The 57,671-nt window shown below is 59.1% G+C and carries 51 protein-coding genes (2 of these 51 only partly in view); 40 read left to right on the top strand and 11 right to left on the bottom strand.

The window, feature by feature from the left end:
* A protein-coding gene (locus VE934_RS04975) for an AMP-binding protein (protein ID WP_324884933.1) crosses the window boundary here: on the bottom strand, window positions 1-1,000 show its 5' portion. Its footprint begins 686 nt before the window's first position; 1,000 of the gene's 1,686 nt are visible here — the first part of the coding sequence; its start codon is at window positions 998-1,000; the stop codon falls past the left edge of the window.
* Between the two features lie 59 nt (window positions 1,001-1,059).
* Entirely contained in the window at window positions 1,060-1,794 is a 735-nt protein-coding gene (locus VE934_RS04970) for an FFLEELY motif protein (RefSeq protein ID WP_324884931.1), read from the bottom strand.
* A 67-nt stretch (window positions 1,795-1,861) separates the two neighbouring features.
* On the opposite strand from VE934_RS04970, the gene VE934_RS04965 reads away from it, so the two are divergent.
* The 7 genes from VE934_RS04965 to VE934_RS04935 all read left to right on the top strand — a co-directional run bounded on the left by VE934_RS04965 (window position 1,862) and on the right by VE934_RS04935 (window position 10,789).
* The gene (locus VE934_RS04965; RefSeq protein ID WP_324884929.1) at window positions 1,862-2,368 is read left to right on the top strand and encodes a hypothetical protein; all 507 of its coding nucleotides are present in this window, start codon (window positions 1,862-1,864) and stop codon (window positions 2,366-2,368) included.
* Window positions 2,369-2,382: 14 nt separating this feature from the next.
* A complete protein-coding gene (locus tag VE934_RS04960; protein WP_324884928.1) occupies window positions 2,383-4,008 on the top strand; it encodes a GMC family oxidoreductase in 1,626 nt (541 codons plus the stop codon).
* Between the two features lie 29 nt (window positions 4,009-4,037).
* Window positions 4,038-4,964, top strand: coding sequence for an esterase/lipase family protein (locus VE934_RS04955; protein ID WP_324884926.1), 927 nt, complete (start codon window positions 4,038-4,040; stop codon window positions 4,962-4,964).
* A 68-nt stretch (window positions 4,965-5,032) separates the two neighbouring features.
* Window positions 5,033-6,154 carry a response regulator gene (locus VE934_RS04950; RefSeq protein ID WP_324884924.1) on the top strand — a complete coding sequence of 374 codons (1,122 nt, stop codon included), beginning with the start codon at window positions 5,033-5,035 and terminating at the stop codon, window positions 6,152-6,154.
* Window positions 6,155-6,198: 44 nt separating this feature from the next.
* Window positions 6,199-9,303: a hybrid sensor histidine kinase/response regulator gene (locus VE934_RS04945; RefSeq protein ID WP_324884922.1), complete on the top strand. Its 3,105-nt coding sequence runs from the start codon at window positions 6,199-6,201 to the stop codon at window positions 9,301-9,303.
* 110 nt (window positions 9,304-9,413) lie between these two features.
* Complete coding sequence (locus VE934_RS04940; RefSeq protein WP_324884920.1) at window positions 9,414-10,070, top strand: helix-turn-helix transcriptional regulator; 657 nt, start codon at window positions 9,414-9,416, stop codon at window positions 10,068-10,070.
* A gap of 65 nt (window positions 10,071-10,135) precedes the next feature.
* Window positions 10,136-10,789 (top strand): Crp/Fnr family transcriptional regulator, encoded by a 654-nt coding sequence (locus VE934_RS04935; protein WP_324884918.1) that lies wholly within the window; start codon window positions 10,136-10,138, stop codon window positions 10,787-10,789.
* Between the two features lie 14 nt (window positions 10,790-10,803).
* On the opposite strand, the gene VE934_RS04930 is transcribed toward VE934_RS04935, so the two are convergent.
* Genes VE934_RS04930 through VE934_RS04920 form a run of 3 tightly spaced genes read right to left on the bottom strand, consistent with a single transcriptional unit; the run spans window position 10,804 to window position 15,582 of the window.
* Window positions 10,804-12,702: a hypothetical protein gene (locus tag VE934_RS04930; RefSeq protein ID WP_324884916.1), complete on the bottom strand. Its 1,899-nt coding sequence runs from the start codon at window positions 12,700-12,702 to the stop codon at window positions 10,804-10,806.
* Window positions 12,703-12,712: 10 nt separating this feature from the next.
* Window positions 12,713-13,807 carry a phosphatase PAP2 family protein gene (locus VE934_RS04925; protein ID WP_324884914.1) on the bottom strand — a complete coding sequence of 365 codons (1,095 nt, stop codon included), beginning with the start codon at window positions 13,805-13,807 and terminating at the stop codon, window positions 12,713-12,715.
* Between the two features lie 26 nt (window positions 13,808-13,833).
* Window positions 13,834-15,582, bottom strand: coding sequence for an adenylate/guanylate cyclase domain-containing protein (locus VE934_RS04920; protein ID WP_324884912.1), 1,749 nt, complete (start codon window positions 15,580-15,582; stop codon window positions 13,834-13,836).
* Between the two features lie 87 nt (window positions 15,583-15,669).
* Between VE934_RS04920 and VE934_RS04915 the strand changes: the two genes are divergently transcribed.
* Window positions 15,670-15,987: a hypothetical protein gene (locus tag VE934_RS04915; protein ID WP_324884909.1), complete on the top strand. Its 318-nt coding sequence runs from the start codon at window positions 15,670-15,672 to the stop codon at window positions 15,985-15,987.
* Between the two features lie 34 nt (window positions 15,988-16,021).
* On the opposite strand, the gene phhA is transcribed toward VE934_RS04915, so the two are convergent.
* A complete protein-coding gene (phhA, locus tag VE934_RS04910) occupies window positions 16,022-16,849 on the bottom strand; it encodes a phenylalanine 4-monooxygenase (RefSeq protein WP_324884907.1) in 828 nt (275 codons plus the stop codon).
* A 103-nt stretch (window positions 16,850-16,952) separates the two neighbouring features.
* Entirely contained in the window at window positions 16,953-18,092 is a 1,140-nt protein-coding gene (hppD, locus tag VE934_RS04905) for a 4-hydroxyphenylpyruvate dioxygenase (protein ID WP_324884905.1), read from the bottom strand.
* Between the two features lie 117 nt (window positions 18,093-18,209).
* Here hppD and VE934_RS04900 point away from each other — a divergent pair, with 117 nt between their 5' ends.
* From VE934_RS04900 to lnt, 4 genes are all read left to right on the top strand, one after another.
* Window positions 18,210-18,683, top strand: a complete 474-nt coding sequence (locus VE934_RS04900; RefSeq protein ID WP_324884903.1) for an Lrp/AsnC family transcriptional regulator — start codon at window positions 18,210-18,212, stop codon at window positions 18,681-18,683.
* A gap of 255 nt (window positions 18,684-18,938) precedes the next feature.
* Window positions 18,939-19,664 (top strand): GNAT family N-acetyltransferase, encoded by a 726-nt coding sequence (locus tag VE934_RS04895; RefSeq protein WP_324884901.1) that lies wholly within the window; start codon window positions 18,939-18,941, stop codon window positions 19,662-19,664.
* Window positions 19,665-19,866: 202 nt separating this feature from the next.
* Window positions 19,867-20,751 (top strand): HlyC/CorC family transporter, encoded by an 885-nt coding sequence (locus tag VE934_RS04890; RefSeq protein ID WP_324884899.1) that lies wholly within the window; start codon window positions 19,867-19,869, stop codon window positions 20,749-20,751.
* A 23-nt stretch (window positions 20,752-20,774) separates the two neighbouring features.
* Window positions 20,775-22,385 carry an apolipoprotein N-acyltransferase gene (lnt, locus tag VE934_RS04885; RefSeq protein WP_324884897.1) on the top strand — a complete coding sequence of 537 codons (1,611 nt, stop codon included), beginning with the start codon at window positions 20,775-20,777 and terminating at the stop codon, window positions 22,383-22,385.
* A gap of 31 nt (window positions 22,386-22,416) precedes the next feature.
* Here lnt and VE934_RS04880 read toward each other — a convergent pair whose 3' ends face one another.
* Entirely contained in the window at window positions 22,417-23,334 is a 918-nt protein-coding gene (locus tag VE934_RS04880) for a LysR family transcriptional regulator (RefSeq protein WP_324884896.1), read from the bottom strand.
* A gap of 196 nt (window positions 23,335-23,530) precedes the next feature.
* Here VE934_RS04880 and VE934_RS04875 point away from each other — a divergent pair, with 196 nt between their 5' ends.
* Complete coding sequence (locus VE934_RS04875; protein ID WP_324884894.1) at window positions 23,531-24,622, top strand: asparaginase; 1,092 nt, start codon at window positions 23,531-23,533, stop codon at window positions 24,620-24,622.
* 119 nt (window positions 24,623-24,741) lie between these two features.
* Here VE934_RS04875 and VE934_RS04870 read toward each other — a convergent pair whose 3' ends face one another.
* Both VE934_RS04870 and VE934_RS04865 read right to left on the bottom strand, forming a co-directional pair.
* Window positions 24,742-26,493, bottom strand: a complete 1,752-nt coding sequence (locus tag VE934_RS04870; protein ID WP_324884892.1) for an N-acyl-D-amino-acid deacylase family protein — start codon at window positions 26,491-26,493, stop codon at window positions 24,742-24,744.
* Entirely contained in the window at window positions 26,474-27,349 is an 876-nt protein-coding gene (locus tag VE934_RS04865; protein WP_324884890.1) for a bile acid:sodium symporter family protein, read from the bottom strand. The genes VE934_RS04870 and VE934_RS04865 overlap by 20 nt, the downstream gene beginning before the upstream one ends.
* A 127-nt stretch (window positions 27,350-27,476) precedes the next feature.
* Here VE934_RS04865 and glyQ point away from each other — a divergent pair, with 127 nt between their 5' ends.
* From glyQ to VE934_RS04815, 10 genes are all read left to right on the top strand, one after another.
* The gene (gene glyQ / locus VE934_RS04860) at window positions 27,477-28,397 is read left to right on the top strand and encodes a glycine--tRNA ligase subunit alpha (protein WP_324884887.1); all 921 of its coding nucleotides are present in this window, start codon (window positions 27,477-27,479) and stop codon (window positions 28,395-28,397) included.
* 2 nt (window positions 28,398-28,399) lie between these two features.
* Window positions 28,400-30,547 (top strand): glycine--tRNA ligase subunit beta, encoded by a 2,148-nt coding sequence (glyS, locus tag VE934_RS04855; protein WP_324884885.1) that lies wholly within the window; start codon window positions 28,400-28,402, stop codon window positions 30,545-30,547.
* Window positions 30,548-30,557: 10 nt separating this feature from the next.
* A complete protein-coding gene (locus VE934_RS04850; RefSeq protein ID WP_324884883.1) occupies window positions 30,558-31,307 on the top strand; it encodes an FkbM family methyltransferase in 750 nt (249 codons plus the stop codon).
* Window positions 31,304-31,861, top strand: a complete 558-nt coding sequence (gmhB, locus tag VE934_RS04845; RefSeq protein WP_324884881.1) for a D-glycero-beta-D-manno-heptose 1,7-bisphosphate 7-phosphatase — start codon at window positions 31,304-31,306, stop codon at window positions 31,859-31,861. The genes VE934_RS04850 and gmhB overlap by 4 nt, the downstream gene beginning before the upstream one ends.
* Before the next feature lie 93 nt (window positions 31,862-31,954).
* Entirely contained in the window at window positions 31,955-32,710 is a 756-nt protein-coding gene (locus VE934_RS04840) for a lysophospholipid acyltransferase family protein (protein WP_324884879.1), read from the top strand.
* A gap of 47 nt (window positions 32,711-32,757) precedes the next feature.
* Window positions 32,758-33,735, top strand: coding sequence for a SprT family zinc-dependent metalloprotease (locus tag VE934_RS04835; RefSeq protein ID WP_324884877.1), 978 nt, complete (start codon window positions 32,758-32,760; stop codon window positions 33,733-33,735).
* Window positions 33,736-33,876: 141 nt separating this feature from the next.
* Window positions 33,877-34,317: a response regulator gene (locus VE934_RS04830; RefSeq protein WP_324884875.1), complete on the top strand. Its 441-nt coding sequence runs from the start codon at window positions 33,877-33,879 to the stop codon at window positions 34,315-34,317.
* 187 nt (window positions 34,318-34,504) lie between these two features.
* The gene (locus tag VE934_RS04825) at window positions 34,505-38,800 is read left to right on the top strand and encodes a PAS domain S-box protein (RefSeq protein ID WP_324884873.1); all 4,296 of its coding nucleotides are present in this window, start codon (window positions 34,505-34,507) and stop codon (window positions 38,798-38,800) included.
* Window positions 38,801-38,936: 136 nt separating this feature from the next.
* Window positions 38,937-39,578: a response regulator gene (locus tag VE934_RS04820; protein ID WP_324884871.1), complete on the top strand. Its 642-nt coding sequence runs from the start codon at window positions 38,937-38,939 to the stop codon at window positions 39,576-39,578.
* A gap of 59 nt (window positions 39,579-39,637) precedes the next feature.
* On the top strand, window positions 39,638-41,185 hold the full coding sequence (locus VE934_RS04815; protein ID WP_324884869.1) for a sensor histidine kinase: 1,548 nt from the start codon (window positions 39,638-39,640) through the stop codon (window positions 41,183-41,185).
* 123 nt (window positions 41,186-41,308) lie between these two features.
* On the opposite strand, the gene VE934_RS04810 is transcribed toward VE934_RS04815, so the two are convergent.
* On the bottom strand, window positions 41,309-42,376 hold the full coding sequence (locus tag VE934_RS04810; RefSeq protein ID WP_324884867.1) for an MBL fold metallo-hydrolase: 1,068 nt from the start codon (window positions 42,374-42,376) through the stop codon (window positions 41,309-41,311).
* Between the two features lie 101 nt (window positions 42,377-42,477).
* Between VE934_RS04810 and VE934_RS04805 the strand changes: the two genes are divergently transcribed.
* The 17 genes from VE934_RS04805 to rbsD form a co-directional block, all read left to right on the top strand.
* Window positions 42,478-42,891: a MerR family DNA-binding transcriptional regulator gene (locus VE934_RS04805; RefSeq protein WP_324884865.1), complete on the top strand. Its 414-nt coding sequence runs from the start codon at window positions 42,478-42,480 to the stop codon at window positions 42,889-42,891.
* 52 nt (window positions 42,892-42,943) lie between these two features.
* Window positions 42,944-43,405, top strand: a complete 462-nt coding sequence (locus VE934_RS04800; RefSeq protein WP_324884863.1) for a PaaI family thioesterase — start codon at window positions 42,944-42,946, stop codon at window positions 43,403-43,405.
* Window positions 43,406-43,435: 30 nt separating this feature from the next.
* The gene (locus VE934_RS04795; RefSeq protein WP_324884861.1) at window positions 43,436-44,617 is read left to right on the top strand and encodes an isovaleryl-CoA dehydrogenase; all 1,182 of its coding nucleotides are present in this window, start codon (window positions 43,436-43,438) and stop codon (window positions 44,615-44,617) included.
* Between the two features lie 23 nt (window positions 44,618-44,640).
* Window positions 44,641-45,303: a carbonate dehydratase gene (gene can, locus VE934_RS04790; RefSeq protein WP_324884859.1), complete on the top strand. Its 663-nt coding sequence runs from the start codon at window positions 44,641-44,643 to the stop codon at window positions 45,301-45,303.
* Window positions 45,304-45,308: 5 nt separating this feature from the next.
* Window positions 45,309-47,132, top strand: coding sequence for a bifunctional isocitrate dehydrogenase kinase/phosphatase (aceK, locus tag VE934_RS04785; protein ID WP_324884858.1), 1,824 nt, complete (start codon window positions 45,309-45,311; stop codon window positions 47,130-47,132).
* The gene (locus VE934_RS04780; protein WP_324884856.1) at window positions 47,129-47,611 is read left to right on the top strand and encodes a hypothetical protein; all 483 of its coding nucleotides are present in this window, start codon (window positions 47,129-47,131) and stop codon (window positions 47,609-47,611) included. The genes aceK and VE934_RS04780 overlap by 4 nt, the downstream gene beginning before the upstream one ends.
* Before the next feature lie 17 nt (window positions 47,612-47,628).
* Window positions 47,629-48,822 carry an acetyl-CoA C-acyltransferase gene (locus VE934_RS04775; protein WP_324884854.1) on the top strand — a complete coding sequence of 398 codons (1,194 nt, stop codon included), beginning with the start codon at window positions 47,629-47,631 and terminating at the stop codon, window positions 48,820-48,822.
* A gap of 65 nt (window positions 48,823-48,887) precedes the next feature.
* Complete coding sequence (locus tag VE934_RS04770) at window positions 48,888-49,553, top strand: SDR family oxidoreductase (protein ID WP_324884852.1); 666 nt, start codon at window positions 48,888-48,890, stop codon at window positions 49,551-49,553.
* A gap of 18 nt (window positions 49,554-49,571) precedes the next feature.
* Window positions 49,572-50,702 (top strand): acyl-CoA dehydrogenase family protein, encoded by a 1,131-nt coding sequence (locus tag VE934_RS04765; protein ID WP_324884850.1) that lies wholly within the window; start codon window positions 49,572-49,574, stop codon window positions 50,700-50,702.
* 152 nt (window positions 50,703-50,854) lie between these two features.
* Window positions 50,855-51,268 carry a rhodanese-like domain-containing protein gene (locus VE934_RS04760; RefSeq protein WP_324884848.1) on the top strand — a complete coding sequence of 138 codons (414 nt, stop codon included), beginning with the start codon at window positions 50,855-50,857 and terminating at the stop codon, window positions 51,266-51,268.
* Window positions 51,268-51,666 (top strand): YchJ family protein, encoded by a 399-nt coding sequence (locus tag VE934_RS04755; RefSeq protein WP_324884846.1) that lies wholly within the window; start codon window positions 51,268-51,270, stop codon window positions 51,664-51,666. Before VE934_RS04760 ends, VE934_RS04755 begins: the two co-directional genes overlap by 1 nt.
* A 198-nt stretch (window positions 51,667-51,864) precedes the next feature.
* Complete coding sequence (locus tag VE934_RS04750) at window positions 51,865-52,812, top strand: sugar ABC transporter substrate-binding protein (protein ID WP_324884845.1); 948 nt, start codon at window positions 51,865-51,867, stop codon at window positions 52,810-52,812.
* 4 nt (window positions 52,813-52,816) lie between these two features.
* Window positions 52,817-54,376: a sugar ABC transporter ATP-binding protein gene (locus VE934_RS04745; RefSeq protein ID WP_324884843.1), complete on the top strand. Its 1,560-nt coding sequence runs from the start codon at window positions 52,817-52,819 to the stop codon at window positions 54,374-54,376.
* The gene (locus tag VE934_RS04740) at window positions 54,373-55,383 is read left to right on the top strand and encodes an ABC transporter permease (RefSeq protein WP_324884841.1); all 1,011 of its coding nucleotides are present in this window, start codon (window positions 54,373-54,375) and stop codon (window positions 55,381-55,383) included. Before VE934_RS04745 ends, VE934_RS04740 begins: the two co-directional genes overlap by 4 nt.
* Window positions 55,380-56,399: a LacI family DNA-binding transcriptional regulator gene (locus VE934_RS04735; RefSeq protein ID WP_324884839.1), complete on the top strand. Its 1,020-nt coding sequence runs from the start codon at window positions 55,380-55,382 to the stop codon at window positions 56,397-56,399. The genes VE934_RS04740 and VE934_RS04735 overlap by 4 nt, the downstream gene beginning before the upstream one ends.
* On the top strand, window positions 56,396-57,322 hold the full coding sequence (rbsK, locus tag VE934_RS04730; RefSeq protein ID WP_324884837.1) for a ribokinase: 927 nt from the start codon (window positions 56,396-56,398) through the stop codon (window positions 57,320-57,322). The genes VE934_RS04735 and rbsK overlap by 4 nt, the downstream gene beginning before the upstream one ends.
* A protein-coding gene (rbsD, locus tag VE934_RS04725; protein ID WP_324884835.1) for a D-ribose pyranase crosses the window boundary here: on the top strand, window positions 57,300-57,671 show its 5' portion. It continues 24 nt past the right edge of the window; the window shows 372 of its 396 coding nt (coding positions 1-372); it begins with the start codon at window positions 57,300-57,302; its stop codon lies off the right edge, out of view. The genes rbsK and rbsD overlap by 23 nt, the downstream gene beginning before the upstream one ends.

Here is a 57,671-nt window from a genome sequence, read left to right as displayed (position 1 = left end):
AGCTGGAAAAATCAACAGATTTGATTTGAGGGTGTTGAAGGAGGGCATTAAACAGCGTGTTGACTGCAGGCAGCATGTGGAAGGGCCGCTTCTTCAGCACCTCAATGAATTTTCCAAAGTCACGCGGATTGGGAATCAGCGTGAGGTGCGAACCCCACCTGATTGCCAGTAAAGACAGCGTCAGCGCAAAAATGTGATACAGCGGCAAGGCCGCAATTCCATTGGTTTTGCTGACATCTCCCAAGCGTCTCAAGGCTGGCGTAAACCAGGCTTCTGCCTGCAAAACGGCAGCGACGATGTTGCGATGGGTGAGCACCGCGCCCTTGGACAAGCCTGTTGTGCCGCCCGTGTATTGCAAAAATGCAATCGAATCAAGTGTGCACTCGGCAGATTTCAGCGTCATGCCAGTTCCATCTGCAATTGCATGGTTAAACGGGGTGACAGCGCGGCCATTGCTCAGGGGTAGCTTGTACGCAGGCACCATTTTCGCCAGATGACGAACAGCAAAGGTGATCCAGCTGCCGTACCAGAAGCCGAGCAGGTCTCCCATGGACGCCACAACCACATGCTTCACTGGCGTCTTGTCGATCACTTCCTCCAGCACATGTGCAAAATTTTCGAGAATGACGATGGTGGTGGCACCGGAGTCCTTGAGTTGATGCTCAAGCTCGCGGGGGGTGTAGAGCGGATTCACATTCACGCAGGTGAAGCCCGCGCGCAAGACGCCGGCCATGGTCACTGCAAACTGCGGAATGTTGGGCAGCATGATCGCGACCCGCGCTCCGCGCTCCAGTCCGCGTTGCTGCAACCAGGCGCCGAATGCAGAAGAAAGCTCGTCAAGCTCGCCATATGACATCCACTTTTCCATACACACCGAGAAGGGGCGCGAGGCATTTTTCCGGAAAGAGTCTTCTAGCAGCTGGTTCAGCGAGCGAAACTGATTAACGTCTATGGTGTGCGGAACACCTTCGGGGTAACTCTTGAGCCAAATCTTGTCCATCGAAAACTCCTTCTGCGACATTGTGGAACTGGAGGCGCCGCAAACGTATGGGGCTTGTCCTAATGTGAGCGCGCCTCGGCAAGCAGTTGGTTCAGTCTCGTCTCGCAGGCGACAGCCTGATCATCAAAGAGTGAAGCGATCCAGATCGATTCGCGTGATTCGATCAGGCTCAAAAATTGGGAGGCCCCCCGCATCTCGGCAAAGGCATCGAAGCCAGCTTCGAGAAAATTCTGCAAGGCGCTAAGTCCGCCAGCTTGCGCCGGAGCACGCATCATCCTCAGCAGCATGCGAAGGCCACGCGTTTTCGTCAAACGATCAAGTTGCTGGCCCAAGTGCAAGACCACCTGCAGTTGCTGTGCTCGTGCAGAACGATCGCCTACAGCGCGCCAGCAACTGATGTAGCGCGCTGACAGATCAAGGTGCGGACTCATCAGCCACTGCCGCGCAACCAGATCGTCAAGCCTCTCAGTCAATGCGTGAACCTCGGCCAGCGAGGCGGCGGTTTCAACCACTGCTGCCGGAAAGAGTCGCGCGATGGTATTGGCGATGCGCGCAAACTGCTGGTCGCGCTGGGCGTAGTCGTGATCACCGTACAGCTCACTCAAGAAGAAATGCGCAGCACCTTGATAGCGTGGACTGTGAAGCAGATCTGCGTAGGTCGCCCGAAAGCGCTGCGCCTGAAACCGCTTGACATCCAGGCACGCTGCGTCGAGCTGCGGACTGCTGGCGCGAATTTGGCGCAACAGCGACACCGCCTGCATGGCATCGCGAATGCGTTGTGCGGGTAAGTCCATATAAACACCGAGTTTATCTAGGTAACGCGCTCTATTGCGACGGGAGTACGCATGAGAAACTTGATCGATGCAAAGAAGATCCCTACTCAAGCTGGGCGTCGCTTCAGCCGCGCTGCTGGCTGTGGCGGGTGGTGCGGCGGCGTTGCTGCAGGCGGGCTTGGACGAGGGCAAACTCACTTCCACCGGGCGTGAGGTTATCAGGGCGATTGGGCGGTCGGTGCTCGAAGGGAGCCTGCCCGCTGACGACGCGGCTCGGCAAACGGCACTGAACGGATTGCTCGATCGCGTCGACGGACTCACCATCGCATTGCCGCCTCACGCCCAGGAGGAGTTATCGCAATTGCTGTCGCTGTTGGCAGCAGCGCCTGGACGGTTGGCCCTTGCGGGGTTGGGCGAGTCATGGTCCTCTGCTAGCGAGGCACAGATCCAGCAGGCTTTGCAAGGCATGAGAACTTCCAGTGTGGCGCTGCGTCAGCAGGCCTATGCAGCACTTCACGACATCACGGCTGCTGCCTATTTCTCTGATGCATCGACCTGGGCGCAGCTTGGCTATGCCGGTCCACCCAAAATCTGAAAGTTATACGCAGCATGAGTCAATTGCCAGACCCCATTCGTGATGGTCTTAAACGCGGGTGGAAGGTGCTTGGTGGCGCCCTGGGCGCAGCGCCCGAAAAAATTGTGTGTGATGTTGCTATCGTCGGCAGCGGTGCGGGTGCCGGCATTACGGCAGAGCTGCTCACAAAGGCTGGCTTGCAAGTGGTGATCATTGAAGAGGGCCCGCTCAAGAGCAGCTCAGACTTCAATCAAAAAGAATCAGAGGCCTATCCGCAGCTATATCAAGAGAGTGCGGCCCGCAAGACCGAAGACAAGGCCATCAACATTTTGCAGGGCCGTTGCGTAGGCGGCTCCACCACAGTCAACTGGACAAGCTCGTTCAGAACACCGAGCGTCACGTTGAAGTACTGGCAGGAACAGTTCGGCTTGACCAGTTTCAGCGATGAAGCGCTGGCGCCCTACTTCGCGCAGGCGGAGAAGCGCCTGAATATCCTCCCCTGGCTCACACCGCCCAATGAGAACAACGATCTGCTGCGTCGCGGTGCGGCCAAGCTCGGTATCCCCGCGGCGGCTATTTCGCGAAATGTCAAAGGGTGCTGGAACCTGGGGTCTTGCGGACTTGGATGTCCCACCAATGCCAAGCAGTCCATGCTGGTGACCACCATCCCGGCTGCACTGGATCAGGGCGCCCAGTTGCTGACGGAAATGCGCGTGGAGAAGTTTGAACTGACCAACGGCAAGGTCACCGCCCTTTATTGCCAAAGTGTGATGCCAAATGGGGCATTAGCCCAGGGAATACGGGCGGGCAATGCTACAAAAATAGTAGCAAAACACTACGTGCTTGCAGCCGGCGCCATCAATTCTCCCGCCGTCCTCCTCAGATCGGGTGCGCCGGATCCACATGGTTTGCTAGGCGCGCGGACCTTCCTGCATCCAGTGGTCATGAGCTCTTCAGTGTTTGACCAGAAAGTCGAAGCGTGGAATGGTGCGCCGCAAACCATTTACACCGATCATTTTCTTGACACCCTGCCCATCGACGGTCCGATGGGCTACAAGCTGGAGGCGCCGCCCCTGCACCCAGTGATTTTTGCTTCGACAGTTCCTGGGTATGGTCAAAGCCAGAAAGCGTTGCTGGACTCGTTTCCACACAACCACACCTTGCTTGCCCTGCTGCGCGACGGCTTTCACGACCAATCTCGCGGTGGGCAGGTCAAGCTGCGCGGCGATGGATCGCCGGTGCTTGATTACCCGCTGACCAGTTACGTCATGGACGGTGCACGACGCGCTCTTTTGTCGATGATGGAAATTCAGTTTGCATCTGGCGCTCGCCAGGTATTGCCGCTTCATGAAATGGCGCAGCCGTACACCACCTGGACGCAAGCCCGCGACGCCGTCAATGCACTTCCCATGAAACCCATGCTGACCAAGGTAGTCAGTGCCCATGTAATGGGTGGCTGCGCACTGGCTGCGCAAGAAAAACGCGGCGTTACCCGTCCTGATGGCGTGCATTGGCAGATCGAGAATCTGTCCATCCATGACGGGTCGGTTTTTCCGACCAGCATTGGAGCCAATCCACAGCTGTCGATCTATGGCACGGTAAATCGGCTGGCGCAGGGGCTGGCTAAAAAGCTGGCAGGGCGTGACGTCGTTCTGGCCTGACCCTGTCTTGCTCAACGCGGACTGACAACATGCTCGCGCGCCTGCAGCAATTCATCACGGTATCCCTGCTCGTGGCCGCATGTGCGTGGCTGGCTTACTTCTGGCAATCTTCGCCCCCGCTGGCAGTGGGCGGCTTTGTCATGCTTGTGCTTGGCTACTCCGGCTTTCTGGCCCTCGAGTTTGTGGCCCTGCGCTTCGTCAACCGGAGCGATCCCGCTCCCCAGCCGCCTTGGCACGCTTTGATGGCAGCCTGGGTGGGCGAGACCTTGACCGCACCCAGGGTGTTTTGCTGGCGTCAGCCGTTTCGGTCACATGCTTTTGCGGACCAACTTGATCCCGCCACCGTGGTGCAGGGGCAACGCGGTGTTGTGTTTGTTCACGGCTTTTTTTGTAACCGCGGTTTTTGGGCGCCGTGGCTCAAACGTCTTCAGGGTACGGGTCATGCCTACGTTGCCGTCAATCTGGAGCCACCGTTTGGCTCCATAGACAGCTACTCCCCTCAGATCGAAGATGCGGTGCAGCGCGTCGGGGCCGCCACCGGCGTGCCCCCTCTTGTGGTCTGCCACAGCATGGGCGGGCTGGCAGTGCGAGCCTGGCTCAAGACGCATAAAGCAGAGGCGCGGGTTCACCATGTGGTGACGATTGGCACCCCCCATCGCGGCACATGGCTGGCCCGGTTCAGCCGGGTGGCCAATGGCCGCGAGATGCAGCTTTCAAGCCCGTGGCAGCAGCAGCTGGATGTGGACATGCCCGCTCATCGGCACACCTTGTTCACCTGCTGGTACTCCAACTGCGACAACATCGTCTTTCCTACGTCAACCGCCACATTGCCTGACGCGGACAATCGTTTTCTGAGTGGTGTGGCTCACGTGCAAATGGCATTTGTGCCTGAGGTCATGAACGCAACGCTGGCGATGGTCCGGTACGATTCCTCAAAAAGCATACCAAAGTTGTAACGGTAGTTGTTGCTTAGGTAACAATTTGTGTAAGCTACGGCATGTCAGTCGAATCGTCTGGAAAAAGCATGCCTTTAATTGTGGTGATGGAGGACGACGCCGCCACCCGTACGTTGGTGGCTTCGGTACTTCGCAAAAATGGTTATGACGTCCTCTCTGCCGACAATGGCCTGTCGGGGCTTGAACTTGTCCGAAACAACAAGCCGGACCTGGTCATCAGTGATGTGCAAATGCCGACGATGGACGGTTTTGCCATGCTGCAGGCCTTGCGCGCCGACCCGGCCATTTTTGCCACGCCCGTTATCCTGCTGACCTCGCTGCAGGAGCGCGCGCACATGCGCATCGGCATGACCAGTGGTGCAGACGACTACATAACCAAACCATTTCGGCCCGGGGAGCTGCGCGAGGCTGCAGCCGCCCAGCTCAACCGCCGGCAAATGCAGGCGGTTGTTCAGACCATGACCGTAGAGGCCGCGGTTCTGGCCGCGCTGGAAGACCAGAAACACCACCTCTCAAAGCTGTACGAACAGCGACTGGCCTCCGAGCTCAGCGAGAAGTGGCCCGCGGACAATGCACAAAGTGAAGACGAAAAATTCACCAATGCCACGGTGCTGTTCGTTGATGTCATCAACTACGCAGGCTTTGCCGAGAAGCTGTCCAACACGGACCTGAGTGATGTTGTCCGCCAGTTCTACAACAACGCGGGCGACACAGTCCACCTTTTCGGCGCAAGATTGATGCAGTTTGTTGGCGATGGGTTGCTGGTTATTTTTGTCGACAGCGCCGACACGACATCCGTCAACCACGGCTTGCGCGCTGCCCGCGCAGCCTTGGGGTTGAGTGACGCGGCCAAGCGGGTGCAGCAGTTTCTCAACACCCGCTTTCCCACCTACAAGCTGCCCCGGTTTGATGTGAGTGTTGCACTGAACAGCGGGCCCGTCGCACTGGCCAGGCTCGAAGATCCGCTGCGCGGAGATGTGCAGGTGCTGCCAGTTGGCGACACTGTCAGCGCTACCTTGCTGCTGCAAAAGGCGGCCAGCAAGTCTGGCTGGCGAATAGCGGCCAGCGTGTCAATGCTGCGCGGCGTCACCGGGGCCGTCAATATCGGCGGGCGCGCCCTGATTTCCCTTCCTGGCAGATCGGCGCCGATAGACGCTGCCGAGTTGCTCGGCCTGGCGCTTGAGACTTAGGTCACATTGCTCTTGCGGGCGGATGAGGCAAACTCGCTGACGCCGTGTCAAAAATACTGTTGTCCCTGCCTCGCGTTCTGGTTCTGAGCCTCCTGGTTCTCTCGGTGTTGCCCGTGGGGGTCATGGCATGGCTGGCGGTCCGCAGCAGCGCCGGTGCGGTGCAAGATCGCGCTGGCACCGCGCTTGCCACCGTCGCGGCGCAGGTGCAAGCCGGGGTACAAACCCATGCGGCCTCTGCTCATCACGCACTTAACGGCCTGTTCCCCGAGCGCCCAAGCCCGGCGCAGGCAGAACAGGCGCGCGATTGGCTGCGTCATGGTGGGGCGTTCGAGTCCATGGCCTTTGCACTCACCAGGCAGACGCCTGCCGTCCCCAGCTTGTTCTTTGGCAATAACCGGGGCGAGTATTTCGCAGTAGAGAACACGGGAGGCAGCACAACAGTCCTGTTTCGAAACAATGCAGACGCTTGGTTGCAGGCATTTCTGGCGCGCCGGGCGGGTGACCGAAGCTCTGCGCTCTCCGTCAACCGGACCACCGTGGAGCCACGCTCCCGTATCTGGTACCAGAGCGCAGTGGCGGCTAAAAGGCGGGTCTTTTCCCCTGTTCAGGCTCTCCCCGGAAAAGCGCAACTCTTTGTCACGTTGGCCCAACCGGTGTACGAAGCGGACGATGCGTTGGCCGGGGTATTTGGCGTCGATCTGCATTTGCAGCAGCTTTCAGAGCTGCTGCGGGCACAAAGCTTCAGCCCGAATGGCGCCGCCTTTATCGTGGATGAAGCCGGGCTGCTTGTTGCAGGGTCCGCCGGAGACGCCCTGCTGCAGGAAGTTCAAGGCCAGCAAACGCGTCGTTCTCCGCCCGGCAGCGCCAATCGCATCATTCGGGAAGCGTTTGCCGGCCTGCAACTCGCCCGTTCGCGCAAGCCAGAAGAGCCGGTGATAGCGGGGAATACAGCCTTGCAAAGGTTGCCCTTGCAGGGTGATACCTTGTTGATGGTGCAGCGGCCGGTCGGCGAGTCGCTGGGTTTGCGCTGGACATTGGTGGTTGCTGCGCCCGAGAGCGACTTCACCGCAGATGCAGGCCGCGCTTGGTTAAGGTCGCTCGCGCCTGTGGGCGCGCTGCTTTTGTTTGGCGTACTGGCGGCGCTTTACATCGGCCACCGTATTGGGCGCGGGCTCAAGGGCCTGGGCAAGGCAGTGCAGCAGCTGGGTCGGGGCGAAATACCACGAATTGACCGACATACCCGCCTGAAGGAGATCAGGCACATTTCGCAAGCGATACATGACAGCGCAGAGCAGTTCAAAGGGGAGCGGGCAGAAATGCTGGGCAAGGTCAAAGCCACGCAAGACGCTAGGGAGTATCTGGAGGAGCGGGTCGCAAAACGCACGGTTGAGCTTCTTGCGTCACGCGAAGACGCCCTGCAGGCCGTCAAGGCCAAAGCAGCTTTCCTGGCAACCATGAGTCACGAAATCCGCACGCCGCTGAATGGCGTTGTTGGCATGAGCACCTTGCTGGCCCAGACTGCCCTTGACGACGAGCAGCGCGACTATTTGAAAACCTTGAGGCAATCCGGCGACCAGCTCCTGATCGTCATCAACGACATACTGGACTTCTCCAAAATCGAGTCCGGCCAACTGGAGTTGCAAGTGCAGCCGCTGAGTCTGCGCCGATTGATCGAAGAGGCGTGTGACAACGCATACATCCGTGCCCAGGAAAAAAACCTTGAACTCACCGTCGATATTTCTGATGCGGGCAGCGCCGATCCCTCCGCGGTACCAGCAGCGATTTCCGCAGACGGCTCCCGTCTGCGGCAAGTGTTGGTTCATCTCGTCAGCAATGCCATCAAGTTCACCGACAAGGGCAAAGTCTCGGTCAGCGTCCGTCAGCTTCCCCATAGCGGTGAGCCTTCACGTGTGCGGCTAGAGTTCCGCGTCGTCGATTCGGGAATCGGGATACCGCACGATCGGCTGGGCAACTTGTTCCAGGCATTTACGCAGCTTGACGCGTCAACCACCAGAAAATATGGCGGAACAGGTCTGGGGCTGGCCATCTGCAAACGACTGGTAGAGCTGATGGGCGGGGAGATCGGCGTCGAAAGCAATGTTGGCAAAGGGTCGACATTCTGGTTTGTTATCACCGTGCAGCGGGCTCACGCGTCGTCTGTGGTGCCTGCGGTGGATGCCACAGCCTCGCACCGTAAATACGCGCCGGTGGTTGAGAACCAAGGGACCAGCGTACCCACTCCGAGGGGCCAGCCCTCATCGCAAGAGCGGCTTGCCTCCAGCGTGACAACGGCCAAAAACATCACCTTGCTGGTGGTCGACGACAACAGCGTCAACCTCAAGGTGGCCTGCGCCATGCTGTCAAAAATGGGTTATCAGTTTGAAACGGCCCTGGACGGGCGCGAAGCCGTGCAGGCCGTAGCGCGCGCCCACGGCGCCGGCTGGCGCTTCGGTGCAGTGCTGATGGACGTCAACATGCCGCGCATGAATGGACTGCAGGCGACCCAGCAGATTCAAACCATGATGGACAAAAAAGCGCCGCCGGTGCTGGCGCTGACTGCGGCGTCATCGCCTGAGGACCGGGCACGCTGCATAGCGGCAGGCATGGCCGACTACCTCACCAAGCCCTTGCGCATGTCTGAGCTGGCAGAGGCGCTGGAGCGCTGGTCTCCCAGAATGCCGTCCACTGCGACTGCCATTACCGTGAGCAAAGCTTCCACGGTCGACTTCGCGCGCACACAGGTTCTGGGTCCGGCAGCGGCGGGTGTCAGTGCCATCACTGCGAAGGTGGCACCGACGGGAGAGCCCGTCTTGATGGATCTGGACAGACTGGCCCAGTTCAAGGAGTTTGATGACGAACAGTTGAGCATGACGCGGGAGGTGATTGGCCTCTTCGTCGCAGACGCCAGCCAGCGCCTGCAGGCCATTGAGCGCAGTATTCAGGGTGACGACGCCATCGGGCTGGCGTGGGCCAGCCATGCCCTGATCGGCGCCACCAGCAACGTCGGCGCAGTGGCCATGCAAACCATTTGCAGCGAACTTGAAACCGCGGCAAAAACGGGGGCTGTCCCGGTCAACGCCAAGCAGCAACTTGAGAAGCTGAATGCATTTTGGGTAAAAACAAAGGCAGTTCTGGACAGCTGGGAGTAGCGCAACACGCGCTGTGACTTATTAACAGCAACTGTTGGGCATATTCACTGGCGAGTTCTGCGCATGCTTTCTACGCTTAACAATCTGTAACGATTGCTAGGCGCGCTGACATGAACACCCTGTTGAATCCCGGATTTGCTGACTCGGCGTTGCCTCTGGGGGCTGCTCATCTGGATGCTGGCGTGGACGTTCTGGCCTCCCTGATGGATGTATTGGCGCACGGCGCAGTGGTGGTCAATCAAGGCGGGCACATCTTCCACGTTAACCAGGCCGCCCGTAGCGAGCTGAACCGCCAACGTGTCCTGTGCAAGATCAAGGGTGAGATCGAGGCTGTTCATCCGGCAGAAAGCCGCACACTTCAAACCGCGCTGGACAAAGCAGCCAAAGGCAAGCGGAGCCTGATCAACATCAAGGGCGATGGACATAGCCTCACAGTAGCGGTGGTCCCGCTCAAGCGCGAAGCTGGCGCGTGGGACAGCCGGATTGCGCTGCTTTTTGCCCGGGCGGAGGTGTGCGAATCCGGCATGGTCGGATTTTTTGCCCGCACCCATGGCCTCACCCATACCGAAGAGCAGGTGCTCATCATTCTGTGCCGCGGCTTGAGCGCGCCGGAGATCGCAGTACATATGAAAGTCGCCGTCTCTACCGTGCGCAGCCATGTACGTAGCCTGTGCGCCAAAACTGGCACCAGCGGCGTGCGCGAGCTGGTCAACCGGGTCGCTGTTTTGCCGCCCGTGGCGCCTCTGCACCTTGTTCAGATCCACTGAAAATGATGAGTGCGGGACACCAAGGCCCCGTGCATGACTCGGCGCGTGCTAGATTACGTCTCATCATGAGCACGTCATCCACACACAGCGAAGACCCGTACGCCAACCTGGTTCCAGAGCTGCGCTCCCTGGCGCAGCGTGGTGTCCAGCGCACCTATCGAAAAAATGCCGTCCTCATCAACGAGGGCGAGGCCGGAGACAGCCTGTTTGTCTTGCTCAAAGGCAGCGTCAAGATTTTTGCAATGGACGAAAGTGGCCGTGAAATCACCTACGGCACAGTTCACGCTGGTGATTACTTCGGAGAAATGTCTCTAGACGGCGGGCCGCGGTCTGCATCGGTGATGACGCTAGAGCCCTGCACCTGCGCTGTATTGAGTCGCGCCGATGTGAGTGAACACTTGGCCACTGAGCCTGAATTTGCCATCAACCTGGTGGTACAAGTCATTCGCCGCGCCCGCTCAGCCACAGAAACGGCACGCAACATGGCGCTGCTTGACGTGTATGGCCGGCTCGTCGCCCTGCTGGAAGAGCGCCGCGGCGATGCGCCCGAGGGCAGCACCGCATTGCTGGAGTCCATCACCCATCAGGATATCGCCAACCGCGTCGGCGCATCGCGAGAGATGGTCAGCCGCCTGCTCAAAGACCTTGAAAAAGGTGGCTACATCGAGCTGGGTATCCGGCGTATCACGCTACTTAAAAAGCTGCCGAGCCGCTGGTAAGCGGCCCGGTGGTTTTATAGCGCGTTAAAGATTTTTCGGGTGACTTGGGGCGCGGCGTCGCTGGTGCCAATTAGGCGGACTACGCCACCGCTTCGAGTACCGGCAGCTTTTAGTCCAAGTAGCGCCGGATTCTCGTCGCTGTAAGCCTGCACGGCGGGCACCTTCACCACACCTGGCCGCTCGGGTCGACTTGCGTCTGGGTCAGGCTTGCGTGGCGAATACTTTGCCCACATTGGCCCTGCCACCCGAATGCCGCCCACGGACACGGTTTTTGCGCCCGTGGCAATACTGTTGAAATTGCCACTTCGTCGAATGGGTGACGGATTGTCGGGATGGTCAACGTATGACCCAGGGTTGCCACTGGTGTCATACCACTCGTCTTCAAAGTGGGACTGGCGGGCTCCCGTCTGTACCCCAATGATTTGATCGTCGCGCTCGATGTAGGCATCCACGGTGACTTTGCCCGCTTGAGTATTGGTAATTTTCACTTCCCACACGCCACTAGGCGCCGTGGCAACCGACTTGGCGAAACCAAATGTCGGCGCAACTGCGATTAGCGCGCAAGTGCCATTGGCACCAGTCGCTACAGACTTGGGATAGATCAGCGCGCACAGCGGTTTGCCCCCGGAGGTGTTCCATGTACCTGATTGCCCCCAGGCCAAAGAGGGAAGACTGCTCTGCCCTGGAGGGGTAATTTGCACTTCAATGCCCTGGGCACCCTGCGGCAGCCACAGCTCAAGGAAGTTTTGAGTCAAATCGCCCGGTTGCCCTCGCCAATGAAGCGTTAAATGCTCTCCTTTTGATAGCGTCTGATTGGCGTGGGTGCGGCTCTGATAGTTGTTGCTGACAGGCAGAACAATCTGAAGCGCACCGCCTTTGAGTGTGATGAGCTGATCCATAGCGGCTTCCAGCACTGAGCTCCCGTCGTGCGGGCCTGCAAGCGTGCCCCAACTCAGGTTGACCGCCACTTTTGCGTTGGACGCGCACTTGGAGAGGATGTACATCAGTCCGTCCATGATGTGGACGTTCATCGATCCGCCCGATGTGTCCACTACCGTGTCCCAATCCAGTTGCACAGCGACGATGTCACAGCTGCTTGCATCGTCCCCGGCCAGTGCCCAAGTGGGCGGTGCGTCGAGGGAGGGGGGCGCACCGGCGATCTGAGCTAAGACGGTACGCGGACCACATGCGATGTCCAGCACATGGGTGCCATGGTTGACGCTCTTGTTCAGCTCCATACCCATTTTGACCTGGTCATACACCCCAGTTTCATCGACCAACCCACCAAAGGTATTCTTCTGGATCGCTTGGTTGATATCGGCCGCAGTGAATTCATGACCATAGCCAAGGCCGGCGGGTGCTTTGCCCGCGCCTTGTTCGTCTTGGCGCCAAAAATACTGCGTCCGTGCTTTCCCGTTACGTAAGAAATTGGCATTCGCGAAGGCAAGCCCGCCATCAATCAAGCCCACTACTTTGCCCTTGAGCAGCGTCTGAGCTACTGAGGTACTGGGCGCAACTGGCGCGTGCGGGTCATCCTCCTGATAGTCTGCAGATAAGCCAAGCTCAAATCTTTGCACAAGGGCGTGCAAGCTTCCGCCAACCCTGATGTGTTTGAAAAAAGCTGGCCTGACCAGCGCGGTGCAATAGCGCAGGCCAGTAGGTGCGGCAGGGGAGGTATACACCGGCGGCACGTGAATCCACTTGGGTGATGCAGCCGCTTTAAATTGCGCCACGCTCACGCCAGGGGCGAGTTCGATCAGCAGCGGCAGCCACTTGGGTGGCTTGTTGAGGCCATAGCCAGCGAAGTTGTCAGCTTCTGCCCAGATCAGATAGGGATCAAACCCAATTGTCGCGCCGGACTTCGCCCAGTCAATGCCTGTGAAGCTGCCTTTTGGTAGTGGGGTCCAATGCATAACCGGCCTATTAGTTTGATGTCCATTCGGCTGCGGCCTTGGTCCACATGAAGTGGAGAAGCGGCGAGGCCGCAACAGTGGCGGAACCGGAGAGCAACTCGTAGTAGCCACTTTGGTTGTCGGTCATCGACACGCGCGGGTCGAAATCGATCACAGTACCTTGGGCGCCGTGGAACTTGCGGCCGTCGAATCCCCGTTCGTGCAGCTTGGCACCTGTGCAGCGAGCCACTATGAAGTCGCTGAGCGCCGTACCCAACAGCCGTCCGACGGCGCTGTCCACTGGGTAGTGCAAACCTGCCACTGTGCGATTGACCGCGATGCGCGCCGCTAGCCGTTCCAATTGTTCCTCGTACTTTGCTCCATGTGGCATCAATGCTTGCATCAGCGAGCAGGCTAAATAGGCCTCGGTGGCATGACCGCTAGGCCAACTTGCGTGACCGGGCGTTGGAATCATTGGTTGAAGCTGTGGCGATAGCTCTACTGGGCGCGGGCATGCAAAAGCATGCTTAAAGCGCATTTCGACGTGGGTGGCTAATGACATGGCCAAATCCAGCAGTTCGGCCGTATATTTGTGCCGATGGGCCGTCAGTCCAGTGATCGAGGCCAAGAATGCCCCCCCGCCGCTAATTTGAGCTAGGACCTCGGCGCCGCGGTCGTCACGAAGTTCAGCGTAGTTGGCAACTAGGTCAGTTTGTTGTTTGAAGATTTTCTCAGTAGGACGAATCAACCGCGTCAGCGCTACGTCCTTCAAGGGCTTCTTGTCCAGATCGACAAAGCCCAATGTCATGGACGTTTTGCCTTGGTTGACATTGAAATGCAGTCCGGAAAGCAACTCCAACTCGCAAACGGCCATGCGTGGGCCTGCGGCCCATTCGGCCAATCTGCCGGGCTTATCCAAAGTCGGCAAGCTAAACGGTATCGTTGCGCCTTGAAATGGCCCAGCTAGCGCGGCACGACTATTTGTCAAAGCCCCCGACATCAGAGGTGTCTCATCTGGCAGTCCGTTTCCGAAACCACCAGTGAAACCGCCTGTGAAGCCACCAGTGAAACCTCCGGTGAAACCGCCTGTGAAACCCCCGGTGAAACCGCCTGTGAATGTGCTCATGTTGTTCCCTTTTTCAGTTGGTTGATTTAGTTATCGGCAAGACCTAATTGGCGAAGGGCTGCCGCACATCGCTGACGCGTTACGCTGCCTCCGCTACCCATCGACAAGTATGCTGACACAGTCAGGTTGGGCTCCTCTTTCAGCAATGCTTGAAGAGTTTCCCCGGCATCCGCCATCAAGCCTGTTTCCACTTGGGCGGTTAGCAGCACTCGTAAAGTTGGTGAATGGTGCCGATTCATGCGCAAAGAGTGACGCGCGTATTCGATAGCCCGAACATGTTCGTCGGCGCTCAAAAAAGCTGCGGCCGTCAGCAAATCGAAGAGATACTTCAGCGGGTCAATAGGCGACAAGCCTCGCGCGTATTCCGACTCATCGACCGAGTCTGCGGCTGAGCCCCACATGGAGGAGGCAACGCTTTTAAATAACCACGCCATTGGCTCACTTGGATTTGCGCGGACGGCCCGGCTGAGCCGGTCGTTGGCTTCATCAACTTTGCCCAGCAATTGACAGTAGGCATGCCCCTCAATGGCCAGTGTCAGGGCGCTCTCCGGTTCGCTGTCAAGAGCGCGTTTTGTCTGGTCAAGGGCTAGTTGTGTGTCCCGCTGAGGAGAATCACTCAATCCACGCATGATGCGCATGATGTACCACTTGGCCAGCCATGCGCGCGGAGTCGCTATCCGGCCGTGCCGATCTATTAATGCGTCGAGGGCCTGTCTACTGCGATCGAAGTCACGAGTAGACGAGCGGTGCATCATTGAAATTCCACCCAGCAGCAGCGAACTGCTGTCCAGCCGCGGCAAAGGCTGTATCAGCGATTGCCCCACCTCTGTATCAATCAAAGCGCGCGATGTCGCGGCCGCCAAGTTGTTGAGCAATTCGCTCTGCGTTTGCAGGAGGTCGTTCGTATCCCCAGACACTCGGTCTGCCCAAATGATTTCGTTGGTCCGCGTGTCGGTCAGCTCGGCGATGATCAAAATTTTGCCGCCGCTTGCGATGTAACTGCCAGATAGTGCAAACGATGCCGCCAGGCGAGATTCGACATCACGCATGGTGCCCGACCTGCCTCGAAACGCAGTGGTAGACAGGCGGGAGATCACGCGAATATCCGGACTGCGAGAGAGCTGGGCAATCACACCGTCGGCAATCATCTCGCCAATGACGAAATGTTCAGGCTCGTTGCTGCGTGCTTCAAAGGGAATAACTGCAATGGTCGGACGAAAATCTGGCGGGGCGTCGGGACTGGCCGGGATAACTGGTGAGTGACCTACTGGGCCTACGCGATAGGCGCGGATCGGCTCTTTGACGTGTTTGAGGTGGCAATCCCCCAAGTCCTCAATATCGGCGTCCAGCGCGTCAGTCAAACCGTCCCGAAGATCGGCTGTGATTACGATCTCACCGGGACCCGCCAAGGTACAAATGCGCGCCGTCAAGTTGACGTCGGTGCCATAGATGTCGTACTGGTCCGTTACAAAGCTGGCCAGATGGCCGCCAACCCGCAGATGCATCTGGCGGTCAGCAGAAAGTGCGGCGTTGGCGCGCTGGCTAAAGTGCTGCAAGGCGAAGGCTGCCTTCGCGCCGCCTTGAGCGCTCGCAAATTCCAGCATCAAACCGTCACCCAGACTTTTAACAATACGACCGCCGTGCAGGGGCAGTATTTGCTCCGCGTGCTCGACCAGTTGTTGCCATCGCCGTACAAAGTCATCTTGATCCTGCTCCATGATCCTGACCGACTCGACCACGTCCATTACCAGTAGCACCTTTGTGCTTCTTGTCATGGATGGGGGGAGTTCAATCAAGGAGAGGCTCTATCGTAGAAGGCGTAACAAAACTTTACCTCCTCATTTTGTAGGAGAAGTCGGGCAATGGAAACCCTTGCAGCGCTGATGCGCGGGCAAATATGGAAACTGTTGTGTGAGCGCCATGAAGATTTTGTTTGGCGAATTGAATTTAGCGACGCAATAAAAGATGGTTGTTTCGACTGCAGGGTCGACGCAGAGAGTTTTTGCTATTATTTGAATAGCAAACTTTTCCCGCCCTTAAAGGGCAATGGCCGAAAGTTGTCAAGAGTGCGTAGCTTCGTCGCGGATGCAGGCCTTGCCGTTGGGCGTATGTCCGTTCTGCTGTGCGCGCATCAAATGAGGGTGGCCTCCGGATGGATCCCGGATCGAGTCCGGGGGTGACAAGCCAAAGCGGGTCAAGGCCAGCTATCCGGGCTTACGCCACCGCATCTGCTGCCAATTCGTCTTTCGCTTTCACCCGCTCATAAAGCGGCGTGAAGTCAGGCGCAGTTTTGTCAAACAGCTCTTGAAAACTGTTGATGACGAAGTAGGTTTGCTGATAGCTGTCGATTTTGTATCGTGTGCGCATGACGCGCTCGATGTCCAGAGGCAGACGTTGCGGCTCGCTGCTTTGTACTGAGTGCTGCAGCTCGCCTGACGAGCTGAGGATGCCGGCGCCGTACGCACGCAGACCATCGTGCTGCTGGATCAGCCCGAACTCGATGGTGTACCAGTAGAGGCGGCTGAGTTGCTCGCACGCGCCCAGGCGATGGGCCTTCAGGCCGCCCTTGCCGTATTCCTGCATGTGGTCGGCAAAGATGGGGTTGAACAGCAGGGGCACATGGCCGAACAGGTCGTGAAAAACATCGGGCTCGACGATGTAGTCAAACTCCTCAGGCTTGCGAATCCAGTCGGTTACCGGGAATTTGCGGTTGGCCAGCAGGGTAAAAAACGGCACCTCGGGAATCAACCCCGGCACGGTGACGATTTCCCATCCGGTGGCGTTGCGCAGCCGCTGGTTAATGTCTTCAAACCGCGGAATGTGGTCGCTGGTGCCTAGCGAGGGAAGGGCGGCAATGAATTCGTCGCAAGCCAAACCGGGCAGCAACGCGGCCTGGCGTTCGTACAGGCGGCGATAGGTGTCGTGGTCGGCTTCTGTGTAGGCATCGTAGTTTTGCGGGCAGGTGTAATCAGCCCCGGCGCGCGTGTAATCGCCGCGTGGCGGACGCTCACTGGCGCCGTAAACAACGGGTTCAATTGCCATGATCACCTCGCCGGGTGAGACGGTGGCGCATAGAAAATGGATCCCGGATCAGGTCCGGGATGACAGCAACATCGCAATGACAGACTTCACTGGTCATTCGTGGTCACGCTTTCTCAAGTACGCCACGGCGCATCTGGTCCAACTCCATCGTCTCAAACAGCGCCTTGAAGTTGCCTTCGCCAAAGCCCTGATTCCCCTTGCGCTGGATGAACTCAAAGAAGATAGGTCCGAGCTGGTTTTCGCTGAAGATTTGCAGCAGCAGCTCGCCGGGCTTGCCATCAATCAGAATATTCCGCGCTTTCAGCTCGGCCACATTTTCGCCGTGGCCGGGGATGCGTTTGTCGAGCAACTCGTAGTAGGTGTCGCTGGTGTTGAGCAACTTCATGCCGCTGAGTTGCAGGGCGTCAACAGTAGCCGGTAGGTCGCTCGAACCCATGGCGATGTGCTGAATGCCCTCGCCCTGGTATTTGTCCAGGTACTCCTGAATCTGCCCGGCTTTTTCGTTGCCTTCTTCATTGATGGGGATGCGGATCTTGCCGCAGGGGCTGGTCATGGCCTTGCTTTTGACGCCGGTGGTCTGGCCTTCGATGTCGAAGTAACGAACCTCGCGGAAGTTGAACAGACGCTCGTAAAAGCCCGACCACTCGGCCATGCGGCCGCGGTGTACGTTGTGCGTGAGGTGGTCGATGTAGGTCAGGCCGTGGCCTGCGGGGTTCAGCTCGGCGCCCGATCCTTGGGCGATAGGCTCAAAGTCCACGTCAAAAAAGCCGATATTGCCGATGTCGCCTTCCTTTGCGCCATTTTTGCCGCGCCACCGGTCTATGAAATAAATGATGGAGTCGCCGATGCCCTTGATGGCCGGGATGTTTAGCTCGCCGGGGCCGGCGGTGTGCGCATAGCCCCAGGCGCCGAGTGCAATGGCGCGCTCGTACGCGGCCTTGGCGTCCTGCACCCGAAAGGCGATGGCGCACACGCTGGGGCCGTGCTGGCGCGCAAAGCGCTGGGCAAAAGAGTCCGGCTCGGCGTTGATGATGAAGTTGATGCCGCCCTGGCGATACAGCGTCACGTTTTTGTGGCGGTGTTTGGCAATGGCCTTGAAGCCCATGCGCTCGAACAGTGCGCTCATGGCCGCCGGGTCGGGCGCGGCGTATTCAATAAATTCAAAGCCGTCCGTGCCCATGGGGTTGTCCCACTCGGTCGGGGCGGTTGGGTTTGTTGTTGCTTTCTTGGCAGGTGCGCTCATTCATGTCTCCAAACCAGATATTGATCAACCTGACTGTACAGGCGCATACCAGCAATTTTTATGCAATCTGAAGCGCATGCATTGCCGCTCACGCAGTAAACATGCAAAATAATAGGTATGGAAGCATTAGACAAGCTGGACAGGCTCATACTGCGCAGCCTTCAAGCCGACGGCCGCGCCACCTACGACCAGATTGCGGAGCAGGTGAGCCTTTCGCCCAGTGCGGTGCTGCGCCGCGTGAAGCGGCTGGAAGAAAGCGGCGTGATTGATCGGTATGTGGCCCTGGTCAAGCCAGAGTCGGTGGGGCTGGGGCTGACCGCCTATATCAATGTCCGGCTGGAGAAGCACACCGAATCGCACAAGCGCAACCCCATGGACGTGTTCCGCGCAAGCGTGCAGACTTGGCCCGAGGTGGTGGAATGCGCCGCGCTGACGGGTGAGATGGACTATTTGCTGCGCGTAGTGGTGGCCGACATGGGCCACTACAGCCGCTTCATCATGGACACCCTGCTCAAGCACCCCAGCGTGCAGGACTGCAAAACCAGCTTTGTACTGGACCGGGTCAAGGCCACTACAGCATTGCCGGTGTAAGCGCCCACAAACCATATTGACCTGCGAATAGTCCTTGGGTGGTCAGTGAATTAGGTCTTTGTCTCGCTTTACATGTCGATTTATTCCGACTTGCCCACTGTGCAGGGTCTGAAATACTACTCTTTTGATAGCAAGCTATGGCCGTCTTCAAAGGACAAAGGCCAGTTTTCACTGAGAGTCCCGGTAAAGAAGACTTTACAGGGCTATATAGCCCTCTAGAGTGGACTTTCGAGGGAAAACCCTTATATTGGATGCATGGTCAATCCCGCCACTTTCATCAAGGCCTCCCTCGACGCAGGCAAGGAGCTGTTCCGCCAGTCCCCGGCGGACGGCGAGCGCACGCCTGCCAAGCGGCCCGTGATGGTGCCCATCCGTTCTCTGGGCCCCACGCACGGCAATCGCATTGAGAAACACCTGCTGGCGCTGGACGAGAGAGACCGCTATTTGCGTTTTGGCTACGTAGCCAGCGACGAGCAGATTGGCCGCTACGTGGCGGGACTGAACTTCGAGCGTGACGAGATTTTTGGTATCTACAACCGCAAGCTTGAGTTGATTGCGATGGCACACATGGCCCTGTCGATTGACCCCTACCTCGCCAGCCGGGCAGAGTTTGGCGTGTCGGTCCTCACGCATGCGCGCGGCCGTGGCTACGGCGCACGGCTGTTTGACCGTGCCGTCATGCATGCGCGCAACGACGGGGTGACGACGATGTTTATCCACGCCCTGAGCGAAAACACCGCCATGCTCAACATCGCCCGCAAAGCTGGCGCTGTGATTGAACGCGATGGTTCGGAGAGTGAGGGGCACCTCACTCTGCCCCCGGCTGACCTGGACTCCCGCGTGACGGAGATGCTTGAAGAGCAGATCGCCCAGACCGACTACCGCCTGAAGGTCCAGGCCAAGCAGTTCCGTGACATTCTTGCAGCCGTTCAAGATGTACGGAACGGCGTGAGGGACAGCCGCGACCGCATGCCCATGTAGGGGCTTTGTCATTGCGGACTTAGTCCGCAATCCATGCCTCGCGAGCCTGGACAGTGGTTTCAGCGGCATGGATCCCGGATCGAGTCCGGGATGACAGCCAAAATTGGAGATGTCACCAGAAGTCAGTGGCGACGGGCCCCCATGGGGGAACTGCCATTGAACTACGTTATCCTTGAAGTCTTCTCCACTACCGAACACCCTCGTGTCCGACGCCCCCCCCAGTAGAACGCCCAAGCCGGAAGACAAACGCGGCTTTTTGCAAAAGCTTGCTGAAATGCTCCACCCGGGGCCTGACTCCAAAGACGAACTGATTGAAACCCTGGTCGAGGCTCAGGACAACGACGTCATAGGCGCGCAAAGCCGGGAGATGCTCGAAGGCGTCATCCGCATGGCCGACATGACGGCTGGCGAGGTCATGGTTGCCGCGCCCCGCATGGATGCGATCAACATCGATGCGCCTTTTGACGAGCTCCTGCACCTGGTGATTGACACCGCACACTCGCGGTTTCCGGTTTACGAAAACGAAAAAGAAAACATTCTTGGCATTCTCATGGCTAAGGATTTGCTCAAACTCCAGCGCGCGCCCGAGCTCAACATCCGTGCGCTGCTGCGCCCGGCCGTGTTTGTGCCCGAGAGCAAGGGGCTTAACGATTTGCTGCGCGAGTTTCGCGGCAACCGCAATCACCTGGCCATCGTCATCGACGAGTTTGGCCGCGTTGCCGGACTCATCACCATTGAAGATGTGCTGGAGCAAATCGTCGGCGAGATTGAAGACGAGTTCGACATCGCCGCGGACGAAGGTGATATTTTTGGACTCCCCGACAAGACTTACCGAGTCAGTGGCGACACCTCGATTGACCGTGTGAGTGAGGCCTTCGGCGTGAAGTTGCTGGACGAAGATTTTGACACCATAGGCGGCCTCGTGGCGCACGAGATGGGCCACGTGCCGCGTCGCGGCGAGACACATGCGCTGGCCGGGCTTCAGTTCACCGTGTTGCACACCAAGGGCGGGGCAGTGCGCTGGTTCAAGGTGTCGCCGGTGTTGCCCGGCACGCTGGCGCCAGTGAACGAGCTGAAGCGACCCTAAAAAAACATAGAGATAAAAACGGCATGGCACGAAACGCAATCGACAGCATGGTGTCTTCATTGCCCACCATGCCGGCCTTGCTGGAGCATATTGGCTACCCCAAGCAGCGCAAGGCGCTGTCATTTTTCCAGATCACGATTGCATTGCTGGCGGGTTACGCCCATGCCCTGAGCATCGCCTGGCCCTTTTCATTCGGCTTTGCGAAAGGCCAGCCGCTGTGGTGGCTGCAACTGCTCGCGCTGGGTGTGCTTGTCTGGCAGTTGGACCGCTGCACGCGCTGGAAGCAGGGACTGATTCTGGGCTGGTCGTTTGCCACGGCGTGGCTGTGCGGCACCTTCTGGTGGCTGTTTATCTCACTCAATATTTATGGCGGTCTGGCTGCGCCGCTGACAGTGCTGGCCATCGTGGGGTTGGCAGTATTTTTAAGCACCTACTACGCTGTTGCTTGTGCAGCGTTTGTGTCGCTGTCCCTTCTCAGACCGATGCGGCGCGCTATTGTTTTTGCAGCACTCTGGCTGCTGGCGGAGCTGGCCCGCGTGGAGTTTTTTACGGGCTTTCCGTGGGGTGAAGCAGGTTACGCCCACCTGGGCAGCTGGCTGGACAACTATGCCCGATGGATTGGCGTGCACGGCATGACCTTTATGGCCGCATTTGTGGCCGCAAGCCTGGCCGGGCTGGGTTACTCGCGCCGCCAGGTGCTGGTGGTGCCTGTTGTTTTGCTTCTCATGGTGGGTGTGTCACTGGTAGCGGGGCGGCAGACGTCGACCAGTGCAGGCAACCTTCCCGTGACCTTGCTGCAAGGCAATATCCCGCAGGACGAAAAATTTCAGCCCGGCAGTGGCGTGCCCACAGCGCTGCGCTGGTATGCCGAGCAACTGCAGGCAGTCAAAACGCCCCTGGTCATCGCCCCCGAGACCGCCATTCCCCTGTTGCCTGCCAACTTGCCCGCGGGTTATCTGAGTTCCGTGCAGTCACGGTTTGCCACAGGCCAGCAAGCTGCCCTGGTGGGCATGCCGCTGGGCAGTCTGGCTGAGGGTTATGCCAATGCAGTGGTCGGGCTCAAGCCGGGACAACCCAAGGCCTATCTGTTTGAAAAACACCACCTGGTTCCGTTTGGTGAATTTGTGCCGCCGGGCTTTCGCTGGTTCATCAACCTGATGAATATTCCGCTCGGTGACTTCCGGCGCGGCCCGCTCGGCCAGCCTTCATTTGAGTGGCAAGGCCAGCGCATTGCGCCCAACATTTGTTATGAGGACTTGTTTGGTGAAGAGCTGGCAGGCAGCTTTGTCGATGCGGCGAGTGCGCCCACCATCATGGCCAACGTCAGCAACATCGGCTGGTTTGGCAACACGGTCGCGATTGACCAGCACCTCAACATCTCCCGCATGCGGACGCTGGAGTTTGAGCGGCCCATGATCCGTGCCACCAACACCGGTGCAACGGTGGTTATTGACCACCGCGGCAAGGTCACGCACGAGCTGCCGCGTCACACGCGGGGTGTATTGGTGGCCGAAGTCGAGGGCCGCAACGGCATCACGCCCTTTGCCTGGTGGGCTTCGCGTTTTGGCCTTTGGCCTCTGTGGGGGCTGGGGCTGGCCGTCGTGGCTTTGGCCTTGGCGTTACGCCGGCGCTAGGTTTCTCAAACGGGGCTCTCAAACAGCGCTCTCAAACAGCGCTGATTGACCGGCCCATCACGGCGTGCAGCAGATCCGGCAGCATGCCCAACATGCGCAAAGCATCCTGCCCCGGCGGCGTGCTGGTTGCAAAGTACAGGTGCAACGCCAGCGGCGCAAAGTCATGCAGGGGAACCGCAGTGATGGATGTCGCGTCCAGATTGCTCGCGGTCAAAAAATCAACCACGGTCCAGCCCATGCCGCGCTTGACCAGCTCCAGCGCAAGCCGCGATGTGTGCACCTGCAGGCTGGCCGGCGCAGTCAGGCCCAGGTGCCTGGCCAGTTCGTCAATCGACTGACACATCGGGTCATCGCCCACCAGCCGCACCAGTGGCATGCTGGACAAAAAGCTCATGGGGTTTTGCCGCCGTGCACGCACGGCGCGTTGCCAGATCTCGCTGGTCACAGCCAGATAAAGCGGGCCGGTCACTAGCATGGTGCTGGTGATCAGCGGATGCGGGTGCGGGTAAAAACCCAGCGAAAAATCCACGCCGCGCGTGAGCAGCGCCTGCACCATCTGGTCCTGATGCAAAGTGCGCACCTCGACGCTGATGCGCGGGTGGCGCGTCAGGTGTTTTTCCAGCACCAGCGGCAAAAACTCATGGCTGATGGACGGAATGGCGGCCAACCGCACCTGGCCGCCGTCGGCCTGGCGCAAATTGAGTGCGATGCGTTTGAGTTCATCGAGCTTGCGGTGAATCACCGTGGACTCTTCAAAAAGCACATGTGCTTCGGGTGTGGGGGCCAGCGTGCCTTTGATGCGAGTAAACAGCTTGTAGCCCAGCTGAAGCTCGGTGTGGCCAATGGTTTTGCTCACCGCCGACGGTGTGATGCAGATCAATCGTGCGGCGGCGCTCATGTTGCCGGTCTGCATGACGGCCTGGAAAACTTCAAGTTGACGGAGGTTCAATGCGGCCAGCGGCTTTCTGGGGGAGGCTGTGAGTTTTATTCATATCTTCCCCGCGATTATGCATCGCCGCGTCAGCCCGGCATCGCTACGATGAGCCACCTTTGGCCAATACAGCCAAGGTAAAGCGGCTACCCGGCAAGCCGAGGCCCCGCATTCGGCATCTATGAAAAAAACTCACTTAATGGAGACCTCCCCCATGAATTTCAGCAAAAAGCTCCGCCAGCTGGCGGTTCAGCTCGGCCTGACCGCATTGGCCACTTTGCCCGGCTTTGCATACGCACAGGCGCAAACCCAGGCGGTAAAGCCCAATGTCGTGATTCTGGCCACCGGTGGCACCATCGCAGGCGCGGGCGCCTCGGCCCTTAACAGCGCCACTTACGCCGCTGCCAAGGTGCCGGTCGACAAGCTGCTGGCAGGTCTTCCCGAACTGGCCAACGTTGCCAATGTGCGAGGGGAGCAGGTTGCGCAGATTGCCTCTGAAAGTTTTGACAACGAAACCCTGATGAAGCTGGGCAAACGCGTCTCGGCACTCGTCAAGCAGGCTGATGTGGACGGCATTGTGGTCACGCATGGCACTGACACGCTGGAAGAAACCGCTTACTTCCTGAGCCTGGTGATTCGCACCAACAAACCCATCGTGGTGGTTGGCTCCATGCGTCCGGGTACGGCTCTCTCAGCCGACGGTGCACTGAACCTGTTCAACGCCGTCAGCGTGGCAGGCAGCAAGGACGCCGCAGGCAAGGGCGTGCTGGTCACCATGAACGACGAGATCCAGAGCGGCCGCGACGTTGCCAAAACCATCAACATCAAGACCGAGGCTTTCAAGAGCCAGTGGGGTGCTCTCGGCATGGTTGTTGAAGGCAAAAACTACTGGTTCCGCGCACCTGTGAAGCGTCACACCGCCCAATCCGAATTCAACATTGACGAATTCGAAGCGCTGGCACCGGTTGACATCGTGTACAGCTACGGCAACGTGCCACGCTCCCTGGTGGACGGCGCAGGCAAATCGGGTGTGAAGGCCCTGATCCATGGCGGCACCGGCAACGGCTCCGTGGCCAACCGCGTGGTTCCGGCCCTGCAGGAAGTTCGCGCCAGGGGCGTGCAGGTGATCCGCTCTTCACGCGTGGCTGAAGGCTTTGTGCTGCGCAATGCAGAGCAGCCTGACGACAAATACGACTGGGTCGTCGCTCATGACCTGAACCCGCAGAAGGCGCGCATCCTGGCCGCCGTGGCGCTGACCAAAAACCTCGACAGCAAGCAATTGCAGCGGATTTTCTGGGAGTATTAACCTGCGTCGGACGCGGAGTTCGCTATTGAAATAATAGCTGCTTCCGCCCGTCTTTAAAGGGCCGGATGCACATTTCATTGTGAATCCGGCCCTTTGTTCTCCCCATTCTGTTGTCGACGCTATCTGCCCGCGCGCACCAGCCGGCCGGGCCGGGCCGCGGTCACTTCTCCTTCGCGGGCCACGCATTGGCCCGCAACCCAGGTACCAATGTAGCCCCGCGCCTTCTGCAAAAAACGCTTGCCGCCTGCAGGCAGGTCCCGCACCATTTGCGGCACCCCGACGCTTAATCGCGAAGGGTCGATGACGTTGATATCGGCACGCAGCCCGGGCGCCAGCAGGCCGCGGTCGGTCAGGCTCAGGTAGCGGGCATTGCGCGAGGTCATCATCTCCACTGCCTGCTCCAGCGGCAGACGGTTTTGCGCGCGGTGTTGCACCCAATGCGTGAGCATGAATGTGGAAAAACTGGCGTCGCAAACTGTGCCCACATGCGCACCGGCGTCGCCCAGCCCGAACAAGGCGCGCGGATGGCCCAGCATCTGGCGCACGGTGTCCAGAGAGCCCTGGTTGTAGTTGAAGATCGGGAAGTACACCAGGTTGTTGCCATCGCCTTCACTGAAGTGGTCGTACAGCGCCTCCAGTGCGGTGGTGCCGCGCTGTTTGGCGCGCACCAGAAAGCTCTGCATCACGTTGGGTTCGTAGTTCAGCGTGGCGTCCAGCGGGAACATGCGACCGGCAATCATCTCGATACGGGCCAGCAGCATGTCGACCAGCGGTGGAATCGGCGTGCCGTCGCCCGCGAGGCGATCGGATTTTTCGCTCAATATGCGCGATCTTCTGTTCGGCTCCCTCATCGCTGCCGCACGCTCCGCGAGGGGCAGTGCGGCGATTTCCTTGTAGCCCGGAAAACCCATGAAAGGGTGAAAGCTCGCATCCAGCCCGTTGATGACGCCAATGCCGCGCGCTGCGGTTTGCAGGTACAGCGGCAATCCGCGCGCCACGGCGGCTTCCACCCGGGCCTGCATGGCCAGGTACTGCTCGCCACCCGGGTCGCGCTGCAGCCAGCTCATGGACAGCGGCCGGCCGCTGGCGATAGCGAGTTGTTCGACCAGATCAAACTCTGCGTCGAAATTTTGCCGGCCCTGCATCAGGTCAAAGTCGCTGACCACCTGCACCACGCCGTGTTTCAGCCCGACGAAGGCTTTTGCAATGCCGGTCAGCTCTGCAGCACTGGCGATCGAGGCCGGCGTGTCATGCCCCTCGGCGGTGCGGTGGTTGTCTGAGCGGCCGGTGGAGAATCCCGCCGCACCGCCTTCAAGCGCTGTACGCAGGTGGTCCCGCATGGCCGCAATGTCCTGCTCGCTTGCGGCCTCACGGGCCTCTGCGCGCTCGCCCATCACCAGCATGCGCAGCGGGTCGTGCGGCACCATGGCCAGAAAGTCCAGGCTGTGCGGCATGGCGTCCAGCGCGTTCAGGTAGTCGCCAAAACTTTCCCATGAAAATTTCACGCCCTCAGTCAGCGCCACGCCGGGAATGTCTTCCACACCCTCCATCAGCTTGATCAGCCGGTCCTCGCTACCCGGCCGCAGTGGTGCAAAGCCTACGCCGCAATTGCCCATGACCACGGTGGTCACGCCGTGGTAAATGCTGGGGCTGAAAGTTTCGTCCCAGGTGGCCTGGCCGTCGTAGTGGGTGTGAATGTCTACAAAGCCCGGGGTCACCCAGGCGCCGGTGGCGTCTACAGTTTCACGCGCTGCCCCGGTGATGGGCCCGATCTCAACGATGCGGCCATCCTGCACGCCGACATCGGCCACAAAAGGCGCAGCGCCACTGCCGTCAACGACGGTGCCGCCTTTAATGAGCAGATCGAGCATCTTTTTTCCTCCAGAACCAGACCAGCGACAAGCCACTCACGATATGCCAGATGCCCCACAGGCTGGCAATGAGGACCATGCCCAAATCTGAGTTGAACTGCACCGCAATGATGCCCAGCGCCAGCCCTGAGTTTTGCATGCCGCCTTCGATCATCACCGCGCGCCGGTCACGCTCGCTCACGCCCATCGCTTTGCTGGTCGCCCACCCGAAAAACAGGCCCATTGCGTTGTGCGCAATCACGATGACCAGCATCGGGAGCAAGCCCAGCGTCAGCAACTGGCGCTCCTTGATCAGCCCGATCACGATGAAAGCAAGAAGGGCGAGCAGGGAAAAATTACCCAGCGGCTTCTGGATGCGCGCTGACAGTGCGGGCAGTTTGTGTGAGACCAGCAGCCCCAGCGCCATGGGCAGAGCCAGCAACACGAAGAGGCTGATCCAGATGCCCGAGGGGTCGATGTCCAGCTTTTTGAGCCAGCTTGCCGTGGCAGGGTTGGCGGCGACCATCCAGCTGAAATTAAAAGGCGTGGCCACCAGCGCGATCAGGCTGGCCACTGCCGAGACACTGACCGATAGCGCCGTGTTGCCGCGCCCAAGGTGGGTGATGACATTGCTCAGGCTGCCGCCCGGACAGGCGGCCACCAGAATCATGGCCGCCTCAACATTGGGCGGCAGGTCCAGCGCCAGTGTGGCGAGCCAGGTGCCAACGGGCAGCAAGATGAACTGAGGAATCAGCCCGCAGGTCACAGCCTTGGGCGTTTGCGCCACGCGCCTGAAGTCGTCCAGCTTCAGCTCCAGCGCGACCGAAAACACCATCGTCGCCAGTACCAGGCTTAGGATCAGTTGTTGGGTTGTCATGACACTTTCCTCATTCACGAGGGTAAACCGTAAAAAGCTCCGTAAAATCAAGGGTTTTCGCGGGTTCAGCCCGTGCGGTCCTTTACTTGCGCCTATCTGCAGCCATGCGCCGCGGCACACCCTACTTATGTTGACCTTTCAGCAAATCATCTTGAAGTTGCAGTCCTACTGGGATGCCCAGGGTTGCGCACTTTTGCAGCCCTATGACATGGAGGTCGGTGCCGGTACGTCGCACACTGCTACGTTTTTGAGAGCGCTTGGCCCTGAGCCCTGGAAGGCCGCGTACGTGCAGCCCAGCCGCCGGCCGAAAGACGGACGTTATGGCGAGAACCCCAACCGCCTGCAGCACTACTACCAGTACCAGGTGGTGCTCAAGCCCGCGCCCGCCAACATCCTGGAGCTGTACCTTGGCTCGCTGGAAGCGCTGGGTTTTGACCTGAAGAAAAACGACATTCGTTTTGTAGAAGACGATTGGGAAAACCCAACGCTGGGTGCCTGGGGCCTCGGTTGGGAAGTCTGGCTTAACGGCATGGAGGTCACGCAGTTCACCTACTTTCAGCAAGTCGGCGGCATTGACTGCAAGCCCATCACCGGCGAGATCACCTATGGCCTGGAGCGCCTGGCCATGTACCTGCAAGGCGTGGACAACGTTTACAACCTGACCTGGACCGAAGGCGCGGACGGCGCCAAGCTGAGCTACGGCGATGTCTACAAACAAAACGAGGTTGAGCAATCGACCTACAACTTTGAACACAGTGATGCCGACTTTTTGTTCACGGCTTTCACCGCGCACGAAAAACAGGCCAAGCATCTCATCGACGTTCAGCTCGCGTTGCCCGCTTACGAACAAGTGCTCAAGGCTGCTCACAGTTTCAACTTGTTGGACGCACGCGGCGCGATCAGCGTGACCGAGCGTGCTGCGTACATTGGCCGCATCCGCAACCTGGCACGGGCAGTGGCACAAAGTTATTACGAAAGCCGTGAGCGCCTGGGCTTCCCCATGGCGCCGCGCGAATGGGTTGAACAGATGACGAAGAAGGCCGCTTGAACATGACGACGAAGAACCTTCTGGTTGAACTGTTTGTTGAAGAGTTGCCACCCAAGGCGCTGAAGAAACTGGGCGACGCGTTTGCTGGCGTTTTGTTTGAACAGCTCAAGGCGCAAGGCCTGACCGCTGCCGACGCTGCATTGACGTCCTTTGCTTCGCCGCGGCGTTTGGCCGCGCATGTGACGGCTGTTGCAGTGCAGGCTTCCGACAAGGCTGTTTCGCAAAAGCTCATGCCTGTGGCTGTGGGGCTTGACGCTGCAGGCAATGCGACGCCCGCGCTGCTCAAGAAGCTGCAGGCGCTAGGCGCCGACGCGTCGGCTGTTGCTGGTCTCAAGCGCGCTCCCGACGGCAAGGCCGAGGCGCTGTTTTATGACAGCACGGTCAAGGGCGCCACATTGGTAGAAGGTTTGCAGAAAGCCTTGCTGGAGGCCATCGCCAAATTGCCGATTCCCAAAGTGATGACCTATCAGCTGGCCGACGGCTGGAGCGACGTGAAGTTTGTGCGCCCCGCCCACGGGCTGGTCGCGCTGCACGGCAGCGAAGTGGTGGCCATCGAGGCACTGGGCCTGAAAGCTGGCAATAGCACACACGGCCATCGCTTTGAGGCTTCCGTGGACCCGGTAGTTTTGAAAGACGCTGACAGTTATGCGGCCACGCTTAAAAAAGACGGTGCAGTGATCGCCAGCTTTGCAGAACGCAAAGCCGAGATCGCGCGACAACTCACAGCCGCCGCCGCAAAAGTAGGAGGTGGCGTCAAGGCGATTGAAGACGACGCGCTGCTCGACGAAGTGACCGCACTGGTTGAACGACCGAATGTGCTGGTTTGCGAATTCGAAAAAGAGTTTCTCGACGTGCCGCAGGAATGCCTGATCCTCACGATGAAGGCGAACCAGAAGTACTTCCCGTTGCTCGAAGCATCGGGCAAGTTGAGCAACAAGTTTCTCGTGGTCAGCAACATCAGTCCGGCTAACGCCAGCGCAGTGATTCAGGGTAATGAGCGTGTGGTTCGCCCGCGCCTGGCCGATGCCAAGTTCTTTTTTGATCAGGACCGCAAGAAGACGCTGGCTTCGCGCGTCGAAGGTCTGGACAAGGTTGTTTATCACAATAAGCTGGGCTCGCAGGGTGAGCGCGTCGAACGCGTACGGGCCATAGCCAAGGCCATTGGTCAGCAGCTAGGCGGCGACGCCTTGGCGCAGCAGGCCGATCAGGCCGCACGACTGGCCAAGACCGATCTGGTGACCGATATGGTCGGCGAATTCCCTGAGTTGCAGGGAATCATGGGCCGGTATTACGCGCTCAACGACGGCCTTAGCGCCGACGTGGCCGACGCAATTGAAGACCACTACAAGCCGCGCTTCGCCGGCGACGAGCTACCGCGTAATCAGGTAGGTGTGGTGGTGGCGCTGGCCGACAAGCTGGAAACCCTGGTGGGCATGTTCGGCATCGGCAACTTGCCAACCGGCGACAAAGACCCGTTTGCGCTGCGCCGCCATGCGCTAGGTATCGTGCGTATGCTGATCGAAGCCAGGATCCCAGTTGAACTGGATGCTTTGATTGAAATCGCCGTTAGTGCTTTTGGGTCGGTCATCAACAATCCGACCGCCGAAGTACAAAAATTTGTCTATGAGCGGTTACGGCACTATTTTCGGGACGTTGATAGGGGTGTTCAAACGGAGTACCGCGTTGTCGAACCATCCATGTATTCGTCTTTCGAAATTGATGCCGTCCTTTCTCTCAACCCGCAGCGTCTTGCCGAGGTTGAATCTCTAATGCACGCAGTGATGGTTTTTGCCGCACTGCCCGAAGCGCCAGCCCTGGCTGCGGCCAACAAGCGCATCAGCAACATTCTGAAGAAAGCCGACACGGTTGACCCCCATGTCAGCGAGGTGCTGCTCAAGGAGCCTGCGGAAATCGCGCTTTATGCCTCGTTGCGGGATGTGGTGCCAAAGGCCAACGCCCAGTTCGAATCCGGTGACTACACCGCTTCACTCCAATCGCTCGCGGCATTACGCGCACCGGTCGATGCCTTCTTCGACGGCGTGATGGTCAACGCCGAAGAGATGGACTTGCGTCTGAACCGGCAAGGGCTTCTTAAAAGCCTGCATGACGCGATGAACCGCGTGGCTGACCTGTCCAGGTTGGCAGCCTGAAGCCCTGAGCATGATGGACCTCAAGCTGGCCTGGCGGGCATGGAAAACACGTTACCGGGACCAGGTGTTTGAGCTGCGAGCCATTCGCGAAGCCTTGCGCGGCGGCGGGGCTGTGCTGGACGTGGGTGCCAACAAGGGCAGCTATTTGTATTCGATGGCGCGCTGGGCGGGCGGGGCGCCGGTGGTGGCGTTTGAGCCCCAGAAAAAACTGGCGCAGTACATGGTGGGCGCATGCCAGCGCAGTGGTTTGACCAACGTCACCATTGAAAACCTTGCCTTGTCGAATCAGCAGGGTGAGCTTGATTTGTACATCCCTGGTGACAGCGATTCACCGGGCGCCTCACTGGAAGCCAGTGTTGCCGACAAGACGCAATGCCATAAAGAAACCGTACAGGTCACCACGCTGGATATGTACGCTGCCGACAAGCTGAGTGCCCCTGTGAAGGTGATCAAGATTGACGTGGAAGGCCACGAACTTTTCGTTGTTCAGGGCGCGTTGACGCTGATTCGCCGCGACAAACCCTTGCTGGTGATTGAGTGTGAAGGCCGGCACATGCCTGCAGGTCAAACGGTGCAGGACTTTATTGCGTTTGTGGTGTCGCTGGGCTACCGCGCCACGCTGGCCATGCCGGGTATCGGTGAGTTGCCAGCGGAGCAGTTTCGCGATGAAATCCACCAAAAGCAGATCGGCGACCGCTTCTGGGACGCCAAGGACTACTTCAACAATTTCATCTTCCGACCCACGGGTAGCGCGCCATGAAACTTGTCATTCTCGACCGCGACGGCACCATCAACAGCGACAGCGACGAGTACGTCAAAAGCCCAGAGGAGTGGACGCCGCTTCCCGGCGCGCTGGAAGCCATCGCGCGGCTCAACCATGCGGGCTGGCATGTGGTCGTCGCCACCAACCAGTCGGGGCTGGGCCGCGGTTTGTTTGATGTGGCATCGCTCAACGCCATGCACGCCAAGATGCACAAGATGCTTGCCGCTGTTGGCGGCCGCGTGGATGCGGTTTTTTATTGCCCGCACAGTCCGGAAGAGAGCTGCAACTGCCGCAAACCTTTGCCGGGCCTGTTTGAGCAGATCGGTGCGCGTTTCGGTGTGCCACTCAAATCGGTGCCAACGGCTGGCGATTCTGTGCGTGACCTGGTTGCGGGTGCGGCTGCGGGCTGCGAGCCCCACCTGGTGCTGACGGGAAAATCAGCTCATTACCAGGACGGCGGGCAACCCGATGGCCTGCCGCCCGGGACGCGATTGCACGCCAATCTTGCCGCTTTTGTCGAGTTTCTCCTGACCCGCGGCGCAGTGGTCTGACGGTGTGATGCTATAAAAACAATAGCTATCTTCGCCCGTGGTTAAAGGGCCAAGTGCTTAAAATCCTTAAAATCTTCCCCGAAAAGACACGCCATGGCCCTGATTCGCTCCGTTTTGCACCTGTTGTGGATGGTTGTCACGGTGATTCCGTGGGCCATTGCCGTTTTGTTGTTCTCCCTTTTTGGCAGCAGCACCCAGATTTACTGGATGTGTGCAGGCTGGCTGCGCGTGGCGGTCAGTGGCGGCACCTTTATCCTGGGTATCAAGAACCGGGTGACCGGTATGGAAAACCTGCCGAGTGGCGAAACCAGCGCGGCCGTGCTGTTGCTGAAGCACCAGAGCACGTGGGAGACGTTCTCCATGCCCACGCTGATGCCGCATCCGCTGGCCTACGTTTTCAAAAAAGAGCTGCTGTACGTGCCCTTCTTCGGCTGGGCCATGGCCCGCATGGACATGATCCACATTGATCGCAGTCAGCGCGCGCAGGCTTTCAACAAGGTGGTTGATCAAGGCCGCCGTCTGATGAGCCAGGGCGTCTGGGTCATCATGTTTCCGGAAGGCACGCGTATTGACCGCGGGCAAAAAGGCGTTTACAAAACCGGCGGAACACGGCTGGCCATTGAAACCGGCGCCCCCGTGATTCCCATTGCCGTGTCTTCGGCCAAATGCTGGCCGCGCAGGGCCTTCATCAAAAAACCGGGCATCGTTGACTTTTCAATTGGCAAGCCCATCAGCAGCGTGGGCCGCAAACCTGAAGAACTGATGCGTGAAGTGGAAGCCTGGATAGAAGCCGAGATGCGCCGACTGGATCCCGAGGCCTACCCTGAGACAGCCGAGACCCGGTTCTGAGCCGAATCGCTGTTTTTGCCCTCAGCCCTCAGCCCTGAACTGCCACCATGCAAAGACTTCTTCAGTTCACCCTGGACCTCTTTGCGCCGGAGCCACCGCAGGTTGAAGAGGAAAAACCGATACCGGCCCTTGCGGAGCCTCATGTTGCTGCTACTGAAAAAATAGCAACTCCACCCGCTCCTGTTGATTCGCGTCCTGAGCAGACACTGCAGCAGTTGCTGGCGCCGGCCACTTATCGGCACCCAGCGGCCACGCGCGAGGCCCTGCTGGGCGAGACAGTTGTGGGCTACCAGTTCCGCCGGGGCAAACGCCGCACCATCGGGTTTTCGGTTGGGCCGGAAGGGCTGGTGGTCAGCGCGCCCAAGTGGGTGCCGCTGTATGAGATTGACAAAGCCGTTCTGGAGAAATCCAGCTGGATTCTCAAAAAGCTCAAGGAAACCCGGGCGCGGCGCGACCGCATGGAGTCGGCACGTATTGAGTGGAAGGACGGGACCACGCTCCCGTTTTTAGGCGAACCCGTGATTGTGGTCATAGACCCGCGTCACGCCTTTGGCGGAGTCGGAGGTGAGCTCAAGACGGCGGCTGTTTTGAGCGCCCCGTCAGACGCGCAAATCGACAGCCTGCCCGGACTGGCCAGGACCACCCTGCACATCGGGCTCGCGCATGACGCCACAGCCGAGCAGATCCGGGACAGCGTGCAGGCGTGGCTGATGCGGCAGGCCAAACGTGTCTTTACCGAGCGGCTGGACCACTTTGCACCACAATTGGGCGTGAATTGGCGTAAGCTGAGTTTGAGCAGCGCGGGCACCCGTTGGGGCAGTGCCAGCGCTGACGGGTCCATTCGGCTGAACTGGCGATTGATTCACTTCAAGCAGTCCGTGATTGACTATGTGGTGGTGCACGAGTTGAGTCACCTGCGGGTGATGGACCACAGCCCGCGCTTTTGGGACACCGTGCGGGCTGTTGTCCCCGACTACGCGGCGTTGCGAACCCAGTTGACCGATGAGGCGATGCCCCGATGGTAATTTTTGCCGCGAGGTGGCTTAATGGACTACACGACGGCAAGCCATCGGACCCTAGACAAATTTGTGAGTTTCTGTAAAATGACAAATGTGACAAATGTGATAAAAGTGACAAGGCAAACTAACAGCTAACGCAGGCGCCATATGAACGAGAAACCAATACTTGTTGTTGAAGACAACCCAGACCACCTTGAACTCACCGTCTTGACGCTGCAAGAACAAGGGGCGGATACCGCCATCGTTACCGCGCGTGATGGCGCGGAGGCGCTGGATTATCTGTTTGGCCAGGGCGTTCATGCGGGTCGCGACACTCAAAAACAACCGGCCTTCATTCTGCTGGACATGAAGCTCCCAAAGTTGTCCGGCCTCGATGTTCTGCGTAGCGTACGGGCCAATCCGGTGACTGCTCTGGTGCCAGTGGTCATGCTCACTTCCTCCAGCGAACAGTCCGACATCATTGCCTGCTATCAAAGCGGAGCCAATGGTTTCGTTCGCAAGCCTGTGGACTTTGGTGAATTCACTGAAAAATTAAGCCGCCTTCAAGAGTACTGGCTGCGCGTCAACGAATCCATCGCAACCGCCTGAAGATCCACCAGTAGGGCGGTGAGCGTGTGACGCAGTTCACACCGCGCGTGTCTTTGCGTCACAGAGTGCACACTTCTTTCGCATCCAGCCCACATAGACGCGCGCCGCAACCGGCACCGTTCAGTTTGTGCTTCCCCCCTAGCGGGTACTGACTTACATTGGAGTCAGGGCAACAGCGGGAATAAGCATGAAGGTCAGGATCGGTTTACGCGCGCGACTCGTCATGGTTGTGATGCTGGCCATCTTGCCGTTGCTGGGCCTGTTTTTGCTGAAGGCATGGGTCATTGGTGACACAACCATCCAGCGCGTCACCGAAAACCTGCGCTTTTCCGCCGCGCTTGTTGCCGCCAACCATCAGCGAGTTGGCGAATCGGCCCATCAGATCCTAATCGCAGTTGCCAAAACCCCCGGCCTGATCTCTGGAAACCGCGACGATTGCGGCCGCTATCTGACGAGCCTGAATGAGCAACTGTCGATGTACACCAACCTGGGCATCATTGGCCCGGACGGGCACTTCATCTGTGATGGGGTAGGAAGCTCGAGCAGCATTTTTGTTGGAGACCTGGAGTTTTTCAAAAGCGCGGTGGCAAAGCGCAACCTTTCCTTTAGTGGGTACATGGTGGCGCGTGCGACCGGCAAGGCGGCCCTCAACATTGGCATGCCGATTGAAGAAAACGGTGCGGTCACTGCGGTAGCCGTTGCGAGTATTGATCTTGCAGAATTTTCCAGGTCCATGGCCAGTGTGCCGTTGCCCACCGGCAGCCGGTTTCTCATCACGGATCGCACGGGTATTGTGTTGGCCACCAGTCCGGACCCCTCGGCCGTGGTGGGGCAACCCGTAGGCATCCCCCTGCTGCAGGAAGCGATCACCTACATGCGCGCGGGTTCGGCAGAGGGTCAGGACGGCGAAGGAAAGTCCCGGCTTTATTCTTTTCTCCCCGTGAGACTTGGTCCCGATGCTCTGTTTTTCGTGGCAGTGAGCGCCGATCGCGACCTCGCCGTCGGGCCGGCGCGACATGAGCTATTTCTGGAATTGCTTGTCCTGGGACTCGTGGCTTTTCTCGGAAGCTGGCTGGCCTGGATGATGGGCAGCCGTGCCATCGTCGAGCCCACCAATGAAATTCTTGGCGCGAGCCGCAAAATCGAACAGGGCATTTTTGACGAACGAATTTCCGCATCACTGCTGGAAGGTGACGGTGAATTCTCGCAAATGGCCGGAGCCTTTAACCAGATGGCCGATTCGCTGCAAAAGCAGCGCGACGCGCTAAAGGCAGAACTGGCGCGCAGTGAGAACGCGCAGAAAAAACTGGAAGACGCCCAGCGCCTGGGGCGGATCGGCTATTGGCAACTCGACACGGAGACTTCGCAAAGTTGGTGGTCTGACGAGGTCTATGACGTGTTGGGCGTCGATCGCACTGGCTTTGATGGGACCATTCCAGGGCTTATCCGGCTGATTCATCCCGACGACCAGGAGCGCTTCAAGGCCGCACGCGCGGTGGCGGTGGAGGGTGGCTTGCCTTTTGATACCGAGGTGCGGGTCGTCACGGGAAAAGGAGAGGTTCGCTGGGTTCACTTTTTCGGTCGGGTGAATGACCAAGGTGATCACACCGGCAGTACACGGCGCTCGGGCGTGGTTCAGGAAATAACGCAGCGCAAGCGGGCAGAACAAACGGTTGCCCGCAACACCGAACTACTCAACCGGACGGGGGAAATGGCCAAGATCGGCGGCTGGGAGCTGTTACTGGACCGCATGGCGCTTGTCTGCTCCGACGAGGTTTACCGCATTCACGGCGTCGACTTCAGGGGGCGCTCCACGGCGCTTGAGCAGGCCATCGGTTTTTATGCTCCTGAGGCTCAGCCCATTGCGCGCGCAGCCATCATGGCCGGTATTGAGCACGGCCAGTCCTGGGATTTGGTCCTGCCCTTCGTGACCGCCAAAGGGCGACGCATCCAGGTGCGGCTGCAGGGTCAGGCCATTCAGGAAGATGGAAAAACCGTGAGACTGGTGGGCGTCTTTCAGGACGTTACCGAGCAGCATGCTGCCCAGGCGCATCTCAAACTGCTGGAGGCGGCTGTCTCGCGGCTTAACGACATCGTCCTCATCACTGAGGCCGAACCAATAGAGGAGCCCGGTCCCCGCATCGTTTTTGTCAATGATGCGTTTGAACGGCGCACCGGCTACAGCCGCGAGGAAGTAATTGGCAAGTCGCCGCGGTTGTTGCAGGGGCCTCTGACCCAGCGGTCCGAACTGGACCGCATCAGCGCTGCACTGCGCAAGTGGCAGCCTGTGCGGGCTGAGCTCATCAATTACACAAAGTCGGGGGATCCGTTCTGGCTGGAGCTTGATATCGTGCCGATTGCGGATGAAAAGGGCTGGTTCACACACATGGTTTCGGTCGAGCGTGACATCTCCCAGCGCAAACTTGCCGAGCAGGCGCTGGTTGACAGCGAGCAGCGTTATGCCGCGCTGTTTGCATCGGCACCCGTGCCAATGTGGATCGTTGATGACAAGACGCTCCGGTTTCTGGCGGTCAACGAAACAGCTCTCAGCAACTATGGCTATTCACGCGAAGAATTTTTGCAGATGAGCAGTTATGACATACGCCCCCCGGAGGAGCGGGAGCGCCTCAGGCAGAACGTGTCCAACCCGGTTGTGGGCGGGGCCAACCGGTGGATTCATCTTCGCAAGGACGGCGTTGAAATTCCCACCGAAGTTGTTGCCCGCATGATCACTTACATGGGAACTGTTGCCAGGTTTGTTGTGGCGATGGATATCACGCCGCAGATCAAGGCCGAGAAGGCCGCACAAGACTATCTGTTTACCTTGCAGCGCGCCGCAGACGCAACACAGGCGATCGCCGCGCATCAGACGCTGGAAGGAGCGATGCAGGAGGTCGCCGAGCAAGCCCGTGGTGTCATCGGTGCGCATCAGGCTGTCGTTAGTGTGAAGAGGGGTGCCGACTGGTCGCAGGCGCTTAATGTTCAGTCGCTGTCAGAAAAATACGCTGGTTTCCGGGGTCTTGTAAGCCAGTGGGATGGCAGCGGAATTTACTCTGTGGTGTGCGACGCCAACAGGCCTATGCGCCTGAGCGAGCAAGAGCTGCTTGCACACCCGCGCTGGAGCAGTCTGGCGAGCCCAAATGACAAACACCCGCCCATGCGCGGCTGGCTGGCCGTACCCCTGACCGGTCATAGCGGGGAAAACATTGGCTTGCTGCAATTGACGGACAAATACGAGGGTGACTTCAGCATCGAGGATCAGTACGTGACGGCCGAGCTGGCGCAGCTCGCCTCCATCGCCTTCGAAAATGCCAGTTTGTTCGAGCAGGTGCGCGAGCTCAATGCGGGTCTGGAAGAAAAAGTGGCCGAACGTACAGCCGCTTTGACGCGGCAAGAAGCCATGGCGCGGGCCCTCGCGGATCAGGCCCCACAAATCATCTGGCATGCGGACACTGCAGGCAGACTTACTTACGTTAACCAGCATTGGTACGACTTGATGGGCGGTACCCGTGATGATTGGCAGGGAAATAACTGGACGGCTGCGGTTCACCCTGACGATCTGCCCGATGTCATGACGAACTGGCAGGCTTCTGCCAAAAGCCTGGCCCCGTACGTGGGCATGCGCCGCTTCCTTACCAGAGACGGCACTTATCACACCATGTCCTACCGGGCCGCGCCGGTGCTGGGCGAAGATGGCAAGGCCATGTTCTGGGTGGGTATTGATGCGGACGTCAGCGAAATCAAGGCGATTGAGACAGCCTTGCGCATGTCCAATCAGGAGCTGGAAGCTTTTTCATATTCGGTATCGCACGATTTGCGCTCCCCCTTGAACACCGTCGATGGCTTCAGCCGGCTGCTTGCCAAGCAGCTTGACGCGTCGGGGCCGAACGACAAGGTGCGGCATTATTTGACCCGTATTCAGGCCGGCGTTGCGCAGATGGGGCGCCTGATTGAAGACTTGCTGTCGCTGGCGCAGGTCTCACGTATGCAGATGCGCCAGGAAACCGTTGACATCAGCTTTCTGGCGCGTGAGATTGTGGACGAATGCCGGGGCCGTGAGCCCGAACGGCAAGCTGACATTCACATCGATGACGGGTTGCTGGCCCTGGGAGATGGCCGGCTGATCCGCGTCGTCATGGAAAACCTGCTGGGCAATGCCTGGAAATTCACTTCCCAGAAAAGCCGCGCAGAAATTCGGGTGGGCTACAAGGCAGACAGCACGGGCACCTCGGCCTTTTATGTCCAGGACAACGGTGCCGGGTTCGATATGACCTACGCCGACAAATTGTTCAACACCTTTCAGCGGCTGCACGCGGTGACAGAGTTTCCGGGCACGGGAGTGGGTCTGGCGACGGTCAGCCGTGTGATTGGGCGGCACCGCGGCCAGGTTTGGGCAGAGGCTGAGCCGGGTAAAGGGGCTACGTTTTTCTTCACGCTGCCCGCTATCGTGAACGCCAGTGACATGCCAAAAGGCGGAAACTGAAATAACCGCAAATAGAAAGTGATAACCAGCTTATTTAATTGATTAAATCCATAAATTTGTTTATGGTTGGTGCTGCCCCTTTGTATTCGGTATTTGGTAATACCGCTTTAGTAGTACGTTTTTTTGGACACTTGTTATGTCACGCGAGCCCCAAACTTTTGAAAATGCCATCACGGCAAGCGATTTTTCGAGTGATGACTATTGCGGCACCACGTATGCAGCCAAGCTGCTGGGTTTGTCGGTAGCGACGGTCCAGTCGCTGGTTGAGAAGGGTGAGATCGAGGCGTGGAAGACTTTAGGCGGCCATCGCCGGCTGTCGTTGCGCGCCATCAACAGCTATCTGCAAAAAAACAGCCCTCAGCTGGGGCAGGTGGATTCCGACCCGCGCCATCGACTCAGCGTGCTGGTCGTTGAAGACGACGAGGCTGCGCGCGAACTGTATAGAGCCCAATTTGAAGAGTGGGACCTGGCCGTGGACTGCAGTTTCATGCCCTCGGCACTTGAAGCTCTGATGGACATTGCCAGTATGCAGCCCGAGCTTTTGATCACGGACCTGAACATGCCCGGTGTTGACGGCATGGAAATGCTGCGCGCCCTCAAGCGCAACCAGCAGCTGGCATCCATGCAGATCCTGGTGATCAGTGGCCTGCCCAAAGAGGCGGTCAAGGAAAGAGGCGGGCTCCCACCCAACTCCCATTACCTTGAAAAACCCATCAACTTTGACTGGTTGCACGGTTACATCACGGCCTTGCTGGTTGCCAACCGCAAGTGGCGCTAGCGCCGTTGTCAGCGCGGTGCTGACCTTCAAACTGCAAACCTCTTCCGGGCCCGGGCAAATTGAAGACTCTCAAAGCCTGGTTGACCGCGCGATTCAAAAACCGCAGGCGATCCCTCGCACTGGCATCTGATTACCTCGCCGGGCAAGCGCTGAGCAGTCCCGAGGTTTTTCAGGCGGGTCTGGAACTGGCAACCCAGGGCATCGTCCTGCTGGACGAGAACGGTGCCATCACCGTCATCAACAGACATGCCCGCGAGCTGCTTCACTCTTCGCTGGAGAATCTGACCGGAGCCGATTTTTGGGAAGTCATCCCGGAAGAGCTGGTCGAAGAGCATCGCAGCCAGGCAGAGCTGGACCTGCAGAACGGCGGCACCTACACATTTGTCGGGCACCACGCCTTTGAAAACCAGTGGGTGGAGTACACGCTTCGCCGGCACACCACCGGCACAGTTATCAACCTGCGTGACCTTAGTGATGCACGCCGCACCGCATTGCTGCTTGAAGACAGCGAGTATGCCAACGAGAGCCTGTTCGACTCCAATCCCCTGGGGATGTGGCTGCTCGACCCATACTCAAAGCGGCTTATCGCGGGAAACAAGGCAGCCTCGGCTCTTTACGGCATGGATCAGGACCAGATGGAAAACCTGGCGCTGGAAGAACTTTTTTTTGACGGAGAGGGCGAGGCCCTGTTGAGCTCACTTCCGCAAGTTGCCTTTCAGCAGGAGATGCGGCTTTGCACGCAGAAGAAGAGCGATGGAGAGCGGGTGCTGGTCGAGCTGGCGTGCAGCAGCGTGCAGTGGCTTGATCGGCCTGCTGTGCTGGTGAACGTGGTGGACGTGGGCGCGAGGCACATCGCCGATGGTCAGCTCAGGCGGCTGAATGAAGAGCTGGAGCGGCGCGTCGAGCAATTTGCCGGCGAAGTACAGCGTACTCAGCGCGAGCTGGAGGACTTTACCTTTGCCATGTCCAACGATCTCAAAGCGCCATTGCATGTGGTCAACGGCTTTGCCAAGACGCTTGCTGAGAAGTACTCGTCCGCGCTTGACGAACAGGGGAAACATTACCTGGGGCGTATCCGGGTCAGCACCCAGCAGCTGGCAAAACTGATTGATGACTTGCGTACCCTGACGCACCTTTCGCGGCAGGGCATGAATCCGGAGCCGGTCGATATGGTGCCGGTTTGCCAGCGTTTGATCGCCGGCCTGCGCAAGCGCGAGCCCCACCGCAAGGTCGTGCTGGAGATTGCACCTGCCCTGGCATTGGTGGGTGACAAAGCCCAGCTGATAACAGCCTTGTCATGCCTGATCGACAACGCCTGGAAGTTCACGTCCAAAAAAGATGAAGGCTGGATCAAGGTGGGCTTAATGGCCGGCGAGCAGCCGGATCTCACGGTGTTGTTTGTCTCGGATAACGGCGTCGGGTTTGACGCCGCTTACGCAGGCAAGCTATTTACCGCTTTTCAGCGGCTGCATTCGTCAGCCGACTTCCCGGGTGGTGGGCTGGGGCTTGCCATTGTCAAGCGTGTGGCTGAGCAGCATGGCGGGGAAGTTTGGGGCACGACCGCCGACAACGCCGGGGCGAGTTTTTTCATGTCGATTCCGCAGTAGTGGATAGAGACGGTTGACAGAGAGATGCTATGTATTCAATAGCAAACTATTTCCGTCGCTAAAGGGCAAAACGAAAATTCCATTGCCATCGCCAAGTGAGAAACCCCTAGCAAGGCATTTTCTTCATGCCACTTGAAAACGGTAAATGCCGTCCCCGCCTAGCACGCGCCTTAGCTTTCCCTCAAACCACAAGGTGTGCAGATGCGCCACCGCTTCTCCCATGGCAAAAGTGGTTTGATGAAGATCGAGCGGACGCTTGAACATCACCGGCAAAATATCTGCCCCGCTGCAGGGGCTGGCCTGACAGGCCTGCATGACCTCGGCCAAGCGGTCGCGGTGGTGCTCCTGCAACTGGGCGATGCGCGTGTGTAAGCCTTTGAAGGGCTTGCCGTGTGAGGGAAGGGTCAGGGTGTCCGCGTGCAGGTCGCTGAATTTATCAATGGACTGCAAAAACAGCGTCAGCGGATTGGACTCGGGCTCAATGTCGTACACGCTGACATTGGTGGAGATGCGGGGCAGCACCATGTCGCCAGAAATTAGCACCTTTAGTTCTGCGCAGGACAGTGCCATGTGCTCCGGCGCGTGACCGTAGCCACTGATGCAGCGCCAGTCGCGCCCACCAATCGCGATGATCTGTCCGTCCATCATGCGGCAATAACGGCTGGGCACGGCTGGCACCATGCTCGGGTAGTAGTTCGCGCGCGCCCTGATTTGTTCGAGTGAATCTGCATCCAGCAGCCCATGCGCTGCAAAAAAACTCGCGGCACTGTCCCCGCCAAAACCCGTGTTGCTCAGGATGGCAATGCGGGCGACGTTGTAGTCAGTGGCGCTGATCCACAGGGGCGCGTTCCACCGCTCGCACAACCATTGCGCCAGGCCCAGGTGGTCGGGGTGCATGTGTGTGGCGATAACCCGCAGGATTGGCAAGCCTTCCAGCTCGTTTGCAAAAATCTGCTCCCACTGCGCCCTGGACTCATCCTTGCTGATGCAGCAGTCCACCACTGTCCATCCCTGTACTTTGCCGGTGGGACCGTCCAGCTCATCGCGCAGCAGCCACAGGTTGATATGGTCCAGCACGAAGGGAAGACGCATGCGCAACCATTTGACGCCCGGCGCTATTTCGATGGAGCCGCCAGAGGGTGGCAAAACATCGCCAAGGGGGTAGTGCAGCTGGGCTTCCTGGGCATTCATCTTGTAAGATCACCGGTAATTGACGTTTACGTCAACGTAACTATAAGCGTTCGATTACACCTGAGTTATTCCTAAGGGCCCTGTCCCCAGGGTTGCACACCATGGCAAGCACCACGCATTCCATCAGCGATCTGGCCAAAGAGTTTGACCTCACCACGCGCGCCATCCGGTTTTACGAAGACATGGGGCTGCTGCAGCCCAAGCGTGAGGGGCCCGGTGGGCGCAACCGGGTCTACACCGCGCGCGACCGCACGCGGCTCAAGCTGACCCTGCGCGCCAAGCGCCTGGGCCTCAGCCTGACAGAGGCCAAAGAGTTGATCGACATGTACGACTCACCACGCGACACGGTTCCCCAGCTGAAAAAATTCCTGGTGATCCTGGCCGAGCACCGCGCGGAGCTCGACGCACAAATGGCGGACCTGAAAACGACGCTGGACGAAGTGAGAACCCACGAGAAAGAAACCCGTGCGCTGCTTGCCAAACACACCAAGCCAAGCGGGAAAACGGCAAAATGAGCCATAATTGACGTTTACGTAAACGTCAATCAAATTTTCCAAAACTCGGCCCATGGATACACCCCAGTTTGAACCCAAGGACGCTGCTTACGCCGCCCGCGTAGAGGCCAGCTTTGCGCTTCAGGGTGCAATGGCAACTTTGGGTGCGTCGCTTGCGAAAATCGAGCCGGGCAGGGTGGTCATTGAGCTGAATTGGGCCGCCAGCCTGACGCAGCAGCACGGCTTTTTGCACGCCGGCATAGTGGCGACGGCGCTGGATTCGGCTTGCGGGTACGCCGGTTTTACCTTGATGCCTGCAGACGCGGGCATCCTGACCATCGAATACAAAATCAACCTGTTGGCCCCGGCCAAAGGGCAGCGCTTTCGCATGGTGGGGCAAGTGATCAAACCGGGGCGCACGGTGACAGTGACCGAAGGGCGTGCTTATGCCATTGATGAGAGCCGTGAAAAACTCATCGCCACCATGAGCGCAACGCTCATGACCATCGTCGGCCGTGCCGACGTAAAAAATTGAACTGAAAAAATCAGAAACAAGGAGACACCCATGAACAATCTGCCCGGACTCAACTTTCAGCTCGGCGAAGACATAGACGCCCTGCGCGATGCGGTGCGCGAATTTTCCCAGGCCGAGATTGCACCTCGCGCCGCCGAGATAGACCGCAACGATCAGTTCCCCATGGACTTGTGGGAAAAGATGGGCAACCTCGGCGTACTTGGCATCACCGTCAGCGAAGAGTACGGCGGCGCCAACATGGGTTACTTGGCGCACATGATCGCCATGGAAGAAATCAGTCGAGCCAGCGCCTCGGTGGGCTTGTCTTATGGCGCGCACAGCAACCTGTGTGTGAATCAGATCAAGCGCAACGGCAGCGAAGAGCAGCGCAAAAAATACCTGCCAAAACTCATCAGCGGCGAGCATGTGGGCGCGCTGGCCATGAGCGAGCCCGGCGCGGGCAGCGATGTCATCAGCATGAAACTCAAGGCCGAAGACAAGGGCGGTTTCTACGTGCTCAACGGCAGCAAGATGTGGATTACCAACGGCCCCGACGCTGACACCCTGGTGGTCTACGCCAAGACCGAGCCCGAGCTGGGCGCGCGGGGCGTCACCGCTTTCCTGATCGAAAAAGGCATGAAAGGGTTCTCAGTTGCGCAAAAGCTCGACAAGCTGGGCATGCGCGGCTCACACACTGGCGAGCTGGTGTTCAACAACGTGGAAGTGCCCGCGCAAAACGTGTTGGGCAACCTGAACGGTGGCGCCAAAGTGCTGATGAGCGGCCTCGACTACGAGCGCGCGGTGCTCACCGGCGGGCCGCTGGGCATCATGCAGTCTGTCATGGACAACGTCATCCCCTACATCCACGACCGCAAGCAGTTTGGCCAGAGCATTGGCGAGTTCCAGCTGATCCAGGGCAAGGTTGCTGACATGTACACCGTGCTGCAGGCCGGGCGTTCTTTTGCCTACACCGTGGCCAAAAACCTGGACATGCTGGGCACAGACCATGTGCGCCAGGTCCGCAAGGACTGCGCGTCGGTCATCTTGTGGTGCGCCGAAAAAGCCACGTGGATGGCGGGCGAGGGCGTGCAGATTTTTGGTGGTAACGGTTACATCAACGAATATCCGTTGGGCCGGCTGTGGCGCGACGCCAAGCTGTATGAAATTGGCGCAGGCACCAGCGAGATCCGCCGCATGCTGATCGGGCGCGAGCTGTTTGCCGAGACCATGTAAAGCGCTCAGGCCACAATAGCGTCATGACTTCATCCATCAACGACCTTTTCTCCCACAACCGCGCCTGGGCCGGGCAAATGGAGCGCGAGCGCCCCGGTTTTTTTACCAGCCTGGTCAAACAGCAAAAACCCAAATACATGTGGATCGGCTGCTCTGACAGCCGGGTGCCGGCCAACCAGATCACCGGGCTGGAGCCCGGTGAGGTGTTTGTCCACCGTAACGTAGCCAACATCGTGGTGCACTCTGACCTCAATGCGCTGTCGGCGATTCAGTTTGCGGTGGAAATGCTCAAGGTGGAACACATCATGGTGGTCGGCCACTATGGCTGCGGCGGCGTGAAGGCTGCGCTGGATGGTGCGCGCATTGGCCTTGCCGACAACTGGATACGCCATATCCAGGACGTGCGGCATCGCCACCGGCAACTGCTGGACAGTTTGTCCGAAGATGTGAGGGCTGACGCCTTGTGCGACCTCAATGTGATTGAGCAGGTGGTCAATGTTTGCGTGAGCACCGTCATGGTGGATGCCTGGGCCAAAGGCCAGCAGGTGAGCATCCATGGCTGGGCTTTTGGTGTACACGACGGTTTGCTGCAGGATCTGAAAATGACCATCGCCAACCCCGCGGAGCTTGACGGCTTCTACCGCGCCGCTGTTGAGCGCGTGTGGGATTCACGACGCGCGTCCTGACCGCCATGTTTCCCCAGCGCCTCGACTCCGTCCTCGCCTACGACATCGCCAAAGCGATGATGGATGGGTTCAACCGCCACTACCAGCTGTTTCGTACAGAATCCCAACGCGCCAAGCACCGTTTTGAGACGGCAGACTGGCATGGCCAGCAGCGGGCCCAGCGCGAGCGGATTGAGTTTTACGACCTGCGCGTGCGCGAAGCGTCCATGCGGCTGGAGCGCGAGTTCAAGGCCGGGGACCAGCCCATGGACGTGTGGCAGCAGATCAAGCTGCATTACATCGGTCTGCTGGTCAACCACCATCAGCCCGAGCTGGCCGAGACTTTTTTCAACTCGGTCACCACCAAAATCCTGCACCGCAGCTATTTCCAGAACGATTTCATTTTTGTGCGGCCCGCGGTCAGCACCGAGTACATCGAAAACGACGAACCCGCCGCCCAGCCGACCTACCGCGCCTATTACCCGCAGCGTGAAACCCTGCAAGAGCACATGGTTAGCATGGTGCAGGACTTCGATCTTCGCCTCGAATTTGAAGACCTGCCGCGCGATGCGGCCTATGTGGTCGAGGAAATGACGACCCGCCTGGGCGACGTCAAGCTGCGCGCCAACTTTCAAATCCAGGTGCTGTCCAGCCTGTTCTTTCGCAACAAAGGCGCCTATATCGTTGGCAAGCTGATCAACGGCTTCAGTGAATTGCCCTTTGCACTGCCCCTGCTGCACGGCAAGTCCGGCAAGCTGGTGATCGATGCCATGCTGATCGGCGAAGACGACCTGCTCATCCTCTTCAGTTTTGCGCGTGCCTACTTCATGGTTGAGATGGGCATTCCATCGGCCTATGTGCAGTTTCTGCGCAGCATGATGCCGCGCATGCCACGCGCCGAGATTTACAACGCGCTGGGCCTGGCCAAGCAGGGAAAGACGCTTTTTTATCGCGACTTTCTGTACCACCTGCGCCACTCCACCGACAAGTTTCGCATTGCGCCCGGCATCAAGGGCATGGTCATGCTGGTGTTTGACCTGCCGTCCTTTCCGTATGTGTTCAAGGTCATCAAGGACTACTACCCGCCGCAAAAAGACACCACGCGCGAGCAGATCAAGGGCAAGTACCTGCTGGTGAAGCAGCATGACCGTGTGGGCCGCATGGCCGATACGCAGGAGTACAGCGAAGTCGCCTTTCCGCGCGTACGTTTTGATGACGAGCTGATTGCCGAGATTGAAAAGTTTGCACCCAGCCAGCTCGAGATAAGCGACCGCGATGCTGATGGAAATGTCGAAGTCATCATCAAACACGTGTATATCGAGCGGCGCATGATTCCGCTCAATATCTATTTGCAGGAGGCCTTTGACACCGGTGTCGAGGAGCCCTTTGCCAAAGGGCAGATTGAGCGCGCCGTTGTTGAGTACGGCAACGCCATCAAGGATCTGGTTGCAGCCAATATTTTCCCGGGGGACATGCTCTGGAAAAACTTTGGCATCACGCGGCACGGCAAGGTTGTGTTTTACGACTACGACGAGATTGAATACATCACCGACTGCAACTTCCGCAAAGTCCCTGCGCCGCGCAACGAAGAAGAAGAAATGAGCGGCGAAGTCTGGTACACCGTTGGACCCAAGGATGTTTTTCCCGAAACATTTGGCCCGTTCTTGCTGGGCAACGACGCGGTGCGCGAAGTTTTCATGAAGCACCACGCCGATTTGCTTGATGCGGCCTTCTGGCAAAGCCACAAAGAGCGCATAGCCGCAGGCCATGTGCACGACGTGTTTCCCTACGAGCGGGAGCGGCGCTTTGTACGCAAGTACGCGCCTGAGAAAACCGCGAGCCAGTCATGAGAGACGCGTGGGAATACGCCAGCTTTGTGGTGACCGCGCTGGCCCTGCCATTTGCCATTTTTTTCTTTGCGATGGAGCAGCGCAAGGAGCGCGACAACGAAGACGAAGAGGCCTACCAGTTGCTGTCAGACGCCTACAACGACTTCCTGAAAGTCGTCCTGGCCAATCCCGACCTGCACCTTCGCACCTTGGGTGCGCTGGAAAACCCGACAGCTGAACAGACCGAGCGGACCATGATCATTTACGAAATGCTGGTCTCCCTGTTTGAGCGCGCCTATATCGTGGCGTGGAAGGAAAGCATGTCGGAAGTGGAAGCCCGGCGCTGGAACAGCTGGGACGACTACATCCGCGACTGGTGCCGTCGCGAGAATTTCTTCAACGCCTTGCCGCTGCTGTTGCGTGGTGAAGACCCGGCGTTCCAGAAATACATACTGCGCGTCGCTGAGGAAGAGCGCGGCGCAATCATTCAATCTGTTTGATCACTTAGGAGAAAACCATGTCTTCATCTACCCCCGACTCCGTTGTCATTCTTGGCGCCGCCCGCACCCCCATGGGCGGTTTTCAGGGCGACTTTTCCAGCCTGGCCGCGCACGATCTGGGCGGTGCGGCCATCAAAGCCGCCATTGAGCGTTCAGGTATCGCGCCTGAAAAAGTGGACGAAGTCCTTTTTGGTAACTGCCTGATGGCCGGGCAGGGCCAGGCGCCCGCACGCCAGGCCGGCTTCAAGGGTGGCCTGCCCGCGAGCACTGGTGCAGTCACCTTGTCCAAGATGTGCGGTTCCGGCATGGAAGCCACCATGCTTGCGCACGACCAGCTTGTGGCGGGCAGCCGCGATGTGATGGTGACCGGCGGCATGGAGAGCATGACCAACGCACCGCACCTGATGCTCAAGGGCCGCAGTGGTGTGCGCATCGGCCATGACCGCATCTATGACCACATGATGCTTGACGGTCTGGAAGACGCGTACGAACCCGGCCGCGCCATGGGCACCTTTGGCGAGCAGTGCGCTGACAAATACAAATTCACCCGCGAGGCGCAAGACGCCTTTGCCACCACCAGCGTCAACCGCGCCAAGGCGGCTACCGAGTCAGGTGCATTCAAGGCCGAGATCACGCCTGTCACCGTCAAGGGCCGCAGCGGCGACACCGTGATCTCCATCGACGAAGGCCCCGGCAAGGTCAAGCTCGACAAGATCCCTACGCTCAAGCCAGCGTTCAAGAAAGAAGGCACCATCACCGCCGCTTCCAGTTCGTCCATCAACGACGGCGCTGCCGCGCTGGTGCTCGCGCGCGAGTCGACCGCCAAGGAACTGGGCGCCAAGCCGATTGCCCGCATCGTCGGTCACGCCACCTTTGCGCAAGAGCCCGAGTGGTTTACCACCGCACCGGTGGGCGCTGTCAACAAGCTGCTCAAGAAAATTGGCTGGAGCGTGAAAGACGTGGACCTGTGGGAAGTCAATGAAGCCTTCGCCGTGGTGCCCATGGCCGCGATGAAGGAGCTTGGCATCAGCCACGACATCGTCAACGTCAACGGCGGCGCATGCGCTCTCGGCCACCCCATCGGTGCCAGCGGCGCACGCATCATCGTCACGCTGATTCACGCGCTGCAGGCGCGGGGCTTGAAGAAGGGCGTTGCCACCCTGTGTATTGGCGGCGGTGAAGGTACGGCGCTGGCACTGGAGTTGCTATAAATACAGTAGCTGCTTGCGACCGTCGGATAAGGGCTGGAGGTCAATTTGATGCATAGACGTACGGCATGAGCACGGTCCTCGTCATCGGCGCATCGCGCGGCATCGGCCTGGAGTTTGTGCGCCAGTATCGCGCGGACGGCGCGCGCGTGATCGCCAGTGCGCGTAACGCGGCGGGCCTGGCGCGCCTGACGGCACTGGGCGCCCAAGCCCTCAAGCTTGATGTGGCCGACCCGGCGAGTGTCAGCGGCCTGGCCTGGCAACTCGATGGCGAAAAGATCGACGTCGCGCTGTATGTCGCCGGAATTTTGGCGGGTGGCAATGCGGGTGACCCGCCTCCCGAAGCGGAGTTTGACCTGGTGATGCGCACCAACGTGCTGGCGCCCATGCGCGTTCTGCCGCAACTCGTCGAGGTTCTGGCGCCTGACGCCCGCCTGGTGGTCTTGTCATCCCGCATGGGTTCTATCGGGCTGCGTACCAATGGCGACAGCTGGCTGTACCGCGCGTCCAAATCCGCCGTCAACTCGGTGGTTAAAGACATATCGTTTGGCGTGCAGGGCAAAGCCATTTGCGTTGCGATGCACCCCGGCTGGGTCAAGACCGATATGGGTGGGGCGGGCGCGGATCTCGATGTCACGCAAAGCGTTGCTGATATGCGCACCACCGTGGCCAGCCTGCGTGCGGACCACAATGGCACTTTCATCAACCACGACGGCCAGGCCTTGGCCTGGTAGGTATGAGCAGGCCCTAACATGTTGCTGACACAAGACCAGGAAATGATCCGCGACGCGGTGCGGGATTTTTCGCAGGCCGAGCTTTGGCCTCACGCAGCCAGGTGGGACAAGGAGCACCACTTTCCGGTGGAGGCACACAAAGGCCTGGCAGCGCTCGGTGCTTACGGCATCTGTGTGCCTGAAGAGTTTGGCGGCGCCAATCTGGACTACCTGACGCTGGCGCTGGTGCTGGAAGAAATTGCCGCTGGCGACGGCGGCACCAGCACTGCCATCAGCGTGACCAATTGCCCGGTCAACGCCATCCTGATGCGTTATGGAAACGCGGCCCAAAAGAAGCAGTGGCTCACGCCCCTTGCACAGGGCGAGATGCTGGGTGTGTTCTGTCTGACCGAGCCTCATGTCGGCAGCGACGCATCAGGTCTGCGCACCACCGCGGTGAAGGAGGGCGACAGCTATGTGATCGACGGCGTCAAACAGTTCATCACCAGCGGCAAAAACGGCCATGCGGCAGTGGTCATTGCCATGACGGACAAGGGCGCCGGCAAAAAGGGTATGAGCGCCTTCATGGTGCCCACTGACGCGCCCGGCTATGTGGTGGCGCGACTTGAAGACAAACTGGGCCAGCACAGCAGCGACACCGCGCAGATCAATTTTGACAACTGCCGCATCCCGGTCGAGAACCTCATTGGCGCAGAAGGTGAGGGCTACCGCATCGCCCTGGGTGCGCTGGAGGGCGGCCGTATTGGCATTGCCGCGCAGAGCGTGGGCATGGCTCGCAGCGCGTTTGAGTTTGCACTCAGCTATTCCAAAGAACGCCAAAGTTTTGGCACGGCCATCTTCAACCATCAGGCGGTGGGTTTCCGTCTGGCCGACTGTGCCACCAAAATTGAAGCCGCACGCCAGTTGATCTGGCACGCAGCCAGCCTGCGCGACGCGGGATTGCCGTGTTTGAAAGAGGCCGCCATGGCCAAGCTTTTTGCCAGCGAGATGGCCGAAGAAGTCTGCAGCGCTGCCATCCAGACGCTGGGTGGTTATGGGTATGTGAATGACTTTCCGGTGGAGCGCATCTACCGGGACGTGCGGGTGTGCCAGATTTATGAGGGCACGAGCGACGTGCAGAAGATCATCATTCAAAGAGCATTGGCTTAATAGGCTGTCATCCCCGGCTTGACCGGGGATCCATGCATGCATACCGGCGGCAGTGGAGCTTGCCGCATGGATCCCGGGTCACGCCCGGGATGACTTTCCACTTACAGAAGCAGCCTAAACTGGGCTGGCCCATCCATCAGCAGGAGAAAACCATGCCCATCACCAAAGGATTCCGCGCTCTCGTCGATGAGGCCATGGCGCAGGTCACGACGTACAGCGTTGACGAAGTGAAGGCCAGGCTCAATGACCCCAAGGTGCAGCTTGTCGACATCCGTGACGTGCGCGAGCTCAGTGCTGGCACGGTGGTTGGCAGCTACCACGCGCCGCGCGGCATGCTGGAGTTTTGGGTGGATCCGGCCTCGCCGTATCACAAGCCGCTGTTTGCAGACGAGGGCAAAGAGTTCATCCTGTTTTGCGGTGCTGGCTGGCGCAGCGCCCTTGCCGCCAAAACCCTGCAGGACATGGGCATGCGCAATGTGGCGCACATCGATGGTGGTTATGCCGAATGGCAAAAGCAGAATGCGCCGACTGAAACACTGGAAGAGCGCAAGGCCAGGAAAAGCTGATGCTGCCGTGCCCCTGTGGCCGTATCGGCACGTCAAAAAAGGCGCTTGAGCTGGCCAGTTGCTGCGGCCCCTTCATCAACGACTTTGCACTGACACCTGCACCCGATGCCCATGCGCTGATGCGCTCGCGTTACACGGCGTTTGTGATGGAGCGGGCAGACTATCTGCTGGCCACCTGGCATACCAGCCAGCGGCCGCCGAGCATTGCGTTTGAGCCCGGTGTGAAATGGCTGGGTCTTGAAGTGCGGCAGCATCGCCAGCTGGACAACACCCATTCAGAAGTTGAGTTTGTCGCCCGGCAGAAGTTGCCAGGTAAACCGGCGCTGCGTTTGCACGAACTCAGCCGTTTTGTGAATGAGCAAGGCCGTTGGTACTACGTGGACGGCGACGCGCGATAGCGCGGGCGGATGGTCAATCGATCTCTAACCAGGCATCAGCCGCAGCAGCGAAAATCCTCGCGGCAGAGGTCGACTCGGGTTTTCACTGAGTTGACTCGTTAAGCCCGAACACTTGTAATAGCAAACGTTTGCGCAAACGTTTGCGCAAACTTGGTAATTGCGGCTCCACAATGCCGTTCACACGAAACAGGAGACAACATGAATACTTTTCCCCGACGCAAGGTGGTGGCATTGGCAACCGCAGTTCTTCTTGCAGCCTACGCACCCATGGGCATCGCCCAAACCAAGCCCAAGGTTGGCCTGGTGATGAAGTCGCTTGCCAATGAGTTTTTCAAGAACATGACCGAAGGCGCCATTGCGCACGAGAAAAAACGCGGCGACTTCGAACTCAAGCCCGTAGGCATGCAGTCTGAGACCGACTTCGACGCGCAAACCGCTGCGGTCGAAAACTTTGTCACGCAAAAATTTGATGTGATTGTGGTGGCTCCCGCGGATTCGCGCGCCATGGTTGCGCCCATCGCCAAGGCCCTGAAAGCCGGCATCACCGTCGTTAACTTCGACGTCGCCCTCGACCAGGCCGCCATGAAGAAAGCCGGTCTGGACCTTGCGTTCGTCGGCCCCGACAACCGCGCTGGCGCGCGTCTGGCTGGCGATGAGCTGGCACGAGTGCTGGGCGCTGGCGCCAAGGTCGTGATCATTGAGGGCAACCCCGGTGCCGACAATGCCTTGCAACGCAAACTCGGTTTCGAGGATGCCGCCAAGGCAGGCAAACTCAATGTGATTGCATCGCAAACCGCCAACTGGGAAACCGAACAAGCCAACGCGCTCTTCACCAACATGCTCACCGCCAACCCGGACATCAAGGGTGTGATGGCTGCCAACGATTCGATGGCTCTGGGCGTGGCCAAGGCGATTGATGCCGCTGGCAAGTCGGGTCAGATCAAGGTGGTGGGCTTCGACAACATCCCCGCGATTCGTCCGCTGATCCGCCAGGGCAAAGTGCTGGCAACGGTTGATCAGTTCGGCAGCGAAATGGCCGCCAACGCCATCGACTATGGCCTGAAAGCACGCAAGGACAAGAAGCCACTCAAGGGCTGGATCAAGACCCCCATTGAGCTGGTGACTTCCAAAAACGTCAAGGGCTGATGCTGTGACCCACCTGCCAGCCCTGCAACTTTCGGCGATCGGAAAATCGTTCTCCGGCGTGCGCGCGCTCGACGCCGTTGACCTGACCGTTGGCAGTGCCGAGATTCACGGGCTGGCTGGCGAAAACGGGGCCGGCAAAAGCACGCTCATCAAAATCCTCTGCGGGGCCGAAAGCTCCGACGAGGGAAGCATGCTGCTGCACGGCGAGCCGTATCGCCCGCGGTCGCCGCTCGACGGTTTGCGCTCGGGCATCCGGGTGGTTCATCAGGAGCTGCAGATGCTCGATGAGCTCTCGGTGGCCGAGAACATCCTGTTCGAGCATCTGCCGCGCAACCGGTTTGGTGTGGTCAACCGGGCGGAGCAGGAGGAGCGTGCGCGCGAGCTGCTGGCCAGAGTAGGTCTGCCCCATCTCTCGCCCAGGCAGCGTGTGGCCGGCCTGGGCATGGCGCATCGCCAGCTCATTGAAATTGCCAAGGCCCTGTCGGGGCGCAGCCGCATCGTCATCATGGACGAGCCGACCGCCACACTGACCCCGAAGGAAACCCAGCAGTTGCTGAAGATTCTGGCTGAGCTCAAGGCGCAGGGCGTGACTGTCATCTTCGTTACGCATCACCTGCAGGAGATTTTTTCAATATGTGACCGCGTGAGCGTGCTGCGCAACGGGAAACACGTCGCCACCCGTGACATCGCCAGCACCAGCACAGACGATCTTGTCAAACTGATGGTGGGAAGAAGCCTTGCGGCTGCGGCATCGCTGCATTCAAGGGCACCGGAGATCGACAATCGGCCCATTGCCATGGAGGTGCGCAACCTGCGCGTTCAGGCGTCTGCAGTGTCGACCCCGAAAAACCTGAGCGTGCGCTACGGGGAGGTCCTGGGCATTGCGGGTCTGGTTGGCTCAGGCCGCACCGAGCTTGTCAGAGCCCTTGCGGGCGCTGACACCGCTGCCGGCGGCGAGCTGCTGCGTGACGGCAAAGTGGTGAAGATCCGCCGACCTGGCGACGCCCTGGCGCACGGTATCTGCCTGCTCACAGAAGATCGAAAAGATGAAGGTCTGATTCTGGATATGAGCATCGCTGCCAACATGAGTCTTGCGGCGTTGGGCAAGGTGTCGCACGGCGGTTTCATGAACAAGGCGACCGAGCGAGCGCAGGCGCAGGACAAAGTCAGGGCGCTGGGCATCCGCTGCACCAATGTCGTTCAGCTTGCGGGCAAGTTGTCAGGCGGCAACCAGCAAAAAGTGGTTATGGCGAAATGGCTTCAGAGGGACCCCCAGGTGTTGATCCTGGACGAGCCCACCCGCGGAGTTGACGTGGGCGCAAAGGCCGAAATTCACGACCTGCTTCGGGATTTTGCGGCGCAGGGGAAGGCCATCATTGCGGTCTCCTCTGATCTGCGTGAGCTGATGGAAATTTGCGACCGCATCATTGTGATGAGCAAGGGCGCCATCGCCGGGGAAGTGGCGCGCACGGATTTTGACGAGGAAAAAATTCTGAAAATGGCATATAGCGAGTACCTGAACACGCAGCAACAAGAGACAAACGCCGAGGCACTACCAGCATGACTAACCAAACTTTAAATTTGACCCACGGGTCCCGCGGGCCCGTAAATACCAAAGTGGCGGCGGTGCTGCGCGAATCCGGCATTGGCCTCGCGTTGCTGGCCCTTGTTGTTGTTTTCAGTGTGCTGTCTCCCGTATTCCTCAGCGCCGGCAACCTCACCAACATCTTCACGCAAATATCCATCAACGTCATCGTTGCCGTGGGCATGACGTTTGTCATATTGGTGGGCGGCATTGATTTGTCCGTTGGGTCTGTCATGGCCTTTTGCGCCGTGGTGGCAGGAACGGTTTTGAAGATGGAGGGACTCTCCGAGTCGCACGCCATCATTTTGGCGGTTGCGGCAAGCATCACCGTGGGAGCGCTTTGCGGGCTGGTCAATGGCGCCATTTCTTCATTCTGGGCGGTGCCTTCTTTCATCGTCACACTGGGCATGCTTAACATTGCACGTGGCGCGGCCCTGCAATGGACAGAAGCACGTACGATCTACGAATTTCCCGATGTGTTCAACGACTTTGGCAACGCCACTGTGGCCGGCATGCCCGCCATCTTTCTGGTTGCGCTTGCGTTGGTTGCGCTGGGCTGGTTCGTGCTTAATCGCACGGTGTACGGAAGGCTCATTTATGCAGTTGGAAACAACGAAGAAGCTGTGCGCCTGGCGGGCCACCCAGTCCGTTTTATCAAGATCACCGCATTTGTCATCGCCGGTGTCACGGTGGGCATCGGCGCCATCATCTACATGACGCGGTTGACCATTGCCAGTCCCATCCTGGGCATCGGCTTTGAGCTGAATGCGATTGCGGCTGTCATCATCGGCGGCACCAGCCTGAACGGCGGCAAGGGCTCCATCATCGGCACGCTCCTGGGGGCGTGCATCATCGGCGTGCTGGCCAACGGGCTGATCTTGCTGGGCATGAGCGACTTCTTGCGGCAAATGGTCACCGGCGGCGTGATCATCCTGGCCGTTATTCTTGACGTGTTGCGGCAACGTTTGGCGAGACAGGGCAAATGATCACCATTCGCGATGTAGCTTCCCACGCCAACGTTTCGGTCACGACCGTATCGCATGTCATCAACGGCACGCGGACGGTCAGCCCTGATGCAATGGACCGTGTCCAAAAAGCCGTTATCGCGCTTGACTACGTTCCCAGCGCACTGGCGCGCAGCCTCAAAAGCAACCGCACACACACGGTGGGCATGCTGATTCCCAATAACTCAAACCCCTACTTCGCAGAGATGATCCGCGGCATCGAGGACCGCTGCTTTGCCTCCGGGTTCAACGTGGTGTTGTGCAACACAGACGATGACCCGCAAAAGCAAAGCGTCTATGTCCGCGTCATGGCAGAAAAGCAGGTCGACGGACTCATTGTTGTGTCGTCGGGCGCAGATCCTGACTTGATTGGTGAACTTCGGCAGCTGCGCATGCCGCAAGTCCTGGTGGACCGCGAGATTGACGACCTGATGGCCGACCTTGTGGAGGTCAATCACGAGTCGGGTGCCCAAATCGCTACCAAACACCTGCTGGATCTGGGCCATCGCCGCATTGCGTGTATCGCCGGTCCCCAGGTGGTTTCATCGGCGCGCCAGCGGCTGGCGGGGTACAAGAAGGCCCTGGCTGAAGCGGGCATCGCTTTTGACAGCACGCTGGTGCGCGAAGGCGATTTCACCAGTGACGGTGGTTACGACGCAACCTTGTCTCTGTTGACAGAAGAAGGCGTCGACGCCACCGCCGTTTTTGCGGCCAATGATCTGATGGCCTTTGGCGCAATCTGCGCGGCAGCGCATCGGGGTCTGCGTATCCCTGATGACCTTTCAATCATCGGCTTTGACGATATCGCTCTGGCCCGCCATACCAACCCGCCGTTAACCACCGTTGCGCAACCCAAGCACGAGACCGGCCATCTGGCCGCCGATTTGCTCATGCAGCGGATTGCAGAACCCGGGCGCGCGCTGCAAAAACGCCTTCTTCAGCCCGTGCTGCGTGAGCGCGAATCGTGCGCAGCGCCGGCCGTCAAGGGGAAAAAATGACCGGCTCCATCGTTGTGCTGGGCAGCATCAACCATGACCTGGTGCTGACCTGCGACCGGCTTCCGCAGCCGGGCGAAACGGTCAATGGCGGTGAGCTGCGGCAATGGACTGGCGGCAAAGGTGCCAACCAGGCCGTGGCTGCTTCGCGCCTGGGCGCGCGAGTTGAGTTGATTGCTGCCGTGGGCGCTGATGAAAATGGCGCCACCGCGCTGGCCACCTTGCGCCGCGAGGGTGTAGATGTAGCCATGGTCCGAACCGTCCCAGGCGTGGCAACCGGTGTGGCCATGGTTCTGGTAGACCGTGCAGGGGCAAATGCCATCGCGCTGGCAGCCGGCGCCAATCATGCGTTGTTGCCTGAGCATCTGGAAGCGCATCGTCAATGCATTGAGCAGGCGGCCGTGCTGGTGGTTCAGCTGGAAATCCTGCCCGAGACCGTGGCCTATGCGATTGAGATCGCGCACGCCGCCGGGGTGCCGGTGCTGCTCAATCCCGCGCCGGTGGTGTCTCTGCCACCTGCGCTGCTGCGGAAGGTGTCCGTGCTGGTGCCCAACGAGCATGAGGCGCGTCTGCTGGCAAACGAATTTGGCCTGGCAGCTTTCACAGCCAAAGAGCTTTTGCAAACAGGCGCGCAAAGTTGCATCGTCACGCTGGGTGAACAAGGCATCGAGATGGCCAACGCCACGGTCAACTGGGCATCGCAGCCGGAGGCGGTGAAGGCGGTGGACACCACAGGCGCTGGCGATACCTTTATCGGGGCTTTTGCGGTGGGATTGGCCGAACAAATGACGCTGAAGGCAGCAGCCCTGTTCGCGCAGTCGGCCGCCACGCTGAGCGTGACCCGCGCTGGCGCCATGCCGTCCATGCCAAAACGCGCAGAACTTGCAACCATGGAAATCCGCCGTGAAGAAAACAGCCTTGCTTAACGCAGCCCTTTCGGGGCTGGTAGCTGCAATGGGCCATGGGGACACACTGGTCATCGGCGATGCCGGTTTACCCGTACCGCCGGGCGTGCCGGTGATTGATCTGGCCGTCTCCCCGGGCACGCCCAGCCTGCAGGTTGTGCTTGCCGCGGTTCTTTCCGAGCTGCGTGTCGAGTCGTACATCGTGGCCACGGAGCTGGACGAGGCGGATACGCCGCTCAACAAATGGATTGCCTCTTCGCTGGACGGCACCGTGAGGCAGGTTTGCAGCCACGCTGACCTGAAACTCCATTGTGCAAAGGCGAGGGCGGTTGTGCGCACGGGCGAGTTCACCCCTTACGCCAATGTCATC

Source organism: Polaromonas sp., assembly GCF_035638815.1.
Classification (GTDB): domain Bacteria; phylum Pseudomonadota; class Gammaproteobacteria; order Burkholderiales; family Burkholderiaceae_C; genus Polaromonas.
This window is presented reverse-complemented; position numbering and strand designations above follow the sequence as displayed.

Excerpts from the sequence above, each read along its gene's own strand:
- VE934_RS04970 (WP_324884931.1), bottom strand. The coding sequence starts at position 1,794 with ATGGACTTACCCGCACAACGCATTCGCGATGCCATGCAGGCGGTGTCG.
- VE934_RS04965 (WP_324884929.1), top strand. The coding sequence starts at position 1,862 with ATGCAAAGAAGATCCCTACTCAAGCTGGGCGTCGCTTCAGCCGCGCTG.
- VE934_RS04960 (WP_324884928.1), top strand. The coding sequence starts at position 2,383 with ATGAGTCAATTGCCAGACCCCATTCGTGATGGTCTTAAACGCGGGTGG.
- VE934_RS04955 (WP_324884926.1), top strand. The coding sequence starts at position 4,038 with ATGCTCGCGCGCCTGCAGCAATTCATCACGGTATCCCTGCTCGTGGCC.
- VE934_RS04950 (WP_324884924.1), top strand. The coding sequence starts at position 5,033 with ATGCCTTTAATTGTGGTGATGGAGGACGACGCCGCCACCCGTACGTTG.
- VE934_RS04940 (WP_324884920.1), top strand. The coding sequence starts at position 9,414 with ATGAACACCCTGTTGAATCCCGGATTTGCTGACTCGGCGTTGCCTCTG.
- VE934_RS04935 (WP_324884918.1), top strand. The coding sequence starts at position 10,136 with ATGAGCACGTCATCCACACACAGCGAAGACCCGTACGCCAACCTGGTT.
- VE934_RS04930 (WP_324884916.1), bottom strand. The coding sequence starts at position 12,702 with ATGCATTGGACCCCACTACCAAAAGGCAGCTTCACAGGCATTGACTGG.
- VE934_RS04925 (WP_324884914.1), bottom strand. The coding sequence starts at position 13,807 with ATGAGCACATTCACAGGCGGTTTCACCGGGGGTTTCACAGGCGGTTTC.
- VE934_RS04920 (WP_324884912.1), bottom strand. The coding sequence starts at position 15,582 with ATGACAAGAAGCACAAAGGTGCTACTGGTAATGGACGTGGTCGAGTCG.
- VE934_RS04915 (WP_324884909.1), top strand. The coding sequence starts at position 15,670 with ATGGAAACCCTTGCAGCGCTGATGCGCGGGCAAATATGGAAACTGTTG.
- phhA (WP_324884907.1), bottom strand. The coding sequence starts at position 16,849 with ATGGCAATTGAACCCGTTGTTTACGGCGCCAGTGAGCGTCCGCCACGC.
- hppD (WP_324884905.1), bottom strand. The coding sequence starts at position 18,092 with ATGAGCGCACCTGCCAAGAAAGCAACAACAAACCCAACCGCCCCGACC.
- VE934_RS04900 (WP_324884903.1), top strand. The coding sequence starts at position 18,210 with ATGGAAGCATTAGACAAGCTGGACAGGCTCATACTGCGCAGCCTTCAA.
- VE934_RS04895 (WP_324884901.1), top strand. The coding sequence starts at position 18,939 with ATGGTCAATCCCGCCACTTTCATCAAGGCCTCCCTCGACGCAGGCAAG.
- lnt (WP_324884897.1), top strand. The coding sequence starts at position 20,775 with ATGGCACGAAACGCAATCGACAGCATGGTGTCTTCATTGCCCACCATG.
- VE934_RS04875 (WP_324884894.1), top strand. The coding sequence starts at position 23,531 with ATGAATTTCAGCAAAAAGCTCCGCCAGCTGGCGGTTCAGCTCGGCCTG.
- VE934_RS04870 (WP_324884892.1), bottom strand. The coding sequence starts at position 26,493 with ATGCTCGATCTGCTCATTAAAGGCGGCACCGTCGTTGACGGCAGTGGC.
- VE934_RS04865 (WP_324884890.1), bottom strand. The coding sequence starts at position 27,349 with ATGACAACCCAACAACTGATCCTAAGCCTGGTACTGGCGACGATGGTG.
- glyQ (WP_324884887.1), top strand. The coding sequence starts at position 27,477 with ATGTTGACCTTTCAGCAAATCATCTTGAAGTTGCAGTCCTACTGGGAT.
- glyS (WP_324884885.1), top strand. The coding sequence starts at position 28,400 with ATGACGACGAAGAACCTTCTGGTTGAACTGTTTGTTGAAGAGTTGCCA.
- VE934_RS04850 (WP_324884883.1), top strand. The coding sequence starts at position 30,558 with ATGATGGACCTCAAGCTGGCCTGGCGGGCATGGAAAACACGTTACCGG.
- gmhB (WP_324884881.1), top strand. The coding sequence starts at position 31,304 with ATGAAACTTGTCATTCTCGACCGCGACGGCACCATCAACAGCGACAGC.
- VE934_RS04840 (WP_324884879.1), top strand. The coding sequence starts at position 31,955 with ATGGCCCTGATTCGCTCCGTTTTGCACCTGTTGTGGATGGTTGTCACG.
- VE934_RS04835 (WP_324884877.1), top strand. The coding sequence starts at position 32,758 with ATGCAAAGACTTCTTCAGTTCACCCTGGACCTCTTTGCGCCGGAGCCA.
- VE934_RS04830 (WP_324884875.1), top strand. The coding sequence starts at position 33,877 with ATGAACGAGAAACCAATACTTGTTGTTGAAGACAACCCAGACCACCTT.
- VE934_RS04825 (WP_324884873.1), top strand. The coding sequence starts at position 34,505 with ATGAAGGTCAGGATCGGTTTACGCGCGCGACTCGTCATGGTTGTGATG.
- VE934_RS04820 (WP_324884871.1), top strand. The coding sequence starts at position 38,937 with ATGTCACGCGAGCCCCAAACTTTTGAAAATGCCATCACGGCAAGCGAT.
- VE934_RS04810 (WP_324884867.1), bottom strand. The coding sequence starts at position 42,376 with ATGAATGCCCAGGAAGCCCAGCTGCACTACCCCCTTGGCGATGTTTTG.
- VE934_RS04805 (WP_324884865.1), top strand. The coding sequence starts at position 42,478 with ATGGCAAGCACCACGCATTCCATCAGCGATCTGGCCAAAGAGTTTGAC.
- VE934_RS04800 (WP_324884863.1), top strand. The coding sequence starts at position 42,944 with ATGGATACACCCCAGTTTGAACCCAAGGACGCTGCTTACGCCGCCCGC.
- VE934_RS04795 (WP_324884861.1), top strand. The coding sequence starts at position 43,436 with ATGAACAATCTGCCCGGACTCAACTTTCAGCTCGGCGAAGACATAGAC.
- can (WP_324884859.1), top strand. The coding sequence starts at position 44,641 with ATGACTTCATCCATCAACGACCTTTTCTCCCACAACCGCGCCTGGGCC.
- aceK (WP_324884858.1), top strand. The coding sequence starts at position 45,309 with ATGTTTCCCCAGCGCCTCGACTCCGTCCTCGCCTACGACATCGCCAAA.
- VE934_RS04780 (WP_324884856.1), top strand. The coding sequence starts at position 47,129 with ATGAGAGACGCGTGGGAATACGCCAGCTTTGTGGTGACCGCGCTGGCC.
- VE934_RS04775 (WP_324884854.1), top strand. The coding sequence starts at position 47,629 with ATGTCTTCATCTACCCCCGACTCCGTTGTCATTCTTGGCGCCGCCCGC.
- VE934_RS04770 (WP_324884852.1), top strand. The coding sequence starts at position 48,888 with ATGAGCACGGTCCTCGTCATCGGCGCATCGCGCGGCATCGGCCTGGAG.
- VE934_RS04765 (WP_324884850.1), top strand. The coding sequence starts at position 49,572 with ATGTTGCTGACACAAGACCAGGAAATGATCCGCGACGCGGTGCGGGAT.
- VE934_RS04760 (WP_324884848.1), top strand. The coding sequence starts at position 50,855 with ATGCCCATCACCAAAGGATTCCGCGCTCTCGTCGATGAGGCCATGGCG.
- VE934_RS04755 (WP_324884846.1), top strand. The coding sequence starts at position 51,268 with ATGCTGCCGTGCCCCTGTGGCCGTATCGGCACGTCAAAAAAGGCGCTT.
- VE934_RS04750 (WP_324884845.1), top strand. The coding sequence starts at position 51,865 with ATGAATACTTTTCCCCGACGCAAGGTGGTGGCATTGGCAACCGCAGTT.
- VE934_RS04740 (WP_324884841.1), top strand. The coding sequence starts at position 54,373 with ATGACTAACCAAACTTTAAATTTGACCCACGGGTCCCGCGGGCCCGTA.
- VE934_RS04735 (WP_324884839.1), top strand. The coding sequence starts at position 55,380 with ATGATCACCATTCGCGATGTAGCTTCCCACGCCAACGTTTCGGTCACG.
- rbsK (WP_324884837.1), top strand. The coding sequence starts at position 56,396 with ATGACCGGCTCCATCGTTGTGCTGGGCAGCATCAACCATGACCTGGTG.